Source organism: Bradyrhizobium sp. SZCCHNRI3043 (genome assembly GCF_032377735.1).
In the GTDB taxonomy this organism is placed as follows: Bacteria; Pseudomonadota; Alphaproteobacteria; order Rhizobiales; family Xanthobacteraceae; genus Bradyrhizobium.
In genome coordinates this window covers 1-41,867 of sequence record NZ_JAUHID010000030.1, presented here as the reverse complement: position 1 = coordinate 41,867, position 41,867 = coordinate 1, and the positions used below count along the sequence as shown (strand labels likewise).

General features: G+C 65.4%; 38 protein-coding genes, 1 tRNA gene and 3 pseudogenes. 19 read left to right on the top strand and 23 right to left on the bottom strand.

The window, feature by feature from the left end:
- The 3 genes and pseudogenes from QX124_RS31005 to QX124_RS30995 all read right to left on the bottom strand — a co-directional run.
- A pseudogene (locus tag QX124_RS31005) lies at positions 1-343 on the bottom strand (cytochrome c3 family protein); the annotation flags it as partial.
- A gap of 965 nt (positions 344-1,308) precedes the next feature.
- Positions 1,309-2,667 carry a cytochrome c3 family protein gene (locus QX124_RS31000; RefSeq protein ID WP_315799222.1) on the bottom strand — a complete coding sequence of 453 codons (1,359 nt, stop codon included), beginning with the start codon at positions 2,665-2,667 and terminating at the stop codon, positions 1,309-1,311.
- A gap of 12 nt (positions 2,668-2,679) precedes the next feature.
- Positions 2,680-3,558 (bottom strand): pyridine nucleotide-disulfide oxidoreductase, encoded by an 879-nt coding sequence (locus tag QX124_RS30995; protein ID WP_315774014.1) that lies wholly within the window; start codon positions 3,556-3,558, stop codon positions 2,680-2,682.
- A 359-nt stretch (positions 3,559-3,917) separates the two neighbouring features.
- Between QX124_RS30995 and QX124_RS30990 the strand changes: the two genes are divergently transcribed.
- The 8 genes from QX124_RS30990 (at position 3,918) to QX124_RS30955 (ending at position 13,485) form a co-directional block, all read left to right on the top strand.
- Positions 3,918-5,219, top strand: a complete 1,302-nt coding sequence (locus QX124_RS30990) for an NAD(P)-binding domain-containing protein (protein WP_315799221.1) — start codon at positions 3,918-3,920, stop codon at positions 5,217-5,219.
- Positions 5,206-6,729: an ankyrin repeat domain-containing protein gene (locus QX124_RS30985; protein WP_315799220.1), complete on the top strand. Its 1,524-nt coding sequence runs from the start codon at positions 5,206-5,208 to the stop codon at positions 6,727-6,729. Before QX124_RS30990 ends, QX124_RS30985 begins: the two co-directional genes overlap by 14 nt.
- Before the next feature lie 298 nt (positions 6,730-7,027).
- A complete protein-coding gene (locus tag QX124_RS30980) occupies positions 7,028-9,016 on the top strand; it encodes a heme lyase CcmF/NrfE family subunit (protein WP_315776559.1) in 1,989 nt (662 codons plus the stop codon).
- A gap of 8 nt (positions 9,017-9,024) precedes the next feature.
- Positions 9,025-9,561, top strand: coding sequence for a DsbE family thiol:disulfide interchange protein (locus QX124_RS30975; protein ID WP_315737696.1), 537 nt, complete (start codon positions 9,025-9,027; stop codon positions 9,559-9,561).
- Positions 9,558-10,070 (top strand): cytochrome c-type biogenesis protein, encoded by a 513-nt coding sequence (locus QX124_RS30970; protein WP_315737695.1) that lies wholly within the window; start codon positions 9,558-9,560, stop codon positions 10,068-10,070. The genes QX124_RS30975 and QX124_RS30970 overlap by 4 nt, the downstream gene beginning before the upstream one ends.
- On the top strand, positions 10,067-11,386 hold the full coding sequence (ccmI, locus tag QX124_RS30965; RefSeq protein WP_315780969.1) for a c-type cytochrome biogenesis protein CcmI: 1,320 nt from the start codon (positions 10,067-10,069) through the stop codon (positions 11,384-11,386). Before QX124_RS30970 ends, ccmI begins: the two co-directional genes overlap by 4 nt.
- Before the next feature lie 64 nt (positions 11,387-11,450).
- Positions 11,451-12,104, top strand: coding sequence for a response regulator transcription factor (locus QX124_RS30960; RefSeq protein ID WP_315737693.1), 654 nt, complete (start codon positions 11,451-11,453; stop codon positions 12,102-12,104).
- Positions 12,105-12,108: 4 nt separating this feature from the next.
- Positions 12,109-13,485 (top strand): HAMP domain-containing sensor histidine kinase, encoded by a 1,377-nt coding sequence (locus QX124_RS30955; RefSeq protein WP_315780967.1) that lies wholly within the window; start codon positions 12,109-12,111, stop codon positions 13,483-13,485.
- On the opposite strand, the pseudogene QX124_RS31950 reads toward QX124_RS30955, so the two are convergent.
- The 3 genes and pseudogenes from QX124_RS31950 to QX124_RS30945 all read right to left on the bottom strand — a co-directional run.
- Positions 13,392-13,625: pseudogene (locus QX124_RS31950) on the bottom strand (hypothetical protein); the annotation flags it as partial. The gene QX124_RS30955 and the pseudogene QX124_RS31950 overlap by 94 nt on opposite strands.
- 257 nt (positions 13,626-13,882) lie before the next feature.
- A tRNA-Leu gene (locus QX124_RS30950) sits at positions 13,883-13,967 on the bottom strand.
- 135 nt (positions 13,968-14,102) lie between these two features.
- Positions 14,103-14,396, bottom strand: coding sequence for a FliM/FliN family flagellar motor switch protein (locus QX124_RS30945; protein WP_409997775.1), 294 nt, complete (start codon positions 14,394-14,396; stop codon positions 14,103-14,105).
- Positions 14,397-14,416: 20 nt separating this feature from the next.
- On the opposite strand from QX124_RS30945, the gene lipB reads away from it, so the two are divergent.
- Positions 14,417-15,139, top strand: coding sequence for a lipoyl(octanoyl) transferase LipB (gene lipB / locus QX124_RS30940; RefSeq protein ID WP_315737691.1), 723 nt, complete (start codon positions 14,417-14,419; stop codon positions 15,137-15,139).
- Between the two features lie 2 nt (positions 15,140-15,141).
- Here the strand turns inward: lipB and QX124_RS30935 are convergent, their stop codons facing one another.
- Complete coding sequence (locus tag QX124_RS30935) at positions 15,142-15,570, bottom strand: 4-oxalocrotonate tautomerase family protein (RefSeq protein WP_315774009.1); 429 nt, start codon at positions 15,568-15,570, stop codon at positions 15,142-15,144.
- Between the two features lie 108 nt (positions 15,571-15,678).
- Between QX124_RS30935 and QX124_RS30930 the strand changes: the two genes are divergently transcribed.
- Positions 15,679-16,536, top strand: a complete 858-nt coding sequence (locus QX124_RS30930) for a LysR family transcriptional regulator (protein ID WP_315799219.1) — start codon at positions 15,679-15,681, stop codon at positions 16,534-16,536.
- 59 nt (positions 16,537-16,595) lie between these two features.
- Positions 16,596-17,642 (top strand): AraC family transcriptional regulator, encoded by a 1,047-nt coding sequence (locus QX124_RS30925; protein ID WP_315799218.1) that lies wholly within the window; start codon positions 16,596-16,598, stop codon positions 17,640-17,642.
- A 14-nt stretch (positions 17,643-17,656) separates the two neighbouring features.
- Here QX124_RS30925 and QX124_RS30920 read toward each other — a convergent pair whose 3' ends face one another.
- From QX124_RS30920 to QX124_RS30910, 3 genes are read right to left on the bottom strand one after another with little or no spacing between them, the layout of a single operon-like run.
- On the bottom strand, positions 17,657-19,093 hold the full coding sequence (locus QX124_RS30920) for a TIGR01777 family oxidoreductase (RefSeq protein WP_315799217.1): 1,437 nt from the start codon (positions 19,091-19,093) through the stop codon (positions 17,657-17,659).
- Complete coding sequence (locus QX124_RS30915; protein ID WP_315799216.1) at positions 19,090-19,749, bottom strand: DUF4166 domain-containing protein; 660 nt, start codon at positions 19,747-19,749, stop codon at positions 19,090-19,092. Before QX124_RS30915 ends, QX124_RS30920 begins: the two co-directional genes overlap by 4 nt.
- Positions 19,750-19,766: 17 nt before the next feature.
- Complete coding sequence (locus tag QX124_RS30910) at positions 19,767-20,336, bottom strand: GbsR/MarR family transcriptional regulator (protein ID WP_315799215.1); 570 nt, start codon at positions 20,334-20,336, stop codon at positions 19,767-19,769.
- Positions 20,337-20,485: 149 nt separating this feature from the next.
- Between QX124_RS30910 and QX124_RS30905 the strand changes: the two genes are divergently transcribed.
- Positions 20,486-21,295 (top strand): class I SAM-dependent methyltransferase, encoded by an 810-nt coding sequence (locus QX124_RS30905; protein WP_315776566.1) that lies wholly within the window; start codon positions 20,486-20,488, stop codon positions 21,293-21,295.
- A gap of 117 nt (positions 21,296-21,412) precedes the next feature.
- On the opposite strand, the gene QX124_RS30900 is transcribed toward QX124_RS30905, so the two are convergent.
- The 5 genes from QX124_RS30900 to QX124_RS30880 all read right to left on the bottom strand — a co-directional run bounded on the left by QX124_RS30900 (position 21,413) and on the right by QX124_RS30880 (position 26,275).
- Complete coding sequence (locus QX124_RS30900) at positions 21,413-21,715, bottom strand: acylphosphatase (RefSeq protein WP_315737684.1); 303 nt, start codon at positions 21,713-21,715, stop codon at positions 21,413-21,415.
- Complete coding sequence (locus tag QX124_RS30895; protein ID WP_315737683.1) at positions 21,712-22,578, bottom strand: isocitrate lyase/PEP mutase family protein; 867 nt, start codon at positions 22,576-22,578, stop codon at positions 21,712-21,714. Before QX124_RS30895 ends, QX124_RS30900 begins: the two co-directional genes overlap by 4 nt.
- Before the next feature lie 110 nt (positions 22,579-22,688).
- Positions 22,689-24,704, bottom strand: a complete 2,016-nt coding sequence (locus QX124_RS30890; RefSeq protein ID WP_315799214.1) for an acetyl/propionyl/methylcrotonyl-CoA carboxylase subunit alpha — start codon at positions 24,702-24,704, stop codon at positions 22,689-22,691.
- A gap of 156 nt (positions 24,705-24,860) precedes the next feature.
- On the bottom strand, positions 24,861-25,079 hold the full coding sequence (locus tag QX124_RS30885) for a hypothetical protein (RefSeq protein WP_315737681.1): 219 nt from the start codon (positions 25,077-25,079) through the stop codon (positions 24,861-24,863).
- 68 nt (positions 25,080-25,147) lie between these two features.
- The gene (locus tag QX124_RS30880; RefSeq protein WP_315799213.1) at positions 25,148-26,275 is read right to left on the bottom strand and encodes a putative zinc-binding peptidase; all 1,128 of its coding nucleotides are present in this window, start codon (positions 26,273-26,275) and stop codon (positions 25,148-25,150) included.
- A gap of 226 nt (positions 26,276-26,501) precedes the next feature.
- On the opposite strand from QX124_RS30880, the gene QX124_RS30875 reads away from it, so the two are divergent.
- The 3 genes and pseudogenes from QX124_RS30875 to QX124_RS30865 all read left to right on the top strand — a co-directional run bounded on the left by QX124_RS30875 (position 26,502) and on the right by QX124_RS30865 (position 30,564).
- Positions 26,502-28,967, top strand: a complete 2,466-nt coding sequence (locus QX124_RS30875) for a PAS domain-containing protein (protein WP_315799212.1) — start codon at positions 26,502-26,504, stop codon at positions 28,965-28,967.
- Between the two features lie 27 nt (positions 28,968-28,994).
- Positions 28,995-29,291 (top strand): annotated as a pseudogene (locus QX124_RS30870) (MFS transporter); the annotation flags it as partial.
- A gap of 22 nt (positions 29,292-29,313) precedes the next feature.
- Positions 29,314-30,564 (top strand): arsenic transporter, encoded by a 1,251-nt coding sequence (locus tag QX124_RS30865; RefSeq protein ID WP_315799211.1) that lies wholly within the window; start codon positions 29,314-29,316, stop codon positions 30,562-30,564.
- A gap of 47 nt (positions 30,565-30,611) precedes the next feature.
- Here the strand turns inward: QX124_RS30865 and QX124_RS30860 are convergent, their stop codons facing one another.
- The gene (locus tag QX124_RS30860; RefSeq protein ID WP_315799225.1) at positions 30,612-31,736 is read right to left on the bottom strand and encodes an NAD(P)/FAD-dependent oxidoreductase; all 1,125 of its coding nucleotides are present in this window, start codon (positions 31,734-31,736) and stop codon (positions 30,612-30,614) included.
- A gap of 45 nt (positions 31,737-31,781) precedes the next feature.
- Between QX124_RS30860 and QX124_RS30855 the strand changes: the two genes are divergently transcribed.
- Positions 31,782-32,489, top strand: a complete 708-nt coding sequence (locus tag QX124_RS30855; protein WP_315799210.1) for a TetR/AcrR family transcriptional regulator — start codon at positions 31,782-31,784, stop codon at positions 32,487-32,489.
- A gap of 178 nt (positions 32,490-32,667) precedes the next feature.
- Here QX124_RS30855 and QX124_RS30850 read toward each other — a convergent pair whose 3' ends face one another.
- Positions 32,668-33,162 carry a ferritin-like domain-containing protein gene (locus QX124_RS30850; RefSeq protein ID WP_315799209.1) on the bottom strand — a complete coding sequence of 165 codons (495 nt, stop codon included), beginning with the start codon at positions 33,160-33,162 and terminating at the stop codon, positions 32,668-32,670.
- A gap of 204 nt (positions 33,163-33,366) precedes the next feature.
- On the opposite strand from QX124_RS30850, the gene QX124_RS30845 reads away from it, so the two are divergent.
- A complete protein-coding gene (locus QX124_RS30845) occupies positions 33,367-35,223 on the top strand; it encodes an alkaline phosphatase family protein (RefSeq protein ID WP_315799208.1) in 1,857 nt (618 codons plus the stop codon).
- Between the two features lie 259 nt (positions 35,224-35,482).
- On the opposite strand, the gene QX124_RS30840 is transcribed toward QX124_RS30845, so the two are convergent.
- Complete coding sequence (locus tag QX124_RS30840; RefSeq protein ID WP_315737674.1) at positions 35,483-36,052, bottom strand: hypothetical protein; 570 nt, start codon at positions 36,050-36,052, stop codon at positions 35,483-35,485.
- A gap of 363 nt (positions 36,053-36,415) precedes the next feature.
- Here QX124_RS30840 and QX124_RS30835 point away from each other — a divergent pair, with 363 nt between their 5' ends.
- Positions 36,416-37,075, top strand: a complete 660-nt coding sequence (locus tag QX124_RS30835) for a peroxiredoxin (protein ID WP_315737673.1) — start codon at positions 36,416-36,418, stop codon at positions 37,073-37,075.
- Positions 37,076-37,092: 17 nt separating this feature from the next.
- Here QX124_RS30835 and QX124_RS30830 read toward each other — a convergent pair whose 3' ends face one another.
- From QX124_RS30830 to QX124_RS30810, 5 genes are all read right to left on the bottom strand, one after another.
- The gene (locus QX124_RS30830) at positions 37,093-37,443 is read right to left on the bottom strand and encodes a type II toxin-antitoxin system RelE/ParE family toxin (protein ID WP_315799207.1); all 351 of its coding nucleotides are present in this window, start codon (positions 37,441-37,443) and stop codon (positions 37,093-37,095) included.
- A gap of 29 nt (positions 37,444-37,472) precedes the next feature.
- Positions 37,473-37,757 carry a type II toxin-antitoxin system ParD family antitoxin gene (locus QX124_RS30825; RefSeq protein ID WP_315799224.1) on the bottom strand — a complete coding sequence of 95 codons (285 nt, stop codon included), beginning with the start codon at positions 37,755-37,757 and terminating at the stop codon, positions 37,473-37,475.
- An 83-nt stretch (positions 37,758-37,840) separates the two neighbouring features.
- Complete coding sequence (locus tag QX124_RS30820; protein WP_315799206.1) at positions 37,841-38,242, bottom strand: DUF2177 family protein; 402 nt, start codon at positions 38,240-38,242, stop codon at positions 37,841-37,843.
- A 72-nt stretch (positions 38,243-38,314) separates the two neighbouring features.
- On the bottom strand, positions 38,315-40,282 hold the full coding sequence (locus QX124_RS30815) for a DEAD/DEAH box helicase (RefSeq protein WP_315799205.1): 1,968 nt from the start codon (positions 40,280-40,282) through the stop codon (positions 38,315-38,317).
- A gap of 182 nt (positions 40,283-40,464) precedes the next feature.
- On the bottom strand, positions 40,465-40,971 hold the full coding sequence (locus QX124_RS30810; protein WP_315737670.1) for a Spy/CpxP family protein refolding chaperone: 507 nt from the start codon (positions 40,969-40,971) through the stop codon (positions 40,465-40,467).
- A 112-nt stretch (positions 40,972-41,083) separates the two neighbouring features.
- On the opposite strand from QX124_RS30810, the gene QX124_RS30805 reads away from it, so the two are divergent.
- Entirely contained in the window at positions 41,084-41,596 is a 513-nt protein-coding gene (locus QX124_RS30805; RefSeq protein ID WP_315776578.1) for a DUF6789 family protein, read from the top strand.
- The last annotated feature ends 271 nt before the right edge of the window (positions 41,597-41,867 follow it).

Below are 41,867 nucleotides of genomic sequence, written 5' to 3'. Positions count from 1 at the left end.
TGTGACAGCTGTCGCAGCGCGCGGTCGATACCGCCGCGTGGTTCATGGTGTAGGTGGCGAAGCTCGCCGCGGTGTTGCTGTGGCAGTTCGAGCACTGCAGCGTCCCGGTCGGGATGTGCGGCGGCGTCGTCATGCCCATCGCCGTCTTGCCGTTGTGGCAGGTCGCGCAGTTGGTGTCGGTCGCCGCATGCTTGAACGCCGCGCCACCGAAGCTGGCCGTGCTAGTGTGACAGGACTCGCACGGCAGATTGGTCTGGAGATGATTGCTGGACTTGCCGCGCGCCGTCGTCCCGTTGTGGCAGTTGGCGCAACCGGCGACGATGCCGGCGTGGTCCATCTTCATTCTGATGCGGAAACTCGCCGTCGACCTGTGGCACACATCGCATGGCGCCGCCGTCGTGATGTGGTTCTTCGACTTGCCCCGTGCCATCACGCCGTTGTGGCAGGTCGTACACGACGCTTTCGCCTGGGTATGATCGATCGCCCGAACGTCCTTCCATGTCGAAGTCTGATGGCAGCTCTCACAGCGCCTCGTGGTCATCGGATGGTTGACCGACATGCCGGCCGTCTGAGCGCCGTTGTGGCAACTGGCGCACTGCGTCTGTGTGCCCTTGAACCGCCCACCGACGTGGCAGGACGAGCACTCCACTCCAACGTGGCTTCCGGTCAGCGGAAACCCGGTCGAGACATGATCGAATGAACTCTGCGCAGCAGCGTGCCCTGCCAGCGCCAGAGCGAGCAGCATACCGGCAAGCAACCACCGCACCACATAGTGCGATGCTTGCGCCAACAGCCCCCGCTTGCTGTAGCAGCTGCTCAACTCAAACTCCCGATCTTCACTCTCGACTCGATCGCCATCCGAATATTCAACGGAGACCGGTCACCCCGAATCCAGCCGAAACCCTTGAGCGGCCCGCTGCTCGCCGGTCGCCCCAACAAACCCAAGACACTCCTGCGGATTTCCTCCCCAAACGGCCCGGCAGCATGCCTTCCCAGCTACCGAACACTCGGAACGCCCCCGGTCCCTTCAATCGAGCGCTACGTTGATCGGCGGCGACCAAGTCATCAGCCGGATCACGCAGCGTCACGCCCAACACAGGGCTTTATAGACCGGCAAAGCTGGCCCAAAACTGGGCCAAGCTGAACTCAAGCTGAATGGGTGGTAATGTTTCTGGTGTCCTTCGCTCACGAGGTTCTCGCAAGCGCATCGCGCAAACCGTTGATCTGCAGGCGAACTGATAGCTGCTGCGAGCTGATGTCAGCTCGACACGATGTCGGACGACCGATGCGCCAGCGCAGCCGTCCGAATCAGTTCCTGATCTGAACGTTGCGCCATCCCGTTGCGACATGGCAGCGCTCGCACGTCTGACCGAAAGTGCCATTGTGCACGTCCGAGCTGCGATGACAGCTGAAGCAATCCATCGGCAACTTCAGATCCGGCGGCGACTTGGCCTTGTGGCAGGCCTCGCATGTGATCTTCTGGTGGACACCAACCAGCGGGAATCGTGTCTGCCGCGCGTGATCAAAGCGCCACAGCCGCCACCCATTCGGATTGTGACAACTGGCGCACCGTCCTCCGAGCTTCCCCTGGTGGAAATCCTTGTGGCAGCTCTCACAGGCCATTGGCGTATTCTTGTAGGTCGGCGTCCGGTGGCACTCCTCGCAAGGCACCGACTTGTGCAGACCTATCAACGGAAAACGCGTAATCTCGTGATCGAAGGAGAGCCTCTTCCGCCAGCCCGCATCGCTATGGCAGGTCTCGCAACGTTCGCCGAGCTTACCCTGATGCGGGTCCTGCTTGCGGTGACAGGACACGCATGACGTCGCGAGCTTGTCCCGATAGAGATCACCCGTATGGCAGCTCTCACACTTCACCTTGGCATGCGCATTTCGCAACGGGAAGCGGGTCTTGTCGTGATTGAAGCGGACCGTCTTCCACTTCTCCTGATCGTGACACGTCTCGCACTTGTCGCCGAAGCGGCCGGCATGGACGTCCTGAAGACGGTGGCATGAGCCGCACGACGTCTGCAGATCCTTGTATTGCTGGCCGGAGTGGCACGTTGCACAAGCGACCGACTTGTGGGCGCCCACGAGGGGAAACCTGGTCTTCGTGTGGTCGAATTCCTTGGTCGCGCGCCATTTCACCGCCGTGTGGCAGTTCTCGCAGCGCTCACCGAGCCGGCCGCGATGAGGATCGAGCGCCTTGTGACACTCGAAGCAGGTCGAGGGCGTGTTGCGGAACTTCACCTTCGCGACATGACATCCAGCACAAGGAACGTTCTTGTGCGCATCGACCAGCCTGTAGTTCGTCATGTCGTGGTTGAATGTTTCCTTGTCGAGCTGGACGATGTCGGTTCCACGCCCCTTGTGGTCGGTGTGACACTGCCTGCATTCCTGGGTCAGCGCCGCCTGCTCGCGTCCATGCAGGCGCTCATGCTGCCTGCGATCGACTGCAATCTCCTTGTGGCAATCGAGGCAGAGGCCCGACTGCGCCTTCCGCGTGAAGGCTTCGTGGCACTTTCCGCATTCGCTTTCGAGCTTGGCATGCTTCTCGGCCAGCGGGCCCGGCATAACCAGTTTTTCAAGCAACGTCTGCGCTCGAAGCCCGGCCGACAGCAGCGCAACACCGACCATGACAGCGACAACCGCCGCTAGGCGCCACCTCATCACGAAACTCCGTCAATAGTGATGGACGGCCCAGACATGAACGAAACCCGCCAGCAGCATGAGAAAAAACAGCGGCAGATGCAGAACGTGCCACAGCGAAAATAGCCGTTCGAAAAATGTCAGTTCTGCGGCCTTCCGCACCGCAGCGGTGTACCTCCGCACGACTTCTTCGATTCGCTTCTCGCGCCGTCGCCGCTCGAACCACGACCATCGCGCACGCTTGGCTTCGGCGCGAATGAGCCGGCGCGCTTCCGCAACCACGTTGGCACGCAGCCGCCTCGTCCGCGCCGCGATGATCGCCCCCGTCCGCAGGCTCCCCAGCGCAGTTCGCGGCACCCTGTTGTCGAGCCCCTTGCTGAAGGCAGCCAACTCCCGCGACACGAATGACGCTGCCTGCATCTCCTGACCGAGCTCCATCCTCATCGCCTCGGCTTCCGCAAGCAGCTCCTTGATGCGCGCCCTTCCACCATGAAGACCCATGTGGATCTTGCCGTAGATATACCGGCCGATCACGCCGCTGATCGCAACGATCAACATGGCAAAGAATGCCACGTTGCTGTTGAGTGCTCCCAGCTTGAAGTTGGCATGAAACAGGATCAGCACGGGGCCAACGACGCCCAGCAGCATGTGCGTTTTGAACCAGAATGGCACCGAGCCGATCCCGCGGAGCGACTTGAAGCGCTTGCGCATCGAATAGGCCAGCAACGATAGCATCGCGACGCTGCCGTATATTCCGAGCCAGTAGCCGGTCCCCGATCCCGGCGTAATATATTCCTCCTCCTTCTGCAGCCATCCGATGCCGATCGCTGCGACAACGAGAAGTGTGACGATGACCGGGATGGTTCCTCGAAGAGGATCGCCGTTCGCGCGAACGACTGCTGTTCTGCTCATGTTCTCGACGCTTCCTGTGAAACCCAAATGCCGGATGGGCGAATGTCCGGCTTGCCTGCGGATCTCCGGATCTCAGTCGAGAGATTCCTTCCTGATAACCACTTGCAAATAACTGTTGCGTCCTCCGGCACTGACATCATTCGTGTGAGATCAGTGCGAGCCATATTTCCGCCGACGGCATCTGTTCAACGAATGAACTACTCCTTGTCCGCAAAACTACAAATCATTCTGGAATTTCTATGTCGGCATCTGTTGAGACGAATTTGCATCTAGCGATGCGGCCGACCTTTCCGGGCGGCCACCACAGCCGGCACCTGCTGCCGCCTACTGTCAGGACTTAAGAAGGGGAAAGAGAGGACATGGCGCTCGATCTCCTGATCGTCTACGCCGCGCCGATGCTCGGCGTCTGGGCCACCTACATGGCCGTGCGCAAGCGTAAAGAAATAAAGAGCGTCGCGAAGCTCTCGGCCGCCAAGGACGCCGGTCTTCTCGAACCGGCATCGCTCCACCCCATCATCGATCCTGCCTTGTGCATCGGCTGTGGCTCATGCGTCAGGGCGTGTCCGGAGGGCGACATTCTCGGCCTGATCGGCGGCAAGGCGGCGCTCGTCGAGCCATCGCATTGCATCGGACACGGCGCCTGCAAGGCGGTGTGTCCCGTGAATGCCATCACGCTGGTGTTTGGCACCGAAACGCGCGGCATTGACATTCCAAACGTGGACGAGGCGTTTCAGACCAATGTGCCCGGCATCTTCATCGCGGGGGAGCTCGGCGGGATGGGGCTGGTGCGAAACGCCATCGAGCAGGGACGCCAGGCAATCGACTCCGTCCGCAAGATCAAGAACATCGGCAAGTCGGACATGCTCGACGTCGTGATCGTCGGCTGCGGTCCGGCCGGACTCTCCGCCAGTCTCGCCTGCCTGCAGCATCGGCTGCGCTTCGTCACCCTCGAACAGGACTCGCTCGGCGGCACCGTCGCGCACTTCCCCCGCGGCAAGCTGGTGATGACCGCTCCCTTCACGCTGCCGCTCGCAGGTAAATTCAACTTCAGAGAGCTCAGCAAGGAGCAGCTGATCGAGTTCTTCATGAGCATCGTGCACAAGTCCCGCCTCAAGGTGAACGTCGGCGAGCGCGTCGAAGCGGTCGCCCGCGTCGGCGATGGCTTCGACGTCAAGACGAACTGCAGCAGCTACAGAACGCATGCGGTGCTCTTGGCAATCGGACGACGCGGAACACCGCGCAAGCTGGACGTCCCGGGCGAAGAGCAGACCAAGGTCGTCTATCGACTGATCGACCCCGAACAGTATCGCGGCCAGCACGTGCTCGTCGTCGGTGGCGGCGACGCCGCGCTGGAAGCCGCCTGCTCCATCGCCGACGAGCCCGGAACGACGGTGACTCTCTCCCATCGCAGCGACTCGTTCAGTCGCGCCAAACTGAAGAACCGTCAACGGACGGAAGCAGCCGCCCAATCGGGACGGCTCCACGTCATGTACAATTCGTCAGTCAAACGAGTTGGCGGTGACGACGTCGAGATCGATGCCGATGGTAGGACGAGCACGATCCGAAACGATGCCGTCATCGTGTGCGTCGGCGGCATTCTGCCGACGGCGTTCCTGAAGAGCATGGGTATCGAGGTCGAGACGAAGTATGGCACGGCATAAATCCTCTCCTGTCATCCTCCCGCTGATCTGTCTCGTCAGCTTGACCGTACCATCGGTCGCCCTGGCCGGCGACACGGCGGTGCTGGGCGGCAATCCAGCGGGCGCGAGCTCCGAAGTCCCCGGCACGAGCCAGGCTGCGGACGCGGCAATCCGGGCCGGACGTCCCGAGGAAGCACTGAAGCTGCTCGAGCGCGCGGCCATCGCCGGGGATCCAGAGGCGCAGTACCGCCTTGCATCACTCTACCGCGCCGGCCTCGGCACCAAATCAGACGACGCGCTGGCGTTCAAATGGATGGAGGCAAGTGCAAGGAAAGGACACGTCAAGGCACAGTACAATGTCGCAGCGATGTGGCTCGCAGGACGCGGAACGCCCGCCGATCCCGACCGGGCGCGGGATTGGCTGCGTAAATCGGCTGCGGCCGGTTATCAACCCGCCGAGCAGTTGCTGGCCGATACGGCCAACCGAAACGCGCGCCCGCGCGCCAGGGAGCCGGAGCGGGAAACTGCGCGCAGGCCCGCGCCGACGCTCGATGCGCAGGCTGCAATGCGAAACGGCCATCCGGCCATCATCGACGCCGCCCTGCGCGGCCAGCTTGATCCGATGCGCCAGCTCATCGCTGCGAAGGCTGACGTCAACGCGGTCAACCAGGACGGCGATACGCCTCTGGCGATCGCCGCGGCCGCCGGGCATCTTCGGCTGGTGGAGCTCCTGCTCGCCTCGGGAGCCAACCCGAACACCGGCAACCGGCGCGGCGACACGCCGTTGATGCTGGCAGCGGACAAGGATCATGGAGACATCATCAAATTGCTGCTGACAAAGGCGGCCGACCCATCTGCAGCGCGTGCGGATGGCGCGACCGCACTACTGATGGCACTCAGCCGCTGCAATGGTGCCGCTATCGCCGCGCTCCTCGACGGCGCTTCCGGCAGCCTGCCTCCGTTGGCAGACGGCCGGACCCCACTCATGATCGCGGTCGCGTCGTGCACCAATGGCCCGCTCAATCGGCAACTCGTTCAGAGGTCCGACCTCAACGCCGCCGATGGGCAGGGCCGCACCGCACTCTGGCACGCTGCCGGCAATGGCAATACGCAAGCGATCGGGCAACTGATCCGCGCAGGTGCGGACGTCAACCGCGCTGACGCCGACGACAAGACGCCGTTGCTGAATGCAATCGAAGGCCGCAGCGCCGCGGCCTCGCTGCTTCTGTTGGACCACGGCGCCGATCCGAAACGCGCGACAAGAGGCGGAAATACTGCTCTCATCCTCGCTGCGCGCGCCGGCCTTGCCGATGTCGTCGGTGAACTTCTCAGGCGCAAGGCCGATCCGAACGCGCGCAACGGCCAGGGCATGAGCGCGTTGATGATGGCGGCCCATGAGGGAGACATCGGCATTGCGCAAAGCCTTCTGGCCGCCGGCGCCGAAAGGCAATTGAGGAACAAGCGGCGCGAACGTGCCACGGACATCGCCGCCGCCAGCGGTCACAGCGATATTGCCAAGCTTCTGGAATAGCAGCCGATCTCGTTTCACCTTCCTGCCCATCATGCGGTCGACGCAGCGTTCGCTGTTCCATGGCGCCGCAGACGATTCGACCGCTATTTTCCAACGAACACAACGCTCCGTGCCGAGACGACCGGTGATACCGATCTCCGGCAGTGAGTGAGAATGAGTTGCAATTTCACGACGATGCGCGTCGATGGATCATCATCATTCCGTACGAATGATGCCTCATTCGGCGCATTGATTGTCGACGCATCACAGACACTTGATAGTTAGCTGCAGGAATATCCGCTGCAGTCGGAGATACTACATGACAGCGGAGGCCGGATCGTTTGCGCTCATTCTCGCGCTCATCGTGTCGCTGGTACAGTCGATCGTTCCGTTCGCAGCGCTGCGTCGCCAATCCGCGATGATCGCCGGCTTCGTTCGTCACGCTGCCCTGACTCAGTTTCTCTTCGTCGCGATCGCATTCGCTTGCCTGACGTCGCTGTTCGTCCACTCCGACTTTTCAGTCCAGGTCGTCGCAGCGAACTCGCACACGCTGAAGCCGCTGCTCTACAAGGTCTCCGGAGTCTGGGGAAACCATGAGGGATCCATGCTGCTGTGGGTCCTGATCCTCTCCTTGTTCGGCGCGGCAGTTGCATTGTTCGGAACGAACCTTCCCGAGCGGCTGCAGAGCAACGTTCTCGGCGTGCACGGCATGATCGGCCTCGGCTTTCTGGCGTTCATCGTCTCGACCTCGAATCCGTTCGCGCGGCTGGTCGATGCTCCCCTCGAAGGCAACGGACTGAATCCGATTCTGCAGGATCCCGGCCTCGCCTTTCATCCACCATTTCTGTACCTGGGTTACGTCGGCTTCTCGATGGCGTTCTCGTTCTCGGTCGCCGCGCTGATCGAGGGAAAGGTCGATGCCGGCTGGGCCCGCTGGGTTCGACCGTGGGTGCTCGCCGCCTGGTGCTTTCTCACGATTGGAATCACGCTGGGCAGCGCATGGGCGTACTACACGCTCGGCTGGGGCGGCTGGTGGTTCTGGGACCCCGTCGAGAACGCCTCCTTCATGCCGTGGCTTGCAGGGACTGCGCTGCTGCATTCCGCCCTTGTGGTCGAGCGTCGGAGCGCCCTCCAGAGCTGGACGATCCTGCTGGGGATCGTGACCTTCTCATTGAGCCTGATCGGGACTTTCCTGGTGAGGTCCGGCGTGCTCACCAGCGTTCATGCCTTCGCACAGGACCCGTCGCGTGGCGCATTCATCCTGGCGCTGATCCTGGTAGCGACCGGCGGGGCATTGACGCTGTATGCGATCCGGGCGCCAAGCCTGAAGCACGGCGCGCTGTTTGCAGCGGTCAGCCGCGAGAGCGGCCTCGTCCTCAACAATGTGCTGCTCACCGCAGCCGTGGCCACCGTGTTTCTCGGCACGTTCTACCCGCTCCTCGTCGACATGCTCGGGAACGACAAGATCTCGGTCGGCCCTCCCTACTACAACTTGACGTTCGTTCCGATCATGGTTCCGCTGCTGCTTGCCATGGTGATCGGCCCGGCTCTGAAATGGAAGCGCGATCTCCTCGTTGCGGCGCTGCAACGGCTCCGTCTGGCCGGGGGGCTTGCGGCATTCGTCGCCGTCGCAATCCTCGTCGCGACGTTCGGACAGCGTTTCCTGGTCGCATTCTTCTTCGGCATCGCCGTCTGGCTCGTGATCGGCTCGTTGATGGTGCTGGCTCATCGCGTGCGCCTCGGCACGACGACTCCCTTGGCGACCTCGCTCAACCTCGCGCGCACCACCCCGCTCGCGGTCTACGGCCTGGTGCTGGCCCATGCGGGAATGGGCGTCACCGTCGCAGGCATTACCGGGATGACCGCGTGGGCCTCCGAGAAGGTGCAGATGCTGCGGCCGGGCCAGAGCCTGCAGCTCGCGGGCTATGACATCAAGTTGCGCTCGATCGGAAAATTTCCGGGCCCCAACTACGAAGCCGAGCGTGGCTCGTTCGACATCACGCGGAACGGAAAGCCGTTCACGCAGCTTTCCAGCGAGCGCCGCTTCTATCCCGTCAGACAGCAGCAGACGACCGCCGCCGGCATTCGAACCAACCTGATCTGGAACCTCTACGTGACGCTCGGCGACCCCGACGACAAAGGCGCGTGGGCGGTGCGCTGCTACTATCACCCTCTGGTGCCGCTGGTCTGGATCGGCGCACTGATGATGGCTTGCGGCGGCTTCATCTCGCTGGCCGACCGGAGATTTCGTGTCGGTGCTCCGCGACGGGCGATGCGGGCCGTACCGACTGCCGTTCCTGCTGAATAGGACGAGATATGCCGCGCCTACCCTATCTCATACCTCTCGTGGCCTTCGCCGCACTGGCCGCTGGATTGGCTTTCAGCCTGACCAACGATCCGCGGCGAATGCCCTCGACCCTGATCGACAAGCCGACGCCGCGCTTCCAACTCGCGTCGCTCGACGGCAAGGGCGGCGGTCTTGCCAGTACCGATCTGCAGGGCGATGTGGTCCTGCTCAACGTGTTCGCATCCTGGTGTCCCGGATGCCGCGTCGAGCACCCGATGCTGCTCAAGCTCGCGGAGAGCTCCGCCATCCCGATCTACGGACTGAACTGGAAGGACGATCGGAACGACGGCAAACGCTGGCTTGCCAAGCATGGCAGTCCCTATGCCCGTGTCGGCTCCGATGAGTCCGGCCGGGCCGGCATCGACCTCGGCGTGACCGGCGTTCCCGAAACCTTCGTGATCGATCGGGCCGGCCGCATCCGCTACCGCTATCCCGGCCCGCTGACCGAAGATGTATGGCGTGACGATTTCGAACCTCTGCTGAAGGCACTCAGGAGCGAGTCATGAGCTGCCGGCGGATGAAGGGATTAACCGGAGCGCTGCTCGTCAGCTCGCTCGTGCTGACGGCGACCTTGTCGCCGTCCCGTGCGGTGCTTCCGGACGAAATGCTGCGGGATGAGGGGCTGGAGGCCCGTGCGCGCGCGCTGGGCCAGGAGTTGCGCTGCGTCGTTTGTCAGAATCAAAGCATCGACGATTCGAACGCTCCATTGGCGCATGATCTGAGGGTTCTGTTGCGCGACCGCCTGCAGGCCGGCGACAGCGACCGGCAGGCGGTGGACTTCCTGGTCGCACGCTACGGCAACTTCGTCCTGCTCAAGCCTCCCTTGCAGTGGAATACGATCCCGCTGTGGATCGGCCCGCTCCTGGCGCTGCTGGCGGCCATCGTCGGCTTCGGCCGCTACGTGCGCCGCGCGGCAGCCAATGCGACCGCGCTCGGAGCGGAGCACGTCGCTCCGCTCAGCGCCGACGAACTCAAAGCCATCGAGGCGATCCTCGATCGACGGAGCCTTTCATGATGCTATGGCTGATCCTGACGGCGATGATTTCCGTGGCCGCCGTGCTGATATCGACGCCCTTCATCCGCAACTACGAGCGGAGACGGTTGGCTTCGGCTCAGGGACTTGCCGTCCACCACGACCAGCTCCGCGAGATCGAGAACGAAACCGCACGGGGCCTGATCGACAAGTCGGATGGCGAGAACGCGGCCAGCGAGATCAAGCGGCGCATTCTCGCCGCAGCCGCCGCCGAACAGCCGCCGGCGCCCTCCCTCACCAGCTCCGAACGAAAATTTGCGCTCGCCGTCGTCACGATGACGGTGGTGTTCGGCTCCGTCATCCTGTACGCGGTCATCGGAAATCCGGATGTCCCCGCAGCCGCGCCGGGCCAGACCGCCAGCAGCACGACGGCGAGGTCGGTTGGCGAGGCGCGATCCGACGCCGGCACCCGGGCCATTGCCTCGCTGGAGCAGATGACCAGCCAGGACGGTCGCGACCGACCGCAGCAGGGCAGCGGACTGCCGCCGGTCGAAGAGATGATCCAGCGTGTGCAGACCAGACTGGAGCGGAATCCCAAGGACGCCGACGGATGGCGGCTGCTGGGCTGGTCGCTGTTCAACATCGAGCGCTTTGCCGAGGCGGCACAGGCCTATGCGCGCGCAATGGAGCTGCGGCCGGGCTCGGCCGAATACCGCAGCGCACGCGGCGAAGCGCTGGTGCGGGCCGCGGACGGCACCGTCACGTCCGAAGCCCGCGCGGATTTCGACGAAGCACTCAAACTGGATCCCAAGGACGCGCGCGCCCGCTTCTTCATCGGCGTCGTGAAAGAGCAGGAGGGCGACAAACGGGGTGCGATGGCCGACTGGACGGCGATCGTATCGGAGGCCGATCCGAACGAGCCGTGGCTGCCCGATCTCAAGCAGCGGCTCGGCGCGCTTCGTCGCGAACTCGGGGAGGATGACGGCTCACCATCGCCTGCCCGACCGAACCTGTCCGCCGAGCGCATGCAGGAGCTCCTGCGCTCCGGCAAGACCGCCGCGACCGAGCCGGCGGAGCCGCGCGGCCCCCGCGCCGAGGACATCCGCAAGGCCGAAAGCATGTCCACACAGGACCGCAACCTCATGATCCGCGGCATGGTGGATGGCCTTGCGAGCCGCCTCGAACAATCACCGCGCGATGTAGAAGGCTGGATCAAGTTGATCCGCTCGCGGGTCGTGCTGGGCGAGGTCGAAGCGGCGAAACAGTCGCTGCAACGCGCACTGTCGGTCTTCGCGGAGGACGTCCCGGAGCGCACGCGCATAGCTGACGCAGCCAGAGAGCTCGGAATCAATCCATAACGTTCGAGGGCCCGATCCGCGTGTCATCATCGTCGGAACCCGTTCGGCAACCGGAGGAATGGCAATGCGCATTCTGCTCATAGAGGACGAGCCCGTCTACGCGGAGCGCATCAGGGAAAGCTTGGCCGATGCCGGTTTCGAGGCGGATCTCGCCACCGATGGCAAGCAGGGCTGGATGCTGGGCAACAGCCAGCCCTATGATGCCGCGGTCCTCGACCTCGGCCTGCCGTGCATTTCGGGCCTCGACGTGCTGCAACGCTGGCGTCATACCGGGCACACGCTGCCGGTGCTGATCCTGTCGGCCCGCAGCGGCTGGGCCGAGCGTGTCAACGGCCTGAACGCTGGCGCGGACGACTATCTCGAAAAGCCCTTCAAGGCGCAGGAGCTGGTCGCGCGGGTCAAATCGCTGCTCCGTCGCGTCTCTAGCAGACCGGAGGCCGTGCTCCGCCTCCGGCAGATCGAATTCAACGCGGCGGCTGGCCTGGTCAAGAAGGACGGGCAGATCGTCGACCTGACTGCACTCGAGTTGCGCGTCCTCGAGCTCCTCATGCGCCGCGCCGATCATATCGTGTCGCAGACCGAGCTACTGGAGCACATCTATCCGAGCAGCGACCATCGCGACTCCAATACGGTCGAAGTCTACATTGCCCGGCTCAGGAGAAAGCTGGGGCGTGATTGCATTCGCACCGTCAGAGGCATGGGATATCGCTTCGGATAGAGCAATGTTCAGCCGCAACTTCCGAGCCCGCATGATCGTGGTCGCCGCGATCTGGATTTCCATCGTCTTGTTCGCCAGCGGGCTCGGACTCTCGATCGTCATTCGCCGTGTCGTCGTGGCCCACTTCGATCATGACCTCCTGGATCACGCCCGCGAGCTCGCCGACCTCGTGGAAATCGACGCAACGCAGCGGCTATTCATCGCCCGCAATCTGAGCGATCCGCGTTTCTCCCCTGCCAGGTCCGGAATGTATTGGCAGGTCATCCTGCAGAACGGCGAAACCGCGCGTTCGCCGTCGCTACAGGATGACCTTTTTCTTTCATTCACGCCCGATCAGACTCGCGAGGGTTCCCTGCCTCCCTCCACGGCGCTTACGAATGTGGAGGGACCGACTGGGCCGATGCGCATGGTCCGAAACATCAGCGAGCCGTCTCGGCTCGGGCAACCCGTCGAAATCCGTGTCGGTGCCGACGAGCGACTGATCAGTGACGAGATGCAGCACCTCAATCTGACGCTGATCGCGACGCTGGGTATCATGGCCCTCGCCATGGTTGGCACCGCCTACGCTCAAGTCGTTTACGGCCTGCGGCCACTCCAGCGCATGAGTCGCGCCATCGTGGACGTGCGCAGCGGCAAGACCACGCGGCTGCCCGAGGACCTGCCGGAGGAAATCATGCCGCTCGTCACCGAGTTGAACGGAATGATTGCGGCAAATCTCATCATGGTCGATCGCGCTCGCGTGCTCGCAGGAAGTTTTGCACACGCGCTGAAGACGCCTCTGGCAATTCTCGACGAGGAGGCAGCACGGCTGAAAGCATCCGGCCAGGAGAGCCACGCTCAGATTCTGTCGGAGCAGTGCTCGCGAATGGCGCTGCTCATCAACTACCAGACGGCGCGCGCAAAGGCCTCCACGATCGCGAATGCAGGTGCGTTTGCGGTCGTCGCAGACGTCTTGAGGAGCGTCATCAATACCTACTCGCGATTCAGCCCGGGGCACGACCGGCGGTTCGAAGTCGAAGGAGCAGCCGACGTCGTCGTTGCCTGCGATACGAACGATCTGACCGAACTCATCGGCAACCTGCTCGACAATGCGGCAAAATGGGCACATGACCGCGTCGTGATTTCGATCGAGGATCTCGACAGCACCGTCTTGATCACGGTGGAGGACGACGGGCCCGGCATTCCAGTCGAAGAGCGAATGCGCGTATTCGACGTGGGCACGAGACTTGACGACGCGAAGCCGGGCACTGGGCTCGGTCTGGCGATTGCCCGCGACCTGACCAGTCTCTATGATGGCCGACTATGGATCGAGGATTCGAGAATTGGGGGCGTCGCCCTGAAGCTCGCACTTCGAAAGAAGGGTGATCCAAGCTCATCGTGACATGACTGGTGCCCGCAGCGCCACACGAAGCCGCCCTGGTCGATGCGTTTGGTGAACAGACGCCCCCCATTGCCGTCACAGAACCGGACCTTCAGCACCAACGCCTTCTTGCCGCGGAAAGCAAACGGGTAGCCGAAGAACGGCCCTTCGTCGGCGCGTCGTGTACCAGCATCGAGACCCCGAAATGCCGGCTCACGACATCGCCCAAGCCAACCGTGAGAAGCCTGGCATCAGCGGAATGGACGAGGTGGTCGCGTTCGACCAGAGCCTGTCATCGGAGGATTTTCTCAAGCCCGTCGCAGAAAACAGGACAGCAACGACCCGCGGGAACGAGCGGTAACATTCCCAGGCAACATCCGAAAAAGTTCAAGGATTTCAAGGATTAAACGAGGATTTATGGTGCGCTCGGAGGGACTCGAACCCCCACGGTGTTACCCACTGCCACCTCAAGGCAGCGCGTCTACCAATTCCGCCACGAGCGCGAAGAAGAAGCCGGAGCCAGAGGAAGGGCGGCACCGGATCAGTGGCGCCCGTGTATCAAATCGATGTCGGGGGGACAAGGCCCGCCCTGCCCTAAAATACCGGATTGTGGATGGTTTTCGCGCCGCCCGGGGCCGCTATCGCGACGTCGGCGTCGGCGAGCGCGGCAGCATCTGCTTGACCTCGACCGCGATGCGGTTGCGGTCGACCAGCACGACCCCGTTGGCGATCGGCAGGTTGTTGGCGAGCACCTTGACGTCATCAGCCTCGGTAGCGTCCAGCTCGATGATGGCGCCGCGGGACAGGCGCAGAACCTGGTGGATGGGCATGGAGCAGGTGCCGAGAACGACCATCAGGTCGACTGTCACTTTATCGAGGGTTGACACTGCAGGACCACCGAAGTCACGACTGGATTTTCGTTGCCCAGACATCACCATGTTGTGGTTAGCCAATGGTTAACAGCCGCCAAACACTCGACCTGACCACCTTTGCGGGCCCCCCCGGCAACGCCGTGGCGTGGTGCATCTCCGATTCGCTGGTCGACTACGCCCAGGCCACCGAATTCATGGAGGCGCGGGCGGCGGCGATCGCCGCCAACGAGGCCGCGGAGATGGTCTGGCTGCTCGAACACCCGCCGGTCTACACCTCCGGTACGTCGGGCAAGGCGGAAGACCTGCGCGATCCGCGCTTTCCGCTGGTGCCGACCGGCCGTGGCGGCCAGGTCACCTATCATGGGCCCGGCCAGCGGGTGGCCTATGTCATGCTCGACCTGAAGCGGCGGCGCCCCGACGTACGCGCCTATGTCGCCGCGCTCGAGGAGACGATCATCCGCACCCTCGACGCCTTCAACGTGCGCGGCGAGCGGCGCGAGGATCGCGTCGGCGTCTGGGTCAAACGGCCCGACAAGGGCGAGGGCCATGAGGACAAGATCGCCGCGATCGGCGTGCGGCTGAAGCGCTGGGTCACCTTTCACGGCATCGCCATCAATGTCGAGCCGGACCTGTCGCACTTTCAGGCCATCGTGCCCTGCGGCGTGACCGATCCGCGCTACGGCGTCACCAGCCTGGTCGATCTCGGCCTGCCGGTGACGCTCGCCGATGTCGACATCGCGTTCCGGCAGGCGTTCGAGAGCGTGTTCGGCGCCGTCAGCGTCGCGCAGCCGGAGACGGCATGAGCTCACGCAGCGCCCTGCTGCGGCGGCACGCCGAGCTTCGCCGCGACATAGCGGCGCTCCTGGCTCAAGCCGCCGAAGCCGTAGGCATCCGCCTTGACCTCGTCGACATGAAGGTAGGTCTCGTGATGCAGCGGTCCGATCAGCTCGGCCATGCGCGCGAACACCGCGGCGAGATAGGCGGCCTTCTCGTCCTTGGTATTGGTGCCCTCGCTGACGTGGACGTCGATCCAATAGCTTGAAAGCCCCTGCTCCGCCAGCGCGGCGCCGCCGGCGAACCAGTCCGCGGCATCCGCTTCCGAGACGATGACGGCGGTGACCTTGGGATCCTTGCGCAGGATGCGTGCGGTCAGTTCGGTGACGGCGTCCGCAATGTCCTTCTTCAGCGCGGGCGAGCGACGCTGGCTGGCATAGACGATGTTGATCAATGGCATTTTTGGCTCCCGGTCTCGAGCGCGTGACTGCGCTTCGAGAGCAAAGCTAGCCCCACGCCGCCCATTTTGGTACGTTATCGATATGGATATCAATGATAACAGACGCATATGACCGCCACGCTCGACATCGCGACCGTCCGCGCCTTTCTGCTGGTGAGCGAGCTGCACAGCTTCACGCGGGCGGCCGAGACGCTTGGCACCACCCAGGCCGCGGTCAGCCTGAAGCTGCAGCGACTGGAAGCGCTGCTCGGAAAGCGGCTGCTCGAGCGTTCGCCGCGCGCGGTCCGGCTCACCGCCGACGGCGCGGCTTTCGCCGAGAACGCCCGCGCGCTGGTTGCCGCGCATGACCTCGCGCTCACCGGAGCCCCCAGCATCCGGCCGCTGCTGTCGTTGGGGATCAGCGATCACGTCGCCGGCCCCGAGCTGGTGCCGATGCTCGAGCAGATGCATGCAGCCATGGCGGACCTCGTCCTGTCGGTCAGCATCGGCTTCTCGCGCGACCTGCTCGACCGCTACGATGCCGGCAAGCTCGACGCCGTGATCGTCCGCCAGGAGGCGAGCCGCCGCGGTGGCGAAGCCTTGATCACGGACGAGTTCGGCTGGTTCGCAGCTCCCAGATTTCGTCTGCCGGCGGGCGGCACGCTGCCGCTCGCCACGCTCGCGCCGCCCTGCGGCGTGCGCAGCATCGCGGTCCGCGCTCTCGAGCGCGCCCGAATCAGCTTCAGCGAGACGTTCGTCGGCGGCGGGGTGACGGCCGTTGCGGCGGCCGCGCGCGCCGGTCTTGCGGTTGCGCCGCTGGCCCGCCGGATCGCGCCGAGCGGACTGATCGATGTCGGACCGGATCTCGGCCTGCCCAAGCTCGGCCGTTCCAAGGTGATGCTGCATGCAAAGGCGGGAGATGCGGCCAAGCGCGCGGCCTTGCGCACGCTGGCCGCGGCCTTCCGAAGCGCCGCGATGTCGAAGTAATTGACGCCCGCGGAGCCTGATGTAGCATGGGTTGATGATCGGAGCTCAGGAGCAGCGGCTTGAACCGTCTCTTGACCGCAGCTGACCTCGTCAGCGCCCCAGCAAAGCCGAGCCCGGCCTCGACCGGCGCGACCGGCCTCGAACCGTTACATCGCCACGCGCTGATCCGAACCTCCAACGCCGACGTGCTGCGCGACCTCGCGGGGCGCCGGCTCGGCGCCGAGCGCGTCGACTTCAGGAACGCCGAGCGCTTCGAGGCGATCGTCAACCTGATCGAACTCGAGACCATCGGCCTCGCCTTTGGCACCACGACCTGCGACATGGTCTGTGACCATCGTGCGGCCGACTTCATCAGGGTGCAGATCGCCCTGAAGGGACGCGCGGTCAGTTGCGCCCGCGGCGAGGCGACCGACGTCAACGAGCATCAGTTCGCAGTCGCGCCGGCCGGCGTGCCATGGCAGATGGCGTGCCAGGGTGGCCATCGACGCCTCACTTTGCGGCTCGATCCGCAAGCGCTGCGGCGGCGCCTGACGGCGCTGGTCGGCGTGCAGCCGCGCGCCGACTTTGCGGTCGCCCCCGCCATTCCGGCCGCCGATCCGCAGGCCCGCAGCCTGATGCGGCTGCTCGATTTCCTGACGACCCAGCTGAACGAGCAGGATGCGGCGTTCCCCGCTGCGGTCTATCGCGAGCTGGAGGATGCGGTGCATGTCGCGTTCCTCTGCGCGAGCCGTCATCGTTTCCGCGACACGCTCCTGGATCCCTCTCCGATGCCGGATTTCGGCCTGGTCAAGCGGCTCGAAGATTACATCGAGGCCAACTGGCGCGAGCCGATCACGATCGAGCGCCTTGCGCGCGAAGCCGGCGTCAGCGCCCGCTCGATCTTCCGTCTGTTCGAGCGCGTGCGCGGCTATTCGCCGATGGCCTTTGCCAAGTCGGTGCGCCTGCGGCGCGCCCACGAGATGCTGCGGTCCGGCGATCCGGCCGTCACGGTTGCGGCGGCGGCCGCCGCCTGCAACTTTGCCAATGCCGGACACTTCGCCCGCTACTATCGCGCCACGTTCGGCGAGTTGCCATCGGCGACGATGACGCGCGCCGAGCAATCGTGACGGCTTTCGGCCGCTCACAGGATGGCTTCGAGCGCGCTGCGCAGGCTCTGATGGCGGAACACGAAACCGCTCGACAACGCCTTGTTCGGCACCACGCGCTGGCCGCCGAGCAAAAGCTCCTCGGCGAGGTCGCCGCCGATCCGGCGCAGTAGGCCGGCGGGAACGCGCAGCAGCGCCGGTCGCCGCAGGCAGCGCGCGAGCTCGGCGGTGAAGGCGAGATTGCGCACCGGCAGCGGCGCTGTCGCATTGACCGGCCCGGTGATGGTCTCGGTCGCAATCACATGCGCGATCAGCCGGACGAGATCGTCGCGCTCGATCCAGGACATCCATTGCAGGCCGGAGCCGAATGGCCCGCCCAGGCCGAATTCGAACGGCGTCAGCATCCGCGCCAGGAAGCCGCCGTCGCGGCCGACGACGAGACCGATCCGCAGCAATGCGACGCGGACGCCATGTGCTTCGGCACCGCGAGCCGCCTGCTCCCAGGCGTCGCAGAGGTCATGACTGAAGCAGGCATGCGACTTGGCGGATTCGGTCAGCGGCTGGTCCTGCCACAGGCCGTACCAGCCGATCGCCGAGCCGTTGACCAATACACTCGGCTTGCGGTCGAGCCGCGCAATCAGAGAGACGACGGCTTCCGTCGTAGCCAGCCGGGACTGCAGGATCGTGGCGCGCTTGGCCGCGGTCCATGGCGCGTTGCCGATCGGCTCGCCGGCGAGATTGACGATCGCGTCGATGCGGGTGTCGGAGGCGAGCTGATCGAGACCGGTGATCAAGGTCAGTGGCGCCGGCAACGCGGCGGCCTTGGCCGGGTCGCGCACCAAAGCGACGACGTGATGGCCGGCCGCGGTGAGACTCGCCGCCAGCCGCGTGCCGATGAAGCCGGTCGCACCGGTGACGAGAATGGTCTGCGCCGGCGGCAGCGCCGCGACCAGCGCGGCGGCATCGGGCTGTGACATCCGCGCCAGGCGCCGTGCCGCGGTGAAGTCGCGCAGACCGCACAGAGCAGCGCCAACCGCGGCCGCGGCAGCAATCCAGCTCAGCACGCCCGCATAGGCCGGCACGATCGCAGAAGGCCGCGTCGCCCAGCCGATCAGCAGCGGCACCAGCAGCATCAGGATCGCGCCGTAGTTGATGGCGAGCAGAGTGTGATTGATACGCTCGCTCGGTGGCAGCCTGCGCGTCAGATCCTCCTCGACGAAATCGGTCAAGGTGATGGCGATCTCGGCCACGAGCACCGCGAGCAGGAGGATTGCGAACAGGCCATGCACCTCGCACCAGCCGAGGACGGCGAACAGCAGCGCATAGAGCACGTTGCGGATACCGTGCAGCTTGAGCTCGCCCTGCTGCGACGGCCGCCACGCCAGGCGCTCAGTGAACTCATGGTGATAGAAGGTGTCGAACACGCCCATCACGATCTGGAGCGCGATCAGGGACCAGAGCAGCGGCGTCATGGTGTGGACTCCCAGAACACGGCGCTCTGGCGGATGATGCGCCCGAAGCGCGGGTGGGTGATCTCGAGCGAGAAGCGAAAGACGCCGCTGCCGAGATCGGAATGGGTGACGGTGAGGTCGCCGGGCGTGAGCCATGCCGGCAGCGCCCAGCGCCGGCCCGCGAAGTCGAACGTGTAGCCGGCGCTATGGAAATGAAGCGCCCCATCGGCGACGCCGACACGCAGGCTCATGCTAAGGCCCCAGCCGAGATATTCCTCGAGCCCCGTTGGACCGGCGAAGCGCTTGGCGGAATGGATCACCTGCGGGAAGCCATGCGGGCGCCCGCAGATGCGCGTCCAGATCTGACCGCCTCTCGCCGCGTCCTCCGTCACCGCGACGATCATCGGCACACCGATGTCCGCGCGCGTCGGCAGCGGCCCGCCGATCAGCCGTGCCAGATGCGCGAACCAGAAGCCGGCACGGCTGATCTCGGCCTGATCGACCTCGCCGACATAGACGACGGTGGCGCCATCGGCGAGTTTCTTGGAGAAGCGGCGCCAGATCGACACCGGCAGTCGTCCCCAGTCTTCGGCGGACAGCAGCGCACGAAACCTGTGATCATCATGGAGCCGGGCGCTGGAGGGCGTTGAAAGTCCGAGATGTCGCATGGTGACCATGACGCCCTCCACTCTCCTCAAGCGCTGCCGGACCTGGACCTTCCCGACGGCAACAGATTTGCAATCTTCTCGCCGAGCTTGATCAGCGCGACGAGACGCGGCCGCGGCACCCTCAGCATCTGCACGTACCAGCGGTCGATCAGCTCGGTGAACGCCAGCATGTCTTTCAGACGCTTGGCTGCGACCGCGCTGATCGTGGGATCTCCGGTCGCTTCCGCGACGCAGGCGCGCAGCGCCGCGATGGCCGGATCGATCTCGCGTTCCTTGCGGCCGGCCGCGATCCGCTGCGCCACCTCCCAGATGTCGGTCTCGGCCTCGAAATGATCGCGGCGGTCGCCGAGGATCGGCACGCGCCGGATCAAGCCCCAGGCGAGCAACTCCTTCAGCGAGTTCGAGACATTGGAGCGGGCCATGCCGAGCGTGTCGGCGATGTCCTCCGCCGTCATCGGCTTCTCGGCGAGATACAGCAGGCCGTGGATCTGACTCACCGAGCGGTTCACACCCCACTGGTCGCCCATGTCGCCCCAGTTGAGGATGAAGCGCTCGACGGCGGGCGGAAGCTTCCGATTGCCTGGTGTTTCTGTCATGACAGAAATATCTGACTACAGAGAGTGAATGTCAAGAGCGTCTTATTTGAACCGGGCGGGTGGCCGGCAAGACGGATGTTACAGCGCCCCTCTTGCGCGCGCCGAGACCGCCTGATCCCCGCCTGCCCCATCTGCAACAGGAGCAAGCCATGACGGCATCCGACAAGGCTTTCACCGGATCGATCCCGCAGATCTACGATCAACTGTTGGTGCCCTTGATCTTCGTGCCCTACGCGCAGGATCTTGCGCGGCGCATCGCGGCCTGCCTGCCGCGCGACGTGCTGGAGACGGCGGCGGGCACCGGCGTGGTCACGAGGGCGCTGCACGCGCAACTGCCGCCGGAGGTCCGGATCACCGCCACCGACCTCAACGAGCCGATGCTCGCACAGGCGAAGACGCATCTCGCCACCGAGAGCCGCATCGCATTTCGTCAAGCGGATGCGCTGGCCCTGCCCTTTGCCGACGCGAGCTTCGATGCCGTCGCATGTCAGTTCGGCGCGATGTTCTTCCCCGATCGCGTCAAGGGTTATGCTGAGGCCCGCCGCGTGCTCAGGCCCGGAGGACGTTTCGTCTTCAATGTCTGGGACCGGATCGAGGAGAACGAAATCCCTCACGTCGTTCACGAGACGTTGCAGCAGGTGTTCCCCGAAAACCCGCCGCAGTTCTTCACCCGGACTCCGCACGGCTACTACGACACCGGGCGGATCGAGGCCGATCTGACAGCAGCAGGCTTCACCGATATCGTGATCGAGACGGTTGCACATCGCAGCCGCGCCGCCTCGCCACATCAGTCGGCAATGGCGTTCTGCCAGGGCACGCCGATGCGCGGCGAGATCGAAGCGCGCGGCACGCCCGGCCTCGCAGCCGTCACGCAGGCGGCCGCGGACGCGCTGGCGCGCCGGTTCGGCGACGGACCGATCGAGGGCCGCATACAGGCGCTGGTGATCTCCGCGGCGTGAGCGACAGCGGCCGCTCTACGGTGCACCGCGGGTGAAATGCACCCGCAGCAGGACCAAAGCCGTCCAGAACAGGAAGCCGACAAATGTGCACGATCGGTAGTCGGCAACGGAAGACGACTACGCCGTCTGCAGCACCGAGAACGATTCGCCGGGCCGACGCAATGCGAGCTGATCGACCGTCCCGGCGACGTCGATCACGTCGTCGACACGCGCAGCCGGCGGCCCTTTGCGGCAGGCCGTGACCATCGCCGCGACGTCATCGGCGGGACCGGCGAAGACCGCCTCGACGCTGCGGTCGCTGCGGTTGCGGACCCAGCCTTCGAGCCCGTTGAGGATGGCCTGGTCCTCGACCCAGGCGCGGTAGCCGACGCCCTGGACGCGGCCGCGGACCGTGACGTGGACGATGGCGCGACCGATCATGAACCAAGCCCCAGGAACTCGCGAAGTCTCTTCTTCACGTCGCCATCGCGCATGACGCGCGCGGTCAGTTCGGCCGACGGCAGCCCCTTGAGCTGCTTCGGCGAGGCGCCGTTGCGCAGCGCCTTCAGCGTCTCATGCACCGCCTGCGTCGCGGCCGCGATCGGTGCATGGCCCTGCAGCGCGACGCGGACGCGGCGCGAGGCGAGATAGCCGAGATCGGACATCTCCTCCGGCGCGCCACCGAGCACGATCGGCAATGTGGTGACTGCCGTAATTGCATCGAGCTGATCGCGCGAGGTGATGCCGGTGAAGAACAGGCCGTCGACGCCGCAGGCCTCGTAGGCTTTGGCGCGCATGATCGCGTCGTCGAGCGAGGCGATGGAGACGGCCCCGGTTCGCCCCAGAATGACCAGCGCGGGATCGCCTCGGCCGTCGAGCGCTGCCCTCACCTTGCCGACCCCTTCGGCGAGCGAGATCAACTGCGGCTTCGCCTCGCCAAAAGCCTGCGGCAGCAGCGTATCCTCGATGGTGAGACCCGCGGCACCGGCCGCCTCCAGCTCCTGCACCGTGCGGCGCACGTTCATCGCATTGCCATAGCCGTGATCGGCATCGACCAGCACCGGCAGCGCGGCGGCGCGCGACATCCGCCGCATCTGCTCGGCCAACTCGGTCAATGTGATCAGCGCGATGTCGGGATCGCCGAGGACGGCGAGCGAGGCAGCCGAACCGCCGAACATGCCGAGCTCAAAGCCGAGATCTTCGGCGATGCGGATCGAGATCGCGTCGTACACCGAGCCCGGATGGATGCAGCGATCGCCGGCGAGGATCGCACGGAGCGCCTCTCTGCATGCACGGAAGGTCATCCTCGCCTCCTCTCTCCCGTCATTGCGAGGAGCGCAGCGACGAAGCAATCCAGAGCTATCTGTCGAGCTCTGGATTGCGTCGCTGCGCTCGCAATGACGATGACTGCTGCTTACGCAAACTCCAGGATCAGCGCGTCCACCGCAAGCGTAGCGCCGGCTGTCGCGTGGATCTTCTTCACCGTACCGTCCTGCTCGGCGCGCAGCACGTTCTGCATCTTCATGGCTTCGACCACGGCGAGCGTCTCGCCGGCCTTGACCTCCTGCCCTTCGGTCACGGCGATCGAGACCACGAGGCCGGGCATCGGGCACAACAGCTTCTTGCCGCTGTCGCCGGCGGTGACGACCGGCATCAGCCGCGCCGCGGTCGCCTCGGCTTCCGTGTAGACGTAGACTGGCGCTTCGACGCCCTGATGCGCAAGCCGCACACCGTTCGCAATGAGGCGCGTCTGCACTGCGATGGCCGCGCCATCGATGGTGCCGTGCCAGACCGCATCGCCCGGTTTCCAGTCCGACACCAACTGATGCGCCGGGCCGACCTTGCCGTCGGCCCCGACGAAGCGAACCGTGATCGCGCCGTTCTCCCTGGTGATGTCGAGCAGGATCTCGTCGCGTCCGAGCCACACCGCGCGGCGGCCCTGCCGCTTCACGGGCCGGCCGATCATCTGCTGCGAAATCTGCCGCTTGCGCTCGCCGAGCACGTGGTCGATCGCGGCGCCCACCGCCGCCAGCCGGCGCGCGATCTCGCCTTCCGGCGCACGCGCGGCGAAGCCCTTGGGAAACTCCTCGGCGATGAAGCCGGTCGACAGCCTTCCCTCGCGCCAGCGCGGATGGTTCATCAGCGCCGACAGGAACGGGATGTTGTGGCGGATGCCGTCGACATAGAACGCGTCGAGCGCGGTCGACTGCGCCTCGATCGCGGCAGCCCGCGACGGCGCATGGGTGACCAGCTTGGCGATCATCGGATCGTAGTAGATCGAGATCTCGCCGCCCTCCTGCACGCCGGTGTCGTTGCGCACGGTGATGCCGTCCGCCTTGCTCTCGGCCGGCGGGCGATACTTCACGAGGCGCCCGATCGAGGGCAGGAAGCTGCGGAACGGATCTTCCGCATAGACGCGCGACTCCACCGCCCAGCCGGTCAGCGCGACGTCCTTCTGCGCAAGCGCGAGCTTCTCGCCGGCAGCGACGCGGATCATCTGCTCGACGAGATCGATGCCGGTGACGAGCTCGGTGACGGGATGCTCGACCTGCAGGCGGGTGTTCATCTCCAGGAAGTAGAAGCTCTTGTCCTGGCCGGCGACGAACTCCACGGTGCCGGCGGAGTCGTAGTTCACGGCCTTGGCGAGCGCGACCGCCTGCTCGCCCATCTTGCGCCGCGTCTCCTCGTCGAGCAGCGGCGACGGCGCCTCCTCGATGACCTTCTGATTGCGGCGCTGGATCGAGCACTCGCGCTCGCCGAGATAGATCACGTTGCCATGCTTGTCACCGAGCACCTGGATCTCGATGTGGCGGGGATCGACGATGAACTTCTCGATGAAGACGCGGTCGTCGCCGAACGAGGCCTTGGCCTCGGCCTTGGCGAGGTTGAAGCCCTCGGCCACCTCGGCGGTCGAATGCGCGATGCGCATGCCCTTGCCGCCGCCGCCGGCGGAGGCCTTGATCATGACGGGATAGCCGATCTCGTCGGCGATGCGCACGGCATGCTTGTCGTCCTCGATGACGCCGAGGAAGCCTGGCACGGTCGAGACCTTGGCCTTGGCGGCCGCCTTCTTCGATTCGATCTTGTCGCCCATCGCGGCGATGGCGCCGGGGTTGGGGCCGATGAAGACGATGCCAGCCTCGGCCAGCGCCCGCGGAAACGCCTCGCGCTCGGACAGGAAGCCGTAGCCCGGATGCACCGCCTCGGCGCCGGTCTTGCGGCAGGCCTCGACGATGCGGTCGATCAGGAGATAGCTCTCGGCGGCGGCGGGCGGGCCGATCAGCACGGCATCATCGGCCATCTCGACATGAAGCGCATCGCGGTCGGCTTCCGAATAGACCGCAACGGTCCGGATTCCCATGCGGCGGGCGGTCTTGATGACCCGGCAGGCGATCTCGCCGCGGTTCGCGATCAGAATGGTTTTGAACATTTCTTGCTTGATACCTTTGGGCGGGCTCCCCGCTCGTGGCACAGGCGTAACACCGCGAGCTTGACCGGTTCGTCTATACCAAAATCGCCCGCGCGCAACCCGCCTCTCGTTCCGACGTTGCCGTCCGGCGAGGCATGCCAGCTGCGTCCCTTGCCGTCAGCCGGAATAGCTGTGGAAACGTCCGCGGGCATAGGCGTGCGACACCGCCTTCATCAGTTCGCCGACCTCGGTCTCGAGAAAATCGTTCGCAACGATCAGGGCACGAATGGCCGCCCGCGGATCGCCCCCGCAGGCAGCAATGGCCTGGTCTACGGCGGCGTCCAGCGCGAGGTCTTCGGTGTCCGCGGCATCGGTCTTGGATTGCGATCTGGGCATGCGCGATGACGGTCCTCGCTCCGGTCACGCCGCCATGTTCACTTTATGTTCGAAGGAGTCAAGGCGGATCACGCCGCCCCGATCTCTTCCTGCTGCGGCTCGGCCTGTGGCTTTTCGGGAGCCAGAGCGACAGACTTTTGCTGTGCGCCCTGCCGCACCAGATGGTGGACGAAGCCGAGCTTGCCGATGACCGGCGGCGTCAGGATGAATGGATAGAGATCGCGCGCGCCCATCGCCCGGGCGACGCTGTTCATGGCGAAGGTGAATGGCAGCCAGGCGTTGACGATGGTGTCGAAATCCTCCGCGACATACGGATCGAAGGTGACGCGCGCCGTCAGCCCGCCGATCTGGTCGGCGGGCGGATCGATCTCGATGCCGAACTCGGAGGCCATCTCCAGCGTATCGACGATGTGGAGGTAGTGCGCCCAGGTCTCGGCAAAATCCTCCCACGGATGCGTGGTGGCGTAGGCCGAAACGAAATTGTCCTGCCAGTCCACCGGAGGCCCCTGATCGTAATGCCGCCTCAGCGCCTCGCCGTAGTCCTGGGCATCGTCGCCGAACACGGCCCGGTATTCCTCAAGCCTGCCGGCATCGCGCACCAGCACGTCCCAGAAATAGTGCCCGACCTCGTGGCGGAAATGACCGAGCAAGGTCCGGTACGGCTCGCCCATTTCGAGCCGCCGCCGCTCACGCTCGAAATCGTCGGCCTCGGCCAGCGCGATGGTGATGAGGCCGTTGTCGTGGCCCGTCATGACCTTCTGCTGGCCGGCGGGGTCATCGGCGAGGAAGTTGAAGATCAGCCCGTGCTCAGGATCCTCGATCCGTGTCTTCACAGGGAGCTTCCATCGGATCAGCGAGTAGAACAGTCGGTGCTTGGCCACCTCCAGCTCGCGCCATCCCGTGAGCTGCGCGGGATCAGACAGATTGGGAATAGTGCCGTTGTGCCGGCAGGCTCGGCAGAAGCCTGCGGTCTCGCCGGTCTCGAGCAGCCAGTTGCAGGCGTCGTGCTCGGCATTGGCGCAGAAGAAGCGCCCCGTCCCGTGGTCGGCGAGCGTCCGAAAGCCCTCCTCCGCCGGCTCGATCGCCGACAGGATCTGGCGCTCCGGCATGAAGGCGAGCTGATGGCCACAGCGCCCGCAGCTCCGATTCTCGAAGTACAGGATGTTCGTGCAGACCTGACAGACGAAGAGCTTCACGGCGTGGACCTACGTGTTGCGGTGTTCAGGGCCTGACGACGCACGACAGTAACAGTCCGTTCCGGGAGCGCGGAACTTTTTGTCTGCCCCGACGTTCTCGTCATGCCGGCGTTTGCCCGCCTTAATCTCTGGTCAGTTTGCTTTCCTTGGTCCCAATGTCGCCAAGCTTCCGAACACCCGCGATGGAATTCTCGGGCGACTGCTCGCCACATCAGTGCAGGTCAGCATGAACAGCGCGGATGCGCCCAGAGACGACGTGAGGCCGGAGGCTGCCGCCGACGCGCTGCGCCAGCATATCGAGGAGATTGCGCGCGATCGCGATGAGGCCTATCGCGCGCTGCAGGAACGCGAGGCGGAGCTCGCGCGCATCCAGCGGATCGCCCGGGTCGGCGGCGTCGAGGTCGACCTGCGCGAAGGCTACCGCAACCGCCGCTCCCCCGAATACCTGATCATTCACGGCCTGCCGCCGGAAGCCGTTCACGAGACTCACGAAGACTGGGTCAGGCGCGTCCATCCCGACGACCGCGTCAAGGCCGAGCAGGAGTTCATCGCCGCGGTCAAGAGCAAGCAGGAGGACTACACCACCGAATACCGCATCATCCGTCCCAGCGATGGCGAGATCCGGTGGGTCCGCGTCATCGCCCGCATCGAGCGCGACTGGAACGGCCGCGCCATCCGCCTGGTCGGCGCGCATATCGATGTCACCGACCAGATGCTGGCGCAGGCCAAGCTGCGCGAGAGCGAGGAGCGCTTCCGGCTGATCGCCGACAGCGCCCCGGTGCCGATCTGGGTGACGAAGCTCGACCGCACCCGCTCCTTCGTCAATCGCGCCTATGTCGATTTCCTCGGCCTGCCCCATGACGAGACGCTGGCCTTCGACTGGCGCAAGGTGCTGCATCCCGAGGATCTTCCGCGCATCCTGGAGCAGCAGCAATCGGGAGAGCGCTCGCTGAAGCCGTTCTTCCTCGAGGCGCGCTACCGCCGCGCCGACGGCGAATGGCGCTGGCTGCGCTCGGAATCGCAGCCGCGCTGGGACGCGAACGGCAAACATGTCGGATTCATCGGCGTCGCTCACGACGTCACGGCCGCCAAGCAGGCCGAGATCGAGCTGCGCCGCATCAACGAGACCCTCGAAGAGCGGATCAAGGACCGCACCGCCCAACTCGAGGCCAATGAAGCGCGCATGCGCGCGATCTTCGACACCAGCAATCAGTATCAGGCCATCCTCGACGTCGAGGGCCGCGTGCTGCATGCCAACCGCATCGCGGTCGCCGGCATGCGCGCCGGTGAAGTGAACGTCATCGGCCAGCCGCTCTGGGATGCGCCCTGGTTCACCCATACGCCGGGCGTGACCGAGATGCTGCGCAAGGCGTTCGCCCGCGTTCTCTCCGGCGAGAGCTTTCGGACCGAGATGCGGCTCGATTTCGCCAGCGGCCAGCGACATTTCGAGCTTTCGATGCGGCCTCTGTTCGACCAGCATGATGTGGTCACCGGCGCGGTCGCCGAGGCGGTCGACGTCACCGAGCGCATCCAGGGCGAGGAGCTGTTGCGGCAGTCGCAGAAGATGGAGGCGATCGGCCAGCTCACCGGCGGCGTCGCGCACGATTTCAACAACCTGCTCACCATCATCCGCTCGGCCACCGACTTCCTGCGCCGCCGCGATCTCCCCGAGGAGCGGCGCCGGCGCTATGTCGACGCGATCTCCGAGACGGTAGAGCGCGCCTCGAAGCTGACCGCGCAACTGCTGGCCTTCGCGCGGCGGCAACCCTTGACGCCGCAGGTGTTCAATGTTGGCGAGCAGGTCGAGAATGTCGTGCAGCTGATCCGTCCTCTCGTCGGCGGCCGCATCCAGATCGAGCTCGCGGTCACGAACAGCGGACTGTTCACCCTCGCCGACGTCGCGCAATTTCAGACTGCGCTGATCAACCTCGCCGTCAATGCGCGCGACGCCATGAACGGTGAAGGACATCTGAAAATCGGCGTGCAGCGGACCGAGAGCATCCCGGCCTTGCGTGGCCAGGGCGCCCGGCCCGGTGCCTTCATCGCGATTTCGGTCGCCGACACCGGGGGCGGCATCGCGCCTCAACATCTCAACGCGATCTTCGAACCCTTCTTCACCACCAAGGAGGTCGGCAAGGGCACGGGTCTCGGCCTCAGCCAGGCGTTCGGCTTTGCCAAGCAGTCCGAAGGCGACATCGCGGTCGACAGCCGCATCGGCCACGGCGCGACCTTCACGATCTACCTGCCGCAGGCCACGGCTCCGCAATCCGGAACGGAAGCCGGCTCCGCGCGCATCGAGCCGGCGACCATCGGGCGCGGCTACCGCGTGCTCGTGGTCGAGGACAATGACGAGGTGGGGCAGTTCTCGACCGAGCTGCTCGAGGACCTCGGCTATGTGACGCGCCGCGTCGCCAATGCCGCCGATGCGCTGGCAATCCTGGCGAACGACGAATTCGCGGTCGACCTCGTGTTCTCCGACGTCATCATGCCCGGCATCAACGGCCTGGAGCTCGCCGGCATCATCCGCGACCGCTATCCCGGCCTGCCGGTGGTGCTGACATCCGGCTACAGCCACGTGCTCGCGGAGAACGCCCATCACGGCTTCGAGCTGATCAAGAAGCCCTATTCGGTGGAGTCGCTGTCGCGCATCCTGCGCAAGGCGATGGCCGAGAAGGCGCCGCTGCCGCGCTGAGTAGGTAGTGCGCGCTTCGCGCGCCCCGGCGCCGGCATCTTCGGCACGATCATGCCGGTGATCGTCGCAGACCTGATGCGCGGCACCGGCCGCTTCAACATTGCTCAGGGCGCCGTGACTACAGCGCAGAGCATTGGCGCGGCGCTGTCGACCGCGCTGGCGGGCCTGGTCGTCGTCCATGGCGGCTACAGCGCCGCATTCCTGGCCCTCGGCGCGGCCGCCGCGCTCGCCGTGATCGTATGCTGGCGGCTGCAGCCCGAGACCGGTGGACCGGAGGCCGCGCACCCGGATGCGGCGCCCTCGCCCGCTATCCCCGCCGAATGATTTGCTCTATCGATCCCTGATCATGTCCCTGCAAGATACCTGGCTCGCTTACGCCATCATCATTCCCGCCACCGCCGGCGTCATCATCCGCCCGTTTCGGCTGCCCGAGGCCGTGTGGGCCGTCGCCGGCGCGATCCTGTTGGTCGCGCTCGGCCTGCTGCCTGTCGCTGATGCGCTCACCGGCATCCGCAAGGGCGTCGACGTCTATCTGTTCCTGATCGGCATGATGCTGACTGCCGAGCTGGCCCGCCGCGAGGGCTTGTTCGACTATCTCGCGGCCTATGCCGTGGAGCATGCGCGCGGCTCGCCGCAACTCCTGTTCCTGTTGGTCTATGCGGTCGGCACCCTGGTCACCGTGGTGCTCTCCAACGATGCCACCGCGATCGTGCTGACGCCGGCCGTCTATGCCGCCACCCGCGCCGCCGGCGCTTCGCCGCTGCCCTATCTCTACGTCTGCGCCTTCATCGCCAATGCCGCGAGCTTCGTGCTGCCAATCTCCAATCCGGCCAATCTGGTCGTGTTCGGCGAACGCATGCCGCATCTCAGCGAATGGCTGCGCCAGTTCACTTTGCCCTCGATGGCCGCGATCGCCCTGACCTATGTCGCGCTGTGGCTGACCCAGCGCCGCGCGCTCCGTGAGGAGACGCTGCGGACCGATGTCGACAAGCCGCATCTGAGCCGCGAGGGCCGGCTCGCCGCGGTCGGAATCATGGCGATTGCCGCCGTGTTGCTGACCGCCTCGGCGCTCGACGTGCAACTGGGCCTGCCGACCTTCGTCTGTGGCGTGGTCACGGCGGCCGCAATCCTGCTCGTCAGCCGGCAGTCGCCATGGCCAACCATCAAAGGCGTGTCCTGGGGCGTGCTGCCACTGGTCGCCGGCCTGTTCGTGATGGTCGAGGGCCTGAACCGGGCCGGCGCGATCGGCCAGCTCAGCGCCTGGCTGCACCAGGGCGTTACCGGCTCACCGGCTGGCGCCGCCTGGGCCGCGGGCCTGATCACGGCGATCGCCGACAACATCGCCAACAATCTTCCCGTCGGACTGGTCGCCGGCTCGGTGGCGGCCAGCGATCACCTGTCGCATGAGGTCATCCGCGCGATTTTGATCGGCGTCGATCTCGGCCCCAACATCTCGGTGACCGGCTCGCTCGCCACCATCCTGTGGCTGACCGCCCTGCGGCGCGAAAAAATCGAGGTGTCCGCCTGGCAGTTTCTCAAGATCGGACTCGTAGCAACGCCGCCAGCGCTGATCGCGGCGCTGGCCGCAGCGATCTGACATCGATGTGATGGCGGTGGGCACGGTGACGAAGGCGGGAGCCCGCCCTACCTCTCCAGGGCACTGTTGAAGAAGTCGACGAGCCCGAATGGTGCGCTGTCGCCGAGGCAGAGCTTGAGGATTTGATGCGCGCCCGCGGCCGCCGACTCGCTGCGCGGGAATAGCGCCGCTTCGTAGACGGTGAGTGCCGCTTCGATGTCGCCGGCGTGGGCGGCGATCGCCTTGCCGAGCTCGGCGCCGTCGAACATCGCCAGGTTCGCGCCCTCGCCGGCCGGCGGCGCCAGGTGCGCGGCATCCCCAAGAAGCGTCACCCCAGGCACACGGTCCCACCGATGGTCGTTCGGAAGCGTGTGGATCATGCGCGGGACCGGCGGGGTTTCGCCGTCGGTGATCAGCGCGGTGAGCGCAGGCGCCCATCCGTCGAACTCGGCCGCAATTCGGGCCGTCGCGGCGGCAGCGTCCATGAAGTCGATGCCGGCGATCCACTCGGCGGAGCGGTTCAGCGCGACGTAGGCGTGAAGAACCTGTCCTGCCTCACGGTGCGCGCAGATCCCCTGTCCCGGAGCGAGCGCGAACAATGCGCCGCCGCCGACTGCTTCGGCCGCCGCGGTGTGCCGCTCGTCGGCGTCATGCAGGTAGGTCTCAACGAACGTCGTGCCGACATATTCTGGCTTGGCGGCCGACAGCAGGGGCCGGACCTTCGACCAGGCGCCGTCGGCGCCGACCAGCAGGCTCGTGACCACGCTCGCCCCGTCCGCGAACCTCAGCTCGTGCCTGTGGTCGCCAAGGGGCACAACGCCGGTCAGCTTCTTGCCCCACTGGATCGTCTCAGCTGGCAGGGACTCGAGAAGAATCCGCCGCAGATCACCCCGCAGCACCTCGGGGCGTCGGCCGTCATCGGGCTGCGCGAGCAGCACCGTGCCATGCCGGTCAAGCACGCGCGACGCCGCGCCACCCTCATGGATGATCTCACGGAACGCATCGATGAGGCCGGCGTCTGCGAGGGCACGTTGCCCGTCGTGCTCGTGAATATCGAGCTGGCCGCCTTGCGCCCGGGTCTCGGCAGATGGCTCCGCCTCATAGATCGTAGCCGGGATACCGTGGACATGGAGGACGCGTGCGAGCGTAAGGCCGCCGAGGCCCGCGCCGACGATCGTGACGGGTGTCGTCATCATCTGCCTTTCAAATTGACTGGAACGTCGTTCCATGAAAGTTGATTGGAACAACGTTCCAATCATGTCAAGATGATGGTCATGGCGAGCAGAACACAACGGACGGAACGGCGCGCGGATGCGCTCTCGAAGGAGAGAATCGTCGAGGCCGCGACCGAGATCCTCGACACCGAGGGCGAAAGCGCTCTGACCTTCCGCGCGCTCGCAGCTCGCCTGGCGACCGGCAGCGGGGCGATCTACTGGCACGTCGCCAACAAGAGCGATTTGCTCGCAGCGGCCACCGATGACGTCATTGCCCGTGTCATGACCGGGGTCGTGGGCGATGCAGAGCCGCGACAGGCGATCCGTGCCGTTGCCCTCGGGCTGTTCGACGCAATCGACGCCCACCCCTGGGTGGGTGCCCAGCTTTTCCGTGAACCGTGGCGGTCCGCGATGCTGCAGATCGTCGAAAGCGTCGGCGGACGGCTCCAGACGCTCGGTGTCCCCGAAAGCGCCCTGTTCGATTCCGCGTCCGCGCTCTTGAACTACATCCTTGGCGTGGCCGGGCAGAATGCCGCGAACGCCCGCCTCCTCCCGCGCGAGACGGACCGCGCGGCGTTCCTCGGAGCGGTCGCCACGCGGTGGACGCAGCTCGATCCCGCGGAGTACCCGTTCGTGCATCGGGTGGCGACAGAGCTGCGCGAGCACGACGACCGCGCGCAATTTCTTGCCGGCATCGACCTCATCCTGGCCGGGATCGGGATCATCCGATAGGCAGCGGCTGACTTGCAGCCCCCTGCCTCCTCCGAACGCAGAGAGATGCGCAACCGGCGGGAGAATATCGAGGTCGGCACCTTGGCAGGCTCCAACCAGGCTCCGAAGGTGCGACTCGTGACGCCGCCGCCAGCGCTGGTGGCACGCTGGCGGCGTTGTGATCACGATCGGCCGATGGTCAGGCCGCAGCTTCGTAGTTGACCGCGGTATCAGCGATCTTGGTCAGCGTCTCGTCGGTCTTCCGCTCTTCATTCAGCGTCTGGTCGAGCAGCTTGGCGGCCTTCGGCAGGTTGAGCTTGAGCGCCCAGGCCTTCAGGGTGCCATAGCGCGACATCTCATAGTGCTCGACCGCCTGCGCTGCCGCAAGAAGGCCGGCGTCGAGCGCCTGCGTCCCCTTGTACTCGTCCATGATCTCCTTGCCCTCGTCGATGATGCCCTCGATCGCATCGCACTTCTTGCCGCGGGCGGGCTTGCCGATCAGCTCGAAGATCTGCTCGAGCCGCTCGATCTGGCCTTCGGTCTCGTCGTGGTGCTTCTCGAACGCCGCCGCCAGCTTCTCCGACTGCGCCGCCTTGGCCATTTTCGGCAGCGTCTTCAGGATCTGCTTCTCGGCGTAGTAGATGTCCTTGAGGGTATCGAGGAAGAGCTCGTTGAGGTCTTTGTCGGCAGGCATGGTGTGCTCCTGTTGATTGTGAGCCGACAACCAGAAAGCCATACCCTAGTTCCTGCCACCGACGAGCCCGCCGCAAGAAAATCCTGCCCGGAGCGCTGTCGGCGGCCTCCGAGCCTCTTGTAACAAAACTGTCACCCGGCAAAACTACAGCTCTTCCCTGCGGCGAGACGCCGCGATTCCGCCGATTGCCTTCAGGAGTTTTCAATGCGCCGCCCGCTCGTGCTGCTGTGCGCCGGACTGACCTTGCTGTCGTCCGGAGCCGCATTTGCGCAGAACGCCACCCCCCATAACCTCATCCTGTTCATTCCCGACGGCCTGCGTGCGCTCAAGGTGACGCCGGAGACCGCCCCGGCCATGGCCGCCGTCCGCGACAAGGGCGTCAACTTCAAGAATTCGCACTCGCTGTTTCCGACCTTCACGATGGCCAACGGCTCGGCCATGGCGACCGGCCACTATCTCGGCGACACCGGCACGTTCTCGAACACGATCTTCACGGGCTACACCTCGGCGCCGGCCGGCGGCACCGTCGTGCCCTTCATCGAGAACGACGCCGTGCTCGGCGATATCGACGAGCATTTCAACGGCGACTACCTCAACGAGGACACCATCCTGAAGCTCGCCCGCAAGGCCGGCTATTCGACCGCCGCGATCGGCAAAGTCGGCCCGACCTACCTGTTCGACCACACCGGCTGCCCTTGCAAGCCCGGCGCGACCTCCTCGATCGTGATCGACGATTCCACGGGCAACAAGAACGGCGTGCCTGTCACCGACGAGGTCAAGGATGCCATGACCAAGGCCGGCCTGCCGCTGGCGACGCCGTCGCGCGGCGACAACGGAAAGGCGGGCGACGCCAAGACGCCGGGCACGACCTCGGCCAACGTCGCGCAGCAGGCCTACATGGTCGACGTCGCCACCAAGGCGGTGCTGCCGATGTTCAAGGCCCGCAACAAGCCGTTCGTTCTGGTGTTCTGGTCGCGCGATCCGGACGGCAGCCAGCACAATCACGGCGACAGCCTCAACACCATCACGCCGGGCATCAATGGCCCGACGTCGATGGCCGGCATCAGGAATGCCGACGACAATCTGGCGACGTTGCGCAAGGCGCTCGACGATCTCGGGCTTGCCGCCTCGACCAACATCATGGTCCAGGCCGACCACGGCTTCTCGACCATCTCCAAGGAGAGCAAGACCAGCCCGTCGGCCAAGGTCAGCTACGACGACACGCCGAAGGACTTCCTGCCGATGGGCTTCCTGGCGATCGACCTCGCCAAGGCGCTCGACCTGCCGCTGTTCGATCCGAACGACAAGAACGCGGCGGTGCCCGACGGCAAGCACCCGAAGGCCGGCAACGGCGTGCTCGGCAAGGATCCAACCAAGCCCGATCTCGTCGTCGCCACCAATGGCGGCTCCGACCTGATCTATCTGCCCAACAACGACAGGAAGCTCGCCCGCCGCACCGTCAAGGCGCTGCTGGCGCAGGACTACGTCTCCGGCATCTTCGTCGACGACAAGCTCGGCGAGATTCCCGGCACGCTGCCGCTGTCGCGAATCAACCTGCAGGGCAAGGCGGTGACGCCGCATCCGGCGATCGTGATCAACTTCCGCTCCTATGTCGCGCCGGGCTGCGATCAGCCGAGCAACTGCCAGGTCGAGGTCGCCGACACCGTGCTGCGCCAGGGCCAGGGCATGCACGGCTCGTTCGGCCGCGGCGACACCTACAGCTTCATGGCGGCCATCGGACCCGACTTCAAGGCGGGCTTCGTCGATCCCCTGCCCGTCAGCAATGCCGATGTCGGCATCACCGCGGCGAAGCTGCTCGACCTCAAGGTCGCTCCGAAGGGCAGACTGATCGGCCGCATCATGACCGAGGCGATGCCGAACGGCACCACGCCGAAGGCGACGTCGGACGTCATCAAGTCGGATCCGGCCGCCGGCGGACTGCGCACCGTGCTGAAGCTGCAGCGCGTCGGCACCCAGCGCTATTTCGACGCCGCCGGCTTCCCCGGCCGCACCGTGGGACTCGACGACGAGGCGCCGAAGAAAACGGCGGCGGCGAAGTAGTCAGTCCGCCACCTCTACGCGATCAGCAGAGTGCCCCGCGAAAGTGGGGCATTTCTGTTTCGACTAGACGTGGTGCCGTAGCCCGGGTGAGCGCAGCGATACCCGAGGAGACCGTTCCCGCATGTCGCACCGCCGATTGATTCACCGGCCGGGCGGCGCCATCAAGAGCCGTCATGCGATCGCCGCCGGTCAAAAAGAAAAGAGCGCGATGAGGTCATCGCGCTCGTCGAACTCGTGCCTTTGGATGAACGCGACGCGCTTACATGCCGATGTCGATCATCGACGGCAGTTGTGCCAGCGGCAGCACGGTGACGCCGACCAGCGTGGCCACCATCGCCATCAGCGCACGGTTGCCCTGGCGCTTGCCGCGCATCTGCTTGGCGACCCATTCCAGCGCATCGGTGCGGAGGCCCCGCGCATTGACCGGAGCCCAGCTCTCGATCGCCGTCTCCGGCGACAACGCCACGCTGCGCGGCGGCACCGGCAGGCCGGAGGCGGCCGCGGCATGATGCGCCACCGCCTTGGCGAGCAGATCCTCGAACCGGCCGTCGTCCTTGCGCTCGGTCGCGGCGGCATCGATCGCGAACAGCGCTTCGGCCTCGGCGCGGCTGACGGGCACGTCGTTAATCGCGGCAGCGCTCAGAATGCGCGCGCACCAGGCGGCGTCATCGGCATCGAGCACGCGGGAGAAATGCACGCGTCCCGCGGTGGTCGGACCCTCGCCGGTGATCACGCCGTCGCGCACGATGCCGAGCGCGAAAGCAGCGGTCTCACAGGAGGACGGTTCGAGACCATCGATGCCGATGGTTTTTGGTGCAGAGGTAGCCATGTTCTCTTCTCAGTTGCTGTGTTGACCCACCTTGTCGGCCCGCGTCTGAACGAGTGGTTAACGGTTCGAAACGGTGCTGTGGGTTTTTGTATCGGTTGCCGATTTGCCGCAGTGACCTCGATCACGGTTCAAAGCCAAGGGGCGTCAGGGGGCGGCGTGTTGCGACCAACAGATGGCGAAATCGGGGCAACTGGTCGTCTCACGGATGTTTCGCCGCAGCCCGGAAACTCAAAAGAAGTTGTTGGTCGCGTGAGCTTTGAGGCAATTATCTTCTCTTTTCCGTCAGCCAGTTCCCTTCCGCGGCGGCATTTCCTATAGTGTTTAGAAGATTTATTCCCGCCACCTGTACTGAAAGGGACTGCCATGGCTCTCCAGATCGGCTCCACTGCCCCGGACTTCGAGGCAGACACCACCGAAGGCAAGATCAAATTCCACGACTGGATCGGCGACAGCTGGGCCCTCTTGTTCTCGCATCCGAAGGATTTCACCCCGGTGTGCACCACCGAGCTCGGCGCGCTGGCGCGGCTGAAGCCGGAGTTCGACAAACGCGGTGTCAAGCTGATGGGCCTGTCGGTCGACCCGGTGGACAACCACGCCAAATGGTCGGAGGACATCCGCGAGACGCAGGGCGCGGCGCCGAACTATCCGATGATCGGCGACACCGACTACAACGTCTCCAAGCTCTACGACATGCTGCCGGCGGCGATCTCCGGTGATCCGTCCAAGCGCACCGCGGCCGACAATCAGACCGTCCGCAACGTCTTCATCATCGGACCCGACAAGAAGATCAAGCTGATCCTGGTCTACCCGATGACCACCGGCCGCAACTTCCAGGAAATTCTTCGCGTCATCGACTCGCTGCAGCTCACGTCAAAGCACCGCGTCGCCACCCCCGCCGACTGGAAGCAGGGTGAGGACGTCATCATCGCCGGATCCGTGTCCGACGACGAGGCCAAGACGATCTATCCGAACGGCTGGAAGGCGCCGAAGCCCTATCTGCGCGTGGTGCCGCAGCCCAAGTGAGTGCTTGAGCGGCCAGTTCATTCGCCCTTCTCGGATGGGAAGGGCGAATGCCGCCGCAGGTCCATACGGTCATGCAGGATGCGGCCGATCTCGATGATACCACGGCCACCCACGCGGTAGAGCAGCAGATGGCGCCCAGCGCGGCCGTGTCGTGCGACATGAAGTGTGCGAACGCCGTGCATGATCTCATCTCGAGCCCTGGATCCCGCAACATCGGGACCGTACGCTAGTTCTCCGATCGCGCGCAGCAGCGTGTCCCGGTACACTTCGGCCTGACGGCGACCGAAGTTCTCTACCGTCCATTTCAGGATATTCGCGAAGTCGAGCTCTGCGACGGCACTGAGACGAACTCTCCACGTCTCCTCCATCGTCAGATGCTCCCGTGCGGGCGCGGCGATCAATCGGCGCGGCTGATAAGCCTGTCCGAGAGGCCGTTGAGATAGGCTTCAAGCTCGTCCATGCTGGTGAACTCCTTGAACTCGCCGCGATCGAGCGCAGAAAAACCGGCCTGCGCGGCCTCACGCAGGCCGTTCAGCCGTGCAGCATCTTCGGCCTCGCGCTGCTCGATCAAACGCAGCCCATCGCGCAGCACCTCAGTCGCGTTCTGGTACCGGCCGGACTCCACCAGACCTTGGATGATCTTTTCCTGATCGTCCGTCAGAACGACGTTTCGTACCGGCATCGCAAGGCCCATTGCGTGAATTATAGGCTCACTATGCCACGGGCGACGGCTCCTGTCGCCAGGCTTCCAGGCCCAGGAACGTGCTAGCCCCGTGGCGTCGCCCAGTCCGCGATCAGCAGCCCGAGTGTCGCCGACACCGCCGTCACGAACACGCCCCAGCTGATGTCGACCGCCACCACCGCCCAGGTCCACTGCTTGAGCATCGCCAGCGACGTCAGCTCGAAGGTGGCGTAGCAGAACAGCCCGAACAGCGCGCCGTAGAGCAAGGTCGAGCGCCATGTCGCATCGGCCGTCCCGCTGACGAAGATCAGCACGCCCACGACATAGAGCAGATAGAACAGCACCGCCGGCACGGGACGGATCTCGCCCAGCATCTCGCCGACCTGCGACTGGAAGAAGCCCTTGGCGACGACGCTCAGGAACGGGATGTCGAAGCCGAGCAGCACGGCCAGCGTCGCGAAATACAGAACGGCGTACCGGCTCATGCGCGGCTCCTCCCTGGTGGCTCACCTGCCGATAGCACGGAGCGACGGCAGCCCCCGCCTGGGCCGGGCCGATCAGCCGCGGCGTTTGGCCTTGGCCTTCTTTCCACCCGGCGCCTTCGCCCGCGAGGGTCTGTCTGAATACGTCTGTCCGCCGTGGCTGGACTTGTCGCGATGCTGCTTTTTGTTCGCGAACGCCGGCTGTTGGCCGGGTTTCGCCGGCCCCTCGCGATGCGGCTTGCCGCGCGGCTTGGCGTCCCTGCCCCCGCGCGGCTCATCGCGCTGCAGCGGATGGTAGGCCGTCTCGTCCGCCTCGCGCCGCGGCGGCCGCTTGTCGGCGCGCGGCTTGTCCGGCGACGCCTGCCCCGAGGGCGCGCCCGCCAGCGGCTCGATCCGGATATTGTCCTCCTTGTCGGGACGACGGATGTTCGCAGTGAAAGCGTCGGCGACGCGCGCGGCGATCTCGAATTCGGTCGTCGTGTCCTGGATCTTGATGGCGCCGATGTCGTGCTTGTCGATGCCGCCGCGGCGGCAGATCATCGGCAGCAGCCAGCGCGCTTCCGCATTCTTCCTGCGCCCGATCGCCGCCCGGAACCAGACGCTCGGCTCGCCCATGCCGTGGCGCGCCGACGGCTTCCCCGTCTTCGTTCGGGGCGACGGTGGCCGCTCCTCGCCGCGCGCCGGCCTGACGGTGTCGCGACCGCGATCCTCGCGCGCACGGCCACGATCCTGGCCTGGATCGAGAATGTCCTCGGGCGACGGCAGCCGCGCGCGATAGAGCCGCGCCAATGCGGCGGCGATGTCCTCGGCCGACCGCTCCGCCAGCAGCGCCTGCGCGAGCGCCAGATCCTCCGCCGTCGTCTCCTCGGTGAACACCTGGTCGTGCAGCATGCGCTCCTGATCGAGCTTGCGGATCTCGTCCGCCTGCGGCGCGGCGCCCCACGCGGCCTCGATGCCGGCGAGGTTCAGCAGCGTTTCCGCGCGCCGTCGGCGGGCCGGCGGCACCAGGAGCACGCTGACGCCCTTGCGGCCGGCGCGGCCGGTGCGACCCGAGCGATGCTGCATCACCTCGGGATCATTCGGCAGCTCGGCGTGGACGACGAGGTCGAGCTTCGCGAGATCGATGCCGCGTGCTGCGACGTCGGTTGCCACGCACACCCGCGCGCGCCCGTCGCGCAGCGACTGCAGCGCCGTGGTCCGCTCGTTCTGGGTCAGCTCACCCGACAGCGCGACGACGGAAAAGCCGCGCTCCAGCAGCGCCGCCTGCAGATGGCGCACCTTCTCGCGGGTGTTGCAGAACACGATCGCGCTCGGCGACTCGTAGAAGCGCAACACGTTGACGACCGCATGCTCGACATCGTCGGCGGCGATGCGGATGGCGCGGTACTCGATGTCGGCATGCCCGCCTTCGTCGCCCTCGACCTCGATCCGGAAGGCGTCGTCCTGATACTGCTTGGCCAGCGCGACGATGCCGCGCGGGAAAGTCGCCGAGAACAGCAGCGTCCGGCGCGTTTCCGGCGTGGTCTCGAGGATGAACTCGAGGTCCTCGCGAAAGCCGAGATTGAGCATCTCGTCGGCCTCGTCGAGCACCACGGCCTTCAATTCCGAGATGTCGAGACGCCCGCGCCGCAGATGATCGCACAGCCGCCCGGGGGTGCCGACGACGATGTGGGCCCCTGCCTCCAGCTCGCGCTGCTCGCGGCGCGGATCCATGCCGCCGACGCAGGAGACGATGCGCGCGCCGGCGTGCTGATAAAGCCATGCGAGCTCGCGCTGGACCTGCAAGGCAAGCTCGCGCGTCGGCGCCACGATCAGCGCCAGCGGCGCGGTGGCCCGCTCGAACCGCTCGGCCTCGCCCAGCAGGTTGTTCGCAAGCGCCAGCCCATAGGCCACGGTCTTGCCCGAGCCGGTCTGCGCCGAAACCAGGAGGTCACGGTCGACGGCGTCATGCGCAAGCACGGCGAGCTGTACGGGCGTCGGAGTTTCATAATTGCGCTCGGCCAGAGCGCGGGCGAGCGGCGGATTCGTCGTGGGAAAGGACAAGTGACCGGAAACCTCGTTTCGATCCGGCTGCTTTACGCCATGCCGCGCCGGAACACGAGGGCCGTGAACGGTCAAATCCTGTCCTGCTCAGTGCGCCCAGCCTGGCCAGGCGATACCGATGGTCGACGGCCGCGCGGCCCGGAAGATGCGAGACGCATGGCCACCGCTGCGCCAGATCTCGGCTACTCGTCGCTCCACGGCCAATGCCAGTGACGCCAGCCCCAGTTGCGCGGACCGCTGGCGTCCATGGCCGCCTTCTGCTTGTCATCGAGCGAGTCGTAGAGCGCCTGAAACGCCGGCCGGACGATCTTGATCGCCTGCTGCATCGTGTCGAGGCGCTGCTCCGCCAATGCGAGGCGGTCGGTCGCCTTGACCGGCGGCGTCGCCGGGCAGTCCTTCGTGATCAGCTCCGCCGCCTTGGCCGATGCCGCTTTGAGATCATCGAGCCGCGCCCGCTGCGCGTCGTTCGGCTTGATGGCGGCCTCGATCTGCGACATCCGCCACTCGGCAAATCCGGCCATGCGGGGATTGCAAAGGAAGCCGAAGCCCCGGCCGCCCATCATCCCCGGCCCCATCATCATGCCCGGGCCCCAACCTGGTCCGCCCGCCCCCGGCTGGGCAAAGCCCGGTGCGGCGGTGACGGTGACGATTGCGGCCGCGAAGACCAGCGCGCGTGGATCTAATCGCATTGCAGAACTCCTTGACGTGGCACCAATGAGTTTGCGCAAACTAAGCGAGCGGCGAGATCGCATGCTTGAGCGAGATCAACGAGCCACGGACGAGCCATGGCGAATAGAGGAGATGACAACGATCCGCAGCTATCGCTGGATATGGACGTCGGCGGTCGCATCGGGCTGCGGGACGCTGGCGCATATCGGCCTGATGGAGCTCAAGAGCCGGCTTCACCTATTGCCGCAGTTCGATCCCGCCTCGGCGCTTCTCGACACGCTCTCGCCCCTGTTCGCCCGAGCGATGCACGATGGGGCGCCGCTATGGTTGCTGTCGCAGCTCAACGGAGCCTTCCTGATCGGCCTGCTGTTCGGCCGCTTCTTCCATCGCCTGCCCGGCGGCAGCGGCGTCGCCAAAGGCTTCCTGCTCGGGCTCGCCGGCTGGGTGTTGCTCGGAATCGGGTTGTTTCCCGCCATCGGCCTTGGACCGTTCGCAACGTCGCTCGGGCTGGGCGCCGGCCCGGCGCTGTTTTCGCTGGCGATGGTCGAGGCGTACAGCGTCGTGCTGGGCGCCGTGTATGCGGCCCTGCAGAGACCGGATCCGAAGGCCGAGCTTCGCCGAGTCGGAGAAAGCGATCACGTCTGAGCGCCGCCGTCTCGTCTACTTCGAAAAGACCGAAATTTTTCGCTTTCGTTTTCTCGTAAATCATGTATGATCCGCGTCGTCCTGCCCCATGCAGAGGGACGTACGCGTCGTCACGAACGTCGGGTGCGGGATGCGGTGGCCGCAGTCATGCCGGACGCGCCTTCGGCGCAGACGACCGGCATGATTGCGGACGCGAAGTCGCAGCGTCCTGACACCCCGATGCTGGTGTTACGTTCGCGACGGCGCTCGAGGCGCCGCGCGGATCATGGTG

Coding starts and splice junctions, on each gene's coding strand:
- QX124_RS30960 (WP_315737693.1), top strand. CDS start 11,451: ATGCGCATTCTGCTCATAGAGGACGAGCCCGTCTACGCGGAGCGCATC.
- QX124_RS30820 (WP_315799206.1), bottom strand. CDS start 38,242: ATGAGCCGGTACGCCGTTCTGTATTTCGCGACGCTGGCCGTGCTGCTC.
- QX124_RS30980 (WP_315776559.1), top strand. CDS start 7,028: ATGACAGCGGAGGCCGGATCGTTTGCGCTCATTCTCGCGCTCATCGTG.
- QX124_RS30985 (WP_315799220.1), top strand. CDS start 5,206: ATGGCACGGCATAAATCCTCTCCTGTCATCCTCCCGCTGATCTGTCTC.
- QX124_RS30995 (WP_315774014.1), bottom strand. CDS start 3,558: ATGAGCAGAACAGCAGTCGTTCGCGCGAACGGCGATCCTCTTCGAGGA.
- QX124_RS30825 (WP_315799224.1), bottom strand. CDS start 37,757: ATGCCGGTACGAAACGTCGTTCTGACGGACGATCAGGAAAAGATCATC.
- QX124_RS30910 (WP_315799215.1), bottom strand. CDS start 20,336: ATGACAGAAACACCAGGCAATCGGAAGCTTCCGCCCGCCGTCGAGCGC.
- QX124_RS30830 (WP_315799207.1), bottom strand. CDS start 37,443: ATGGAGGAGACGTGGAGAGTTCGTCTCAGTGCCGTCGCAGAGCTCGAC.
- QX124_RS30840 (WP_315737674.1), bottom strand. CDS start 36,052: ATGGCTACCTCTGCACCAAAAACCATCGGCATCGATGGTCTCGAACCG.
- QX124_RS30860 (WP_315799225.1), bottom strand. CDS start 31,736: ATGACGACACCCGTCACGATCGTCGGCGCGGGCCTCGGCGGCCTTACG.
- QX124_RS30850 (WP_315799209.1), bottom strand. CDS start 33,162: ATGCCTGCCGACAAAGACCTCAACGAGCTCTTCCTCGATACCCTCAAG.
- QX124_RS30885 (WP_315737681.1), bottom strand. CDS start 25,079: ATGCCCAGATCGCAATCCAAGACCGATGCCGCGGACACCGAAGACCTC.
- QX124_RS30905 (WP_315776566.1), top strand. CDS start 20,486: ATGACGGCATCCGACAAGGCTTTCACCGGATCGATCCCGCAGATCTAC.
- QX124_RS30915 (WP_315799216.1), bottom strand. CDS start 19,749: ATGGTCACCATGCGACATCTCGGACTTTCAACGCCCTCCAGCGCCCGG.
- QX124_RS30975 (WP_315737696.1), top strand. CDS start 9,025: ATGCCGCGCCTACCCTATCTCATACCTCTCGTGGCCTTCGCCGCACTG.
- QX124_RS30890 (WP_315799214.1), bottom strand. CDS start 24,704: ATGTTCAAAACCATTCTGATCGCGAACCGCGGCGAGATCGCCTGCCGG.
- QX124_RS30835 (WP_315737673.1), top strand. CDS start 36,416: ATGGCTCTCCAGATCGGCTCCACTGCCCCGGACTTCGAGGCAGACACC.
- QX124_RS31000 (WP_315799222.1), bottom strand. CDS start 2,667: ATGAGGTGGCGCCTAGCGGCGGTTGTCGCTGTCATGGTCGGTGTTGCG.
- QX124_RS30935 (WP_315774009.1), bottom strand. CDS start 15,570: ATGCCATTGATCAACATCGTCTATGCCAGCCAGCGTCGCTCGCCCGCG.
- lipB (WP_315737691.1), top strand. CDS start 14,417: ATGGTTAACAGCCGCCAAACACTCGACCTGACCACCTTTGCGGGCCCC.
- QX124_RS30930 (WP_315799219.1), top strand. CDS start 15,679: ATGACCGCCACGCTCGACATCGCGACCGTCCGCGCCTTTCTGCTGGTG.
- QX124_RS30805 (WP_315776578.1), top strand. CDS start 41,084: ATGACAACGATCCGCAGCTATCGCTGGATATGGACGTCGGCGGTCGCA.
- QX124_RS30955 (WP_315780967.1), top strand. CDS start 12,109: ATGTTCAGCCGCAACTTCCGAGCCCGCATGATCGTGGTCGCCGCGATC.
- ccmI (WP_315780969.1), top strand. CDS start 10,067: ATGATGCTATGGCTGATCCTGACGGCGATGATTTCCGTGGCCGCCGTG.
- QX124_RS30845 (WP_315799208.1), top strand. CDS start 33,367: ATGCGCCGCCCGCTCGTGCTGCTGTGCGCCGGACTGACCTTGCTGTCG.
- QX124_RS30865 (WP_315799211.1), top strand. CDS start 29,314: ATGTCCCTGCAAGATACCTGGCTCGCTTACGCCATCATCATTCCCGCC.
- QX124_RS30945 (WP_409997775.1), bottom strand. CDS start 14,396: ATGTCTGGGCAACGAAAATCCAGTCGTGACTTCGGTGGTCCTGCAGTG.
- QX124_RS30875 (WP_315799212.1), top strand. CDS start 26,502: ATGAACAGCGCGGATGCGCCCAGAGACGACGTGAGGCCGGAGGCTGCC.
- QX124_RS30970 (WP_315737695.1), top strand. CDS start 9,558: ATGAGCTGCCGGCGGATGAAGGGATTAACCGGAGCGCTGCTCGTCAGC.
- QX124_RS30990 (WP_315799221.1), top strand. CDS start 3,918: ATGGCGCTCGATCTCCTGATCGTCTACGCCGCGCCGATGCTCGGCGTC.
- QX124_RS30920 (WP_315799217.1), bottom strand. CDS start 19,093: ATGACGCCGCTGCTCTGGTCCCTGATCGCGCTCCAGATCGTGATGGGC.
- QX124_RS30810 (WP_315737670.1), bottom strand. CDS start 40,971: ATGCGATTAGATCCACGCGCGCTGGTCTTCGCGGCCGCAATCGTCACC.
- QX124_RS30900 (WP_315737684.1), bottom strand. CDS start 21,715: ATGATCGGTCGCGCCATCGTCCACGTCACGGTCCGCGGCCGCGTCCAG.
- QX124_RS30895 (WP_315737683.1), bottom strand. CDS start 22,578: ATGACCTTCCGTGCATGCAGAGAGGCGCTCCGTGCGATCCTCGCCGGC.